The sequence below is a fragment of the Pseudomonas sp. MF6767 genome (assembly GCF_016405475.1).
In the GTDB taxonomy this organism is placed as follows: Bacteria; Pseudomonadota; Gammaproteobacteria; order Pseudomonadales; family Pseudomonadaceae; genus Aquipseudomonas; species Aquipseudomonas paracarnis.
In genome coordinates this window covers 112,262-169,932 of record NZ_JAEKCY010000005.1, presented here as the reverse complement: position 1 = coordinate 169,932, position 57,671 = coordinate 112,262, and the positions used below count along the sequence as shown (strand labels likewise).

The window sequence follows — 57,671 nt, the reverse complement described above, 5'->3', positions numbered from 1 at the left end:
GATGCACTGAACATCGGCGGGCAAGTTGCGGGCTTTGCCGGGCGTCCCTACCGACGCGCTGATAAGACGAGGCAACCCTTGCAGGCTTTTCATGACAGACATCCTTGTGAGTGAAAGAAGTGATAGCACTTCAATATCAAATCCAAGCCCTTGTCATATTCTGAAACAAGTGGCCGGCGCAAGCTAACAAGGCGGTCTGCGGATTGTCCAGAGGACGTTATGAAAGTTGTGAAACAGCCGGATTAAATCCGTCAGTAACCGTGGGATTCACGGGTCTTTTGATACTTGTGATAGTCGAGCCACTCGACCACATCGTAGGGCAGGTACAACTGCACCCTGGCCCGTGAAATCGCGATATACACCGCACAGAGTCGTTGATCGAACGCGTAAGCGTCCTGGAACTTCACATTGGTCAACAATTCCGGGGTGAGCAGTACCCGGTCGAACTCCATGCCGCCCGCATCCTGCGCCAGCATCAACAGGACGCGCTCGTCCGGATGGCCAATCAACCTGTTCAAACGCGTGACATCCGCCACGTTAAAGCCTTTTTCCAGCTCGGCCTCGACCCACAGAAACGCCTCATCGAACTGGCAGGCTTCGCGCACCTGCTGCCAATCGGCCATGTCGCTGAAAAACGCATGGGGGCCGAGGTCATTGAACTCATTGCTATAGAAATCGGGTTTGAACAACGCGATAACCGTGTCCATGAAATGCTTGAGCGACTGCTGGGCCTCTTTGCTCGCGAGGCCGAACGCACAGCGGGCGTGGCTCAACTGGATCGCCCACTGCATGGTGTCCCAATGGGAAGCGGTCAACACCACGCAACCTTGCGGGGGCACGAAACCCTGCGGATAAAACTCAATGCCGACATCGGCATCGCGGGCGCCCTCGAAAAGCGATTTGCTTTTTTCCGAGTGCAAGCTGATCAACGGGTTGACCAGGCGCTCGACATTGCGCCCGGAACGCACGGAGTAGCACACGTCGGTATGGCGAACCTCACGGGCACGCTTGACCACGCCGCCACTGGCCTGCTGATATTCATCCCCCAAAGTGATCAGCACCTGGCGCCCGCGCTCGATGATTTGCAACAGCGGCGCCGGGATGTCCTGGCTCTCATCGATGAGCACGTGGGTATAGCGCTCGGGCACCACGCAGCCTGCAAGGCTGGCGCGCTTGATCATCAACAAGGCTTCAAACCCGGTATGCCGGCCCCAGGCCGGGTTAGCCTCTAGGTAGCCCCATAACCGGCTGGCATATTCGAGCAGCGCCCTGGCATCGACGCCGGCGAGCGGTTGCTTGAAATGCGGCAAATGCTGGGCCGACAAGCTGTACTCCCAGGAGCGGCAGTAGGCCTCAAGCACCTTGAGGCACACCTCCACCACCGCTTGCCCTTCCAGGCGGCGGAAACCAAAGATATTCAGTTCTTGAGCGAGCGCCTGCTTGGTCGGCACCCTCACCGGCGTATTCAGCGGCTTTGGCCTCGGGCCATGCAATAGAGCATGGGCGAAGTCCTGGAAGGTATGCCCGGCCTTACGCTCCCGCGCTCCCACCATGCGCGCACGCAGGGTTTCGAGTTTTGCCGGGGTGCGTGCCAACAGTAAGGTCTTTTCCGGGCGCAGGTGCTCCAGCAAGGCCATCAGCAGGTGACTCTTGCCAATGCCTGCATAGCCTTGAACATGCAGGTCTTCGTTCAAGTTGGCGCGGAAGGTTCTGAGCAGCTTGTCTTGCTCGGCGCTCAACCAGCGCTCGCGATGCCTGGGCGTGATTACCTGCTGGCTGAACGGATCATTGGCCTTGAGGTGGCGGACTTTATACTCGACGTCCCATTTGCCACTGGGCAACAGATAGTCCCGAGCCTGTACTTCCTCCTCCAGCAGAAAGCGCAGCTTCAGGCTTTTGACCACATTGAGGCCGAAATACAGCTTCCTCTGATCGAACAGCCGCTGCGCTTCAGAGAGCAGGGACACACTGGCCGAATGGCTGGCATCGACTGCCCAGTCAACCAGTTTGGCCAACACTTTTTCAGCACCATTGGCGCTCAGCTCGCTTTCGGGCACCTGCGCCAGGTTCTGGATCACCAACACCGCCGCCAATTCGGGCTCACTCAGGGCTACAAGCGCATCGATACCCTCGCCGCCCAACAAACCCGCACAGGTGTGCTCGGTGATCGGCAAGAATACGGGGCTGGATAAGTCGAAATGTTCCGAGTGCATAGAGCCTCGTAGCCAGGGAAAGAGACGCTTGGGAGTATGCCACTAGACGCGAAATGACCGTCATGCACTGTGCAAGAAGCATCACAGATGACTGGCTGAAAATAACTTGAGTTTTAGAAGGGACTGCAGGAGGGAGCGTTATGGAGGCAACCCCACCAGCCACACCCCGGCACACAATGTTCCCGCTGTGGCTGCTGCCTTCCGGCTCTGACCAGGTTCACGGGTAATCGTTGCGGGGGGACCGATGGGGTCACCATAACGACGCTGCCTCTCGGCAAGCCGCGCCATTGTACCCATCTCATCGGAAGTTACAACCGTTGGTTCCGGATTAAAAAATGAGAAGGCTCAAGCACTTGCCATAACCCCATCGGCCCTGCCGCCCTCTTCCTGGATGACCAGGTGAATAAAGTGCAGCTTGGCAATCACCGCGGGCGGCAGCACGAAGGGGTAGAAATCCGGCTGGCCCATGGCGCGGGACAGTTCGTTGAGCATGCCGGCCAGTTCGATCCAGGCATTGACGAAGCAGAGGAATGCCGGGCCGCCAGGGTGTTGAGGGTCGTAGAGCGTGGTCAGGGGGAATGGCTGGTAATCCAGGTCCATCTCGCGGGCGCTCATACCAAAGCCCAGGGCCGTGTCCACGGCGTCCATCATGTGCAGGTAGTGAGCCCAGGTTTCGGCCCAGTCTTCCCAGGGGTGCATGGTGGCGTAGGCGCTCACGCAGGTGAGTTGCCAGTCCGGGCGCGGGCCGTTCTGGTAGTGCCGGTCGAGGGCCTCGGCATAACTGGCGCGTTCGTCGCCGAACAGGTTGCGAAAAGGTGTGAGCCAGTGACTGTTGGCGATCAGGCGATCCCAGTAGTAATGGCCGACTTCATGGCGAAAATGGCCAAGCAAGGTCCGGTATGGCTCGCGCATCTGTACACGGACTTTTTCGCGGTGGGCGTCGTCGGCTTCCTTGATGTCCAGGGTGATCAGCCCATTGGCGTGGCCGGTGGTGGGCGCGTTGCCTTCCAGGTCGATACCGATGAAGTCGAAGGCCAGGCCAGCCTCTTCGTCAACGCTTTTGGGCACCACTTGCAGGCCTAGACTGATCAGTTGCGCCACCAAGCGGCGCTTGGCGGTTTCAACCTTGCGCCAGCGTTCGGGGTTTTCCGGAACCGAGAGATCAGGAATGGTGCGGTTCAGGCTACAGGCCACGCACAACGGCGCGGTGCTGTGGGCAGGAATCAGCCAGTTGCAGGCGGCGGGTGAATCGAGGTTTGCACAGCGCCGGAATGCGCCGGCATCGAGATTATCGTCCGCCAGCCAAGTACCGACCGCCGGCCCAGGTTGCAAGGACGACAGGCGGCTTTGCTGCGGCTGGTAACCCAATGCCGCCTGGCAGGCCAGGCACTGGCTGTTGCGAAAAAACAGCGACTGGCCACACCGGCATTGCCACACCTTGCTGTTGCGCGAGGTTTCGGCCATGAACGGAGCGGCGATGCGCGTGCTGAGTTGCTCGAAGTAGCGGAACATGGCGATCTCTCCCTGGGTGACAGAGACTAGATCATTTCTCGCTCGGGATCGTTCAACTGCTCCCTGTAGGAGCGAGCTTGCTCGCGAAGATCATCAACGATAACGCGGGCTGCCTGGTTCACAGCGGCGTCCTCCGGTTCTTCGCGAGCAAGCTCGCTCCTACAGTGTTGAGAGATCGTTCCCACGCTCCGCGTGGGAATGCCGCCTTGGACGCTCTGCGTCTGCGCGAAGGCCGTGACGCGGAGTGTCACAGGATGCGTTCCCACGCGGAGCGTGGGGACGATCAATCAGACGGTGATGTTGTGCTTGGCCAGGAAGGCGACGAAGGCCTCTTCGTCCAGTACTTTCAGGCCCAGCTCATTGGCCTTGGCCAGTTTCGAGCCAGCGCCCGGTCCCGCCACCACACAGTGGGTTTTCGCCGAAACGGAACCGGCCACCTTGGCCCCCAGGCTTTCGAGCTTGTCCTTGGCCACATCGCGGCTCATCAGCTCCAGGGAGCCCGTGAGTACCCAGGTGTGCCCGGCTTCGGGCAAGCCTTCAACGACCTTTTTCTCGCTCTGCCAATGCATACCAAAGTCCTTGAGCTGCTGCTCGATGGCCAAGGCATGGCTGGCGTTGTCGGCATTATCGAAAAAGTCCCGCACAGCCTTGGCTTGCTTCTCGGGCAGCGCCTGGCGCATATCGAGCCAGTCAGCCTTGATGACGCCTTCCAGCGAACCGAACTTGTCCGCGAGTTTCTGCGCAGCACCTGGCCCCACCGACGGCACGTGCAGCTTGTCGAGCAAACCGCCCAAGGTGGTGCTGGCGGCGAATTCCGCGCTGAGTTCGCCCTGCTCCTGCAATTGCAGGCCGCATTCGTCTGGCGACAACAGCGCGCCAATCACCTGCTGGTTGTGCCCGTCTTCAAAGAAGCTATGGATCTCATGGGCCACTTCCAGCCCAACATCCGGCAAGTACGTCAGCACCTCTGGCAACGCCTTTTGAACGCGCTCCAGGGACGCCAGCGAGCGCGCCAGGACCTTGGCCGTCTCCTCGCCCACATCGGGAATGCCCAAGGCGTAGATAAAGCGTGCCAGGGTCGGGGTCTTGCTGTTTTCGATGGCGCTGATCAGCTTCTTGCTGGAGATATCGGCAAAGCCTTCCAGGTCGATGATCTGTTCATATTTGAGTTTGTAGAGATCGGCCGGCGAACCAATGAGCTGTTCATCCACCAGTTGCTCGATGGTCTTGTCGCCCAGGCCGTCGATGTCCATGGCCCGGCGCGAGACGAAATGAATGATTGCCTGCTTGAGTTGCGCACCGCAGGCCAGGCGCCCGACGCAACGGTACACCGCGCCTTCGCTGACGGTTTCCTTGCCCTTGCTACGCTTGACCAGTTGCGTGCGCTCCACATGGGAACCGCACACCGGGCAATTCTGCGGGATCTGCACGGCGCGGGCGTTTTCCGGGCGGCGCTCGGTGACCACCGAGACCACCTGCGGAATCACATCACCGGCGCGGCGGATGATCACGGTGTCGCCAATCATCAGCCCCAAGCGTGCCACTTCGTCCATGTTATGCAGGGTGGCATTGGACACGGTCACGCCGGCCACCTTGACCGGCTTGAGGCGCGCCACCGGCGTGACCGCACCGGTACGACCGACCTGGAACTCCACGTCGAGCAGCTCAGTGAGTTCTTCCATGGCCGGGAATTTGTGCGCGATCGCCCAGCGCGGCTCGCGGGCACGGAAGCCTAGTTCACGCTGGTAGGCAATGCTGTTGACCTTGAACACCACGCCGTCGATTTCATAGCCCAGCGCATTGCGGCGCTCGCCGATGTCGCGGTAGTAGTCCAGACATTCCTGGATACCCTTGGCCAGCTTCAATTCGTGGCTGATCGGCATACCCCACTTCTGCAACTGCTTGAGGTTGCCGATATGGGTGTCGCTGATATCCGCGGTCACCTGGCCGATGCCATAGCAGCAGAATTCCAGCGGGCGACTGGCGGTGATCTTCGAATCCAGTTGGCGCAGGCTGCCCGCCGCGGCGTTGCGCGGGTTGGCGAAGGTCTTGCCGCCCACTTCCAGTTGCGAGGCGTTCAACCGCTCGAAACCGGCCTTGGACATGAACACTTCACCGCGCACTTCCAGGGTGGCTGGCCAGCCCGTGCCGTGCAGTTTCAGGGGGATATTGCGCACGGTGCGCACATTGACGCTGATGTCCTCGCCGGTGGTGCCGTCGCCCCGGGTGGCACCGCGCACCAGCTCGCCATCCTGGTACAGCAGGCTGACCGCCAGGCCATCCAGCTTCGGCTCGCAGCTGTATTCCACCGCCGCGCCAGCGCCAAACAGATCGCCCACCGGCAGATCAAGGCCCTCGGTGACCCGGCGATCAAACTCCAGCATGGTGGTTTCATCGAAGGCGTTGCCCAGGCTGAGCATCGGGATCTCGTGCTTGACCTGGGTGAACGCCGACAATGCCGCACTGCCGACCCGCTGCGTCGGTGAGTCACGCGTCACCAGTTCCGGGTGCTCGGCCTCCAGGGCCTTGAGCTCGTGGAACAGGCGGTCGTATTCGGCGTCCGGAATGCTCGGCTCGTCGAGGACGTGGTAGCGATAGTTGTGCTGATCCAGCTCAGCGCGCAGTTCGAGGATGCGGGTTTGGGCGGCGGTCATGGGTGTTCTCTCATAAAGCAAAAGAGCAGCCGAAGCTGCTCAATATGTTAGTGCACGGATTCTACAGACAACGCTTAAGATCGATCCTCAGCGTTTCTGTGTCAGGGCGCGACGCTCGAACTCGACGATGCGCTGACGGTAGTGTTCGATGGTCTGGGCGGTGAGCACGCTGCGCTGGTCGTCCTTGAGCTCGCCGTTGAGCTCCTGGGACAGCTTGCGGGCAGCGGCCACCATCACGTCGAACGCTTGTTTCGGGTGACGCGGGCCTGGCAGGCCAAGGAAGAAACTCACCGCCGGGGTGCTGAACAGGTCGATATCGTCCAGATCGAACGTGCCCGGCTTGACCGCGTTGGCCATGGAGAACAGCACTTCGCCGTTACCGGCCATGCTTTCGTGACGATGGAAGATATCCATCTCGCCAAAACGCAGGCCGCTTTCGAGGATGTTCTGCAAGAGTGCCGGGCCCTTGAAACCGCCGGCATCGCGGCAGATCACGCTGATGACCAGGACTTCTTCGGCAGCCGGCTGATCGTTGACCGATTGGCGCGCCGCACTCTTGGCGGACGTCTCGTCCGGGAAATCGTCATCGCGGCTGCTGAAGCTCGGGCCATCATCGACGTCGAGGTTCAGGTCGCCCTGGTGCGGCTCGGCAACCGCCGCGCTACCGCGCTTGCCACGCTTGGACGACGGCTCGCGGGCTTCACGCAGCGGGGCGCTCATCGACGGCAGGTCGTGCTCGTCCAGTTGCGGCTCTTTATGGGTATCCAGCACACGGGGCGGCCCCAGCAGCTCGGCGGCGCCGTCGTCATCAGGCAAGTTGGACAGGTTTCGGTCCAGCCGGAACTTGAGCTTGCCCTTGCCACCGCGCATGCGGCGCCAGCCATCAAAAAGAATACCGGCAATGACAATAATGCCGATGACGATCAGCCACTCGCGCAGACCGATTTCCATGTAATCCCGTGCCTCTAATAAAAAATGCTGAAAAATAAGGGGTTTAGCACCGTGCAAACCGCTTTAAAACGTGGCGCCAACTCTATGTTCTGACTGACGTTTTGCCCACGCACACGAAAAATTGACATTAAACTAGCACGACCAAAGATAACTTTACACCGTCTGTCAAAATGCCTTGAACAAATATGTCCATTTGCCACTTTCCCCAGACCGGTAAATCGCCCTACAGCGTGCTGTAAATTCTCTCTCCCGGCGTGGCTCAGGATTCCACCATCGCCATCGCCTCTTCCACATCCACCGCTACCAATCGCGAACATCCAGGCTCATGCATCGTCACCCCCATCAACTGGTCGGCCATTTCCATGGCGATCTTGTTGTGGGTGATATAGATGAACTGCACGGTCTGGGACATCTCTTTGACCAACCGAGCGTAGCGTCCAACGTTAGCGTCATCCAGCGGCGCGTCAACTTCGTCGAGCATGCAGAACGGCGCCGGGTTCAACTTGAAGATGGCAAATACCAGGGCCAATGCGGTCAGGGCTTTTTCGCCGCCAGACAATAAATGGATGGTGCTGTTCTTCTTGCCCGGAGGCCGCGCCATGATCGTTACCCCTGTATCGAGTAGATCTTCGCCCGTCAGTTCCAAGTAGGCGCTGCCACCACCGAAAACTTTTGGGAATAACGCCTGTAAACCGCCATTAATCTGATCAAAGGTATCTTTGAAGCGGTTGCGGGTTTCCTTGTCGATCTTGCGGATCACGTTTTCCAGGGTGTCCAGGGCTTCAACCAGATCGGCGTCCTGGGCATCCAAATAACGTTTACGCTCGGACTGCTGCTGGTACTCATCGATAGCGGCGAGGTTGATCGCGCCCAGGCGTTGAATACGTGCGGCAATCCGTTCAAGTTCTTCTTCGGCGTCTTTCTCGTTGGCCTGGGCGGTCAGGGTGTTGAGCACGCCGTGCAGGTCATAGCCGTCTTCCAGCAATTGGTCTTGCAAGGTCTTGCGGCGCACGGTGAGGGCTTGCCATTCCATACGCTGTTGTTCGAGCTGGCCGCGGATCAACTGCGATTGCTGCTCGGCCATGGTGCGACGCTTTTCGGCGTCGCGCAGTTCACGGTCGGCGTCTTCCAGGGCGATCTGGGCGGTCTTGAGTTCGACATCGACGGTCATGCGCTTGTCGAGCAATTCCTCAAGCTTGAGGCGCAGCTCTTCCAGCGGCGCCTCGCCCTCCTCCAGGTTGAGGCTCAGTTGCTCGCGCTTTTCGGTCAGGCGTTCGGACTGCATCTCCAGGCGCTCAAGGGCCTGGCGCGTGGAATCATGCTGGGCGCGCAACGAGCCCAGGCGTACGGCCAACTGATGGGCGTGGTCCTTGTGCTGCCGGGCTTCCTGGCGCACGCGGTCAAGGCGCTCGCGCAGGCTGTCGCGCTGGGCCAGCAGCAACTCGCGCTGTTCGGTGTCCAGGGCCATGCTGTCGAGGGCTTCCTGCAAGTGCAGGCGCGCTTCACCGATCTGTTCATGTTCCAGGGCGCGCTGTTCGCCCATCTCGGCCACTTCTTCGTCAAGACGGGTGCGGCGCAGGGTCAATTGCTCGACCTTGGCTCTGCTCGCGGAAAGTTGGGCTTTCAACTCGCCTTGCTGGCGCGCTTCGTCCTGCAACAGCCGACGCAGGTGTTCGCGGCCGGTTTCCTGCTGGCGCTGGGTAGCGCGCAGGGTTTGCAGTTCGGTTTCCAGGCTTTCCAGTGTGGCTTCGCGTTCTTCACGCTCGGCGCTCAGGTTGACGATTTCCTGGCCACGGGCCAATACGCCACTTTCCGCCTCACTGGCGCGGCGCACGCGCAGGAAGTGGCGGCCGACCCAATAACCATCGCGGCTGATCAAGCTTTCGCCGGTCGCCAATTGGCCGCGTTGGGCCAAGGCTTGCTCAAGGGTCTCCACGGGCCTGACCTGGCCCAGCCATGGCGACAGATCCATCGCCGCCTCGACCTTGTCCAGCAAGCTGCCCGGCACCCGTGCACCCTCGGGCGCCGGGCTGAGCAGGCGCAAATCGCCCTGGGCAAACCCGGCCAGGTCGAAGCCGCCGAAATCATCTACCAGCACCGCTTGCAGATCGGCACCCAACACGGTTTCCACCGCCAGTTCCCAGCCGGCTTCGACTTTCAAGCCTTCGGCCAGGCGCGGGCGCTCGGCCAAATGCTGGTCGCGCAGCCATTCGGCGGTGCCGGTGCCTGGGTCGAGCGCGGCTTGCTGCAAGGCTTCCAACGAAGCCAACCGACCATTGAGCCGCTGCAAGTCGCCCTGGGCTTGCTGCTGCGCCTGGGTCGCGGTGTGCAATTGCTGACGCAGTTGCTCCAGGCGCTCCACTTGCTGTTCTTCGCTGGCCTCCAGCTCTTCCAGGGTCATTTCGCTTTCGGCCAGTTGTTCGCTCAGCGCCATGATCGCCGCGTCTTCCGGATCGGCAGCGAGCAATACGCGCTCCTCCTGCAACCGACGCTGGCGCTCGGCCAGGCGTTCCATGCTGGTTTCCAACTGCTGGATGCGCGACTGCTGCACCTCGGCCTGGCGGCGTGGCTCGGCGGATCGCAGGTTGAAGGCGTCCCACTGTTCCTGCCAGCCGTGCATGGTGGCTTCGGATTCTTCCAGGGCGGCGGCGGCTTCTTCGGCGGCGGCGCTGGTGATTTCCTGCTCGGGGGTGAGCATGTCCAGCTCTTCGCCCAGGGTCAGCAGCAAGGTACGGTCATGGCCCAGGTGCGATTCGGTTTCCAGGCGCGCGCGTTCAGCTTCCTTCAAGTCATCCTGCAACTGGCGCAAACGCTGCTGGCCGTGCTGGATACTCTGCTCGACCCGGGCAATGTCACCGCCCACCGAATAGAAGCGGCCTTGCACCAGATTGAAGCGCTCGGACAACTCATGGTGGCCGTCACGCAAGCGCTCAATGCTGGCGTCGGCATTACGCTGCTCGGCCACCAGCGCTTCAAAACTGACTTCCTGGGTGCCAATAATCGCTTCGCGCTGGCCCACCTGGTCATTCAATGCTTGCCAGCGCAGGGCCGACAATTGCGCCTTGAGCTGGCGCTCTTCACCCTTGTATTCCTGATACTTCTCGGCGGCCTGGGCCTGGCGGTGCAGGCGTTCGAGCTGGCGCTCCAGCTCTTCGCGCAGGTCGGTCAGCCGGGCGAGGTTTTCGTGGGTGCGGCGGATACGGTTTTCAGTCTCGCGGCGGCGCTCCTTGTATTTGGAGATGCCAGCCGCTTCTTCGATAAAGTTGCGCAGGTCTTCGGGCTTGGCTTCGATCAGCTTGGAGATCATGCCCTGCTCGATGATCGAGTAGCTGCGCGGGCCCAGGCCAGTGCCAAGGAAGATATCGGTGATATCGCGACGGCGACACTTGGTGCCGTTGAGGAAGTAACTGTTCTGGCTGTCGCGGGTGACTTTACGACGGATGGAAATTTCCGCGTAGGCTGCGTATTCGCCGATCAGGGTGCCGTCGGAATTATCGAATACCAGTTCGATACTGGCCTGGCTCACCGGCTTGCGGCTGGTGGAGCCGTTGAAGATGACGTCGGTCATCGACTCGCCGCGCAGGTTTTTCGCCGAGCTCTCGCCCATCACCCAGCGCACGGCGTCGATGATGTTCGACTTGCCGCAGCCATTGGGCCCCACCACCGCCGCCATGTTGCTGGGGAAGTTGACGGTGGTCGGGTCGACAAAGGATTTGAACCCCGCCAACTTGATGCACTTGAGCCGCACGCTTAGGCGTCCGCCAAGGCTGCGATGACCAGCGAACTGCTGCGCTGGCAATAGGCTGTGAGCACCAGGCGAATCTGCACCAGGTCACGGGCCAGTACTGCGGCGAGCAATTGCTCGAACAGCGCCAGGAACTCGCTCATGGACGCCTTGCGCTGATCCAGCGCCAGGTAATAGGCGCGGTTCATCGCCGGTTGCAGGTTTTCGACGGTTTCCTGCAAATACGGGTTGTTGGCGAAGGGGTACGCAGCGCGCATCACATTGAAGCTTTCTTCGACGAAAGCGCGGATGTCCTCACGCTCCAGGCTCAATTGAAGGCGTTGCTGGATCTGCAGAAACGGCGCCATGTCGGCCTGGGTCTGCCAGCCTTCGGCAACCGCATTGCCGAGCAGGATGTACATCTCGCCCATCAACGTACACAGGCTCTGCACCTTGTGCGCGGTGAGTTCGGTGACGTGGGCGCCACGGCGCGGCAGGATCGCAATCAGATGGCGGCGCTCAAGGATCAGCAAAGCTTCGCGCACGGAACCACGGCTGACGTTGAGCGCCAGCGTGACTTTCTGTTCCTGGATTCGCTCCCCAGGCATGAGATCGCCGCGAATGATACGTTCGGCGAGGTGGTGAGCAATTTGCTCGGCGAGACTGTCCGGCGCCTTGAACGTCATGTTTTCCCTTCGAAATCTGCTATCGGTACAAGCGCGGCAGTGTAGCGCATTGGCCCGCTGATGGCGCTACGCCCACCTTGGCGAATTTGGCACGAAATAAGCAACGTTGAAAGCCTGTAAGCCGCCAAAAACGCCGGTTCCAGAAGACTGGACCATAATTGAAAGTGTTGTGATCGTATTTTCTTGACCCTTAGGTCAGAAAACCATTGACCGAAAAGTCAGACATGACTAGATTCGGCGCAAAGCGGTTAACAACAATAATGAGTCTGCGAGGCCTTCCGTGATCCAGTTTTTACTTAACCAGGAACTCCGTAGCGAGCACGCCCTGGACCCCAACCTGACCGTGCTCAATTATCTGCGCGAGCATGTGGGCAAATCCGGTACCAAGGAAGGTTGCGCCAGCGGCGACTGTGGCGCGTGCACCGTGGTGGTCGGCGAGTTGCACACCGACGAGCAAGGCGTCGAGCAGATTCGTTATCGCAGCCTCAATTCCTGCCTGACGTTCGTGTCGTCACTGCACGGCAAACAACTGATCAGCGTCGAAGACCTCAAGCACCAGGGCCAACTGCACAGCGTGCAACAGGCCATGGTCGAGTGCCACGGTTCGCAGTGCGGCTTTTGTACCCCAGGTTTTGTGATGTCGCTGTTTGCCCTGCAAAAGAACAGCGATGCACCCGACAGCCAGAAAGCCCATGAAGCCCTGGCCGGCAACCTGTGTCGTTGCACCGGATATCGCCCGATCCTCGCCGCCGCCGAACAGGCCTGCTGCAACAAACCCCAGGATCAATTCGACAGCCGCCAGGCTGAAACCATCGCCAGCCTCAAAGCCATCGCGCCGACGCAAACCGGTGAACTCAACAGCGGTGACAAGCGCTGCCTGGTGCCACTGACCGTCGCCGACCTGGCCGACCTCTATGACGCCTACCCGCAAGCCCGCCTGCTGGCCGGCGGCACTGACCTGGCGCTGGAGGTCACCCAGTTCCACCGCACCCTGCCGGTGATGATCTACGTCGGCAACATTGAAGCCATGAAGCGCATCGAGCAGTTCGACGACCGCCTGGAAATCGGCGCGGCCACCGCCCTCTCCGACTGCTACGCCGCGCTGCACCACGAATACCCGGACTTCGGCGAACTGCTGCAGCGCTTCGCCTCCCTGCAAATTCGTAACCAGGGCACCCTGGGCGGCAATATCGGCAACGCTTCGCCGATTGGTGATTCGCCGCCGCTGCTGATTGCCCTGGGCGCGCAGATCGTACTGTGCAAAGGCAACACCCGCCGCACCCTGGCGCTGGAAGACTATTTCATCGACTACCGCGTCACTGCGCGCCAGGACAGCGAGTTCATCGAGACCATCATCGTGCCCAAGGGCCACACGCTGTTCCGGGCCTACAAGGTGTCCAAGCGCCTGGACGACGATATTTCCGCGGTTTGCGCAGCGTTCAACCTGAACATCGACAACGGTGTGATCAGCGCGGCTCGCGTTGCCTTCGGAGGCATGGCCGCCACACCAAAACGCGCAAAAAATTGCGAGGCCGCGTTGGTGGGCGCCATCTGGAACTTGGCCACGGTCGAGAAAGCCTGCGCCGCCCTGGCACAGGACTTCACCCCACTCTCGGACTTCCGCGCCAGCAAGGAATATCGCCTGCTCAGCGCGCAAAACCTGCTGCGCAAATACTTCATCGAACTGCAAACGCCGCACATCGAGACTCGGGTGACCGCTTATGTCTAACCATCACGCCGTGGTAAAAACCGAGGCTGAACTTGCCGCACTCTTTGCCCAGGACCTCACCACCGGGGTAGGTCGCAGCGTCAAGCATGACAGCGCCGCCAAGCACGTCAGCGGTGAAGCGCAGTACATCGACGACCGCCTGGAATTTCCCAACCAGTTGCACCTGTATGCGCGCATGTCCGACCGCGCCCATGCCCGGATCATCAGCATCGACACCGCGCCCTGCTACGCCTTCGACGGCGTACGCATTGCCATCACCCATGAAGACGTACCGGGACTGAAAGACATTGGCCCGTTGATGCCCGGCGACCCGCTGCTGGCCATCGACACCGTGCAGTTCGTGGGCCAGGTGGTACTGGCCGTGGCCGCCCGCGACCTGGAGACCGCACGCAAGGCGGCGATGGCGGCGGTGATCGAATATGAAGACCTGGAACCGGTACTGGATGTGGTCGAGGCGTTTCGCAACAAGCACTTCGTGCTCGACAGCCACACCCACCAGCGCGGCGATTCGGCCACTGCGCTGGCAAGCGCCAAGCACCGTATCCAGGGCACCTTGCATATCGGTGGCCAGGAACACTTTTATCTGGAAACCCAGATCTCTTCGGTGATGCCCACCGAAGACGGCGGCATGATCGTCTACTGTTCCACGCAAAACCCCACCGAAGTGCAGAAGCTGGTGGCCGAAGTGCTGGATGTGTCGATGAACAAGATCGTGGTCGACATGCGCCGCATGGGTGGTGGCTTTGGCGGCAAGGAAACCCAGGCCGCCAGCCCGGCGTGCCTGTGCGCCGTGGTGGCGCGCCTCACTGGCCAGCCGACCAAGATGCGCCTGCCACGGGTCGAAGACATGCTGATGACCGGCAAGCGTCACCCCTTCTATATCGAATACGACGTGGGGTTTGACGACAACGGCCGACTGCACGGCATCAACCTGGAACTGGCGGGTAACTGCGGTTGTTCGCCGGACCTGTCCAACTCGATTGTCGACCGCGCCATGTTCCACGCCGACAACTCATATTACCTGGGCGACGCCACGGTCAATGGCCATCGCTGCAAGACCAACACTGCCTCCAACACGGCCTATCGCGGCTTCGGCGGCCCCCAAGGCATGGTCGCCATCGAAGAGGTAATGGACGCCATCGCGCGCCATCTGGGCCAAGACCCGCTGGCGGTGCGCAAGGCCAACTACTACGGCAAGACCGAGCGCAACGTCACCCACTACTACCAGACCGTCGAGCACAACATGCTCGAAGAAATGACCGCCGAACTGGAAGCCAGCAGCCAATATGCCGAGCGCCGCGAAGCAATCCGCCTGTACAACGCCCACAGCCCGATCCTAAAAAAAGGCCTGGCGCTGACCCCGGTGAAATTCGGTATTTCGTTCACCGCCAGCTTCCTCAACCAGGCCGGCGCGCTGATCCATATCTACACCGATGGCAGCATCCACCTGAACCACGGCGGCACCGAGATGGGCCAGGGCTTGAATACCAAGGTCGCGCAAGTCGTGGCCGAGGTATTCCAGGTCGAAATCGACCGCGTCCAGATCACCGCCACCAACACCGACAAGGTACCCAACACCTCGCCCACCGCTGCCTCCAGCGGCGCCGACCTGAACGGCAAGGCCGCGCAGAATGCGGCCGAAACCATCAAGCAGCGCCTGGTGGAGTTTGCGGCGCGCAAGTACGACGTAAGCGAGGCGGACGTGGAGTTTCGCAACGGCCATGTGCGCGTGCGCGAGCAGATCCTGAGCTTCGAGGCGTTGATCCAGCAGGCGTATTTCGCCCAGGTATCGCTCTCCAGCACAGGTTTCTACAAAACCCCGAAAATTTTCTACGACCGCAGCCAGTCACGCGGGAGACCGTTCTACTACTACGCCTTCGGGGCGGCTTGCTGCGAAGTGATCGTCGACACTCTGACCGGTGAATACAAGATGCTACGCACCGACATCCTGCATGACGTCGGCGCTTCGCTGAACCCGGCCATCGACATCGGCCAGGTGGAAGGCGGCTTCATCCAGGGCATGGGCTGGCTGACCATGGAAGAGCTGGTGTGGAACAACAAGGGCAAGCTGATGACCAACGGCCCGGCCAGCTACAAGATCCCGGCCGTGGCCGACATGCCGCTGGACCTGCGGGTGAAGCTGGTAGAGAACCGCAAGAACCCGGAGGACACGGTGTTCCATTCCAAGGCCGTGGGCGAGCCGCCGTTCATGCTCGGGATTGCTTCGTGGTGTGCGATCAAGGATGCGGTAGCGAGCTTGGCTGACTATCGCCAGCAGCCCAGGATCGATGCGCCGGCCACGCCCGAGCGGGTGTTGTGGGGGTGTGAACAGATGCGGCAGTTGCGGGCGCTAAAGGCTGTTGATCGTTCCCACGCTCCGCGTGGGAATGCCGCCCTGGACGCTGTGCGTCCGCTCTAGTGACGCTGAGCGTCACGGTATGCATTCCCACGCGGAGCGTGGGAACGATCTGACTGGAGGTAGACATGGACAACTGGATCAGCGCCCTCGCCACCCTGCAAAACCAGGGCGAACCCTGCGTGCTCGTCACCATCATCGAAGAACTCGGCTCAACCCCGCGCAACGCCGGTTCCAAGATGGTCATCAGCGCCGCGCACGCCTTCGACACCATCGGCGGCGGGCACCTGGAATACAAGGCGATGCAGATCGCCCGGGACATGCTGGTGCGCGGCCAGCAGAACACCCATCTGGAGCGCTTCAGCCTCGGCGCCAGCCTGGGCCAGTGCTGCGGCGGCGTGACCGTGCTGCTGTTCGAACCCATGGGCCAGGCGCAAGCGCACATCGCCGTGTTTGGCGCCGGCCACGTCGGCCGTGCGTTGGTACCATTGCTGGCGAGTCTGCCCTGCCGGGTGCGCTGGATCGATTCCCGCGAGCAGGAATTCCCGCAGCACATCCCCGAAGGCGTGCGTAAAATTGTCAGCGAAGAGCCGGTCGACGAAATTGCCGACCTGCCTGCAGGCAGCTACTGCATCGTCATGACCCACAACCACGCGCTGGACCTGGAACTGACCGCCGCCCTGCTCAAGCGCAACGACTTCGCCTACTTCGGCCTGATCGGCTCGAAAACCAAGCGGGTCAAATTCGAACACCGCCTGCGTGATCGCGGCTTTGACGCCGCGCAGTTGCAACGCATGCGTTGCCCCATGGGCCTCCCCGAGGTCAAGGGCAAGCTTCCGGTGGAGATCGCCATCTCCATCGCCGGTGAAATCATCGCCACCTATAACGCCAATTTCGGCCAGCATCTTGCCGGCGCCGAACCTATTGCCAAACTGCTGCCGGCTTCGCGCCGCAGCCACGCTATCTGAATTGAGACGATCATGCCTTTGACTCGCAAAGCCTACCGTGCCGCCATCCTGCACAGCATCGCCGACCCTGCCATCGTGGGGATCGAAGCCTCTTATGAATATTTCGAGGACGGCCTACTGGTGATCGACAACGGCCAGATCAGTGCCCTCGGGCACGCCAGCGACCTGCTGCCGAGCCTGCCCGCCGATATCGACATCACCCATTACCAGGACGCGCTGATCACCCCTGGCTTGATCGACACCCATATCCACCTGCCGCAGACCGGTATGGTCGGCGCCTATGGCGAGCAGTTGCTGGACTGGCTCAACACCTACACCTTCCCCTGTGAAAGCCAGTTTGCCGACAAGGCTCACGCCGAAGAAGTCGCCGATATCTTCATCAAGGAACTGCTGCGCAACGGCACCACCACAGCGCTGGTGTTCGGCAGCGTGCACCCGCAATCGGTGAATGCATTCTTTGAAGCGGCCGAGAAACTCGACCTGCGCATGATCGCCGGCAAGGTGATGATGGACCGCAACGCGCCGGACTACCTGACCGACACCGCCGAATCCGGCTACCAGGAAAGCAAGGCGCTGATCGAGCGCTGGCACGGCAAGGGGCGCCTGCATTACGCGGTGACGCCACGCTTCGCCCCTACGAGCACGCCGGAGCAACTGACGCTGGCCGGTCAGCTGCTGGGCGAGTACCCGGATTTATACATGCAGACCCACATCAGCGAGAACAAGCAGGAAATCGAGTGGGTCAATGAGCTGTTCCCGGAGCGCAACGGCTACCTGGATGTCTACGACCACTACAAGCTGCTCGGCGAGCGCTCGGTGTTTGCCCACGGCGTACACCTGTGCGACGACGAATGCGCACGGCTGGCAGAGACTGGTTCGGCGGTGGCGTTCTGCCCGACTTCGAACTTCTTCCTCGGTAGTGGGTTGTTCAACCTGCCGATGGCCGAGAAACACAACTTGAACGTGGGCCTGGGCACCGACGTGGGTGGCGGCACCAGCTTCTCGCTGCTGCAAACCCTCAACGAAGCGTACAAGGTCATGCAGCTGCAAGGTGCGCGCTTGAGCCCGTTCAAGTCGCTGTACCTGGCAACCCTGGGCGGCGCTCGAGCGCTGCGCCTGGAAGACAAGATCGGCACGTTGCAGCCGGGTACCGATGCAGACTTCCTGGTATTGGATTACAACGCCACGCCGCTGCTGAGCTATCGCCTGAAACAGGCCAATAACATTGCCGAGACGTTGTTTGTGCTGATGACGTTGGGGGATGACCGGACGGTGTTGCAAACCTATGCAGCCGGGCAACTGGTGCACCAGCGCTGATTCAAGCTACATACAACCAATGTGGGAGCTGGCTTGTGTGGGAGCTGGCTTGCCTGCGATAGCATCACCGCGGTGTAACTGATACACCGCGGCGCCTGCATCGCGGGCAAGCCCGGCTCCCACACAAGCTCGCTCCCACATTTGATTGGGTTTACAACTTTACAGACGAGCGCCCAGGTTTTTTAGTCTGTAAAAGATGCGAAAACACCGCATGCAAATCATCCGACGCACTCTCTTCATCGAGGTTGAGCTTGCTGTCGATGTGATCCATGTGATGCATCATCAAGTTCACCGCCAACGTCGCATCCCGGGCTTCGATCGCGTCGATCAACTGGGCGTGCTCATCGTAGGAACAGTGCGAGCGGTTGCCGCTTTCGTACTGGGCGATGATCAATGACGTCTGGGACACCAGGCTGCGCTGGAAGCTGATCAGCGGCGCGTTCTTCGCGGCTTCGGCCAGCTTCAAGTGGAACTCGCCAGAGAGACGGATACCGGCGCCACGGTCACCGCGCGAGAAGCTGTCTCGCTCGTCGTTGACCATCTGGCGCAACTCGGCCAACTGCTCGGCCGTGGCGTGCTGCACCGCCAATTCTGTGATCGCCCGCTCCACCAGGCGCCGGGCCATGAACACCTGGCGTGCTTCTTCAACGCTTGGGCTGGCAACCACCGCACCGCGATTGGGCCGCAGCAGTACCACGCTTTCATGGGCCAGGCGCGACAGCGCGCGGCGAATGATGGTGCGGCTCACGCCGAAGATCTCGCCCAGTGCCTCTTCACTCAATTTGGTTCCGGGCGCCAGGCGTTGTTCAAGGATCGCCTCGAAGATATGCGCATAGACGATATCGTCCTGGGTTCCGCTGCGACCGGCCTTGCCGGCTCGCGGTTGTTTCTTGAGAGGTTGCAACTGTTCGTTCATGGGCACTCGGGTTTGAGAACGGCGAATTAACGGTAATACGGCAACAGCGTGTCGCTGGCAAGTATCACCTAAAAACAGCGCACATTGTACACAACCCACTGCGCCAACACACTGTACGGCTGTTTGCGGGCTCGGCTGTATTGCAATGACTCGTTACGTTTGAGTTTAGGCTTGAATCAGAGCCGCCAGCGGCAAATTCCCGGCAATAAGGAACACCTCTCCATGACCGACGCCACCCAAGCGCCCTTGCGCCCACTGGCCGACACTTCTGCGTCGGCCGTCGTCGCCGGCTTTATCGCCATGATGACCGGCTACACCAGCTCCCTGGTGCTGATGTTCCAGGCCGGCCAGGCCGCCGGCTTGACCACGGCGCAGATTTCTTCGTGGATCTGGGCGATTTCCATCGGCATGGCGGTGTGCAGCATCGGCCTGTCCCTGCGCTATCGCACACCGATCACCATCGCCTGGTCCACCCCTGGCGCGGCGCTGCTGATCACCAGCCTGGGCGGCGTGAGCTATGGCGAGGCCATCGGTGCCTACATCACCTGTGCGGTACTGGTGACGCTCTGCGGGTTGACCGGCAGCTTTGAGAAGCTGGTCAAGCGGATTCCGGCGTCATTGGCGGCGGCGCTGTTGGCGGGAATCCTGTTCAAGATCGGCAGCGAGATTTTCGTCGCCGCCCAGCATCGTACCGGGCTGGTGCTGGGGATGTTCTTCACCTACCTGATCATCAAGCGCCTGTCGCCGCGTTATGCCGTGCTGGCCGCCTTGCTCATCGGTACCGCCTTGTCAGGGCTGATGGGGCTGCTGGATTTCAGCGGTTTTCATCTGGAGGTGGCGACGCCTGTTTGGACGACGCCGCACTTCTCGCTGGCGGCGACCATCAGCATCGGCATTCCGCTGTTCGTGGTGGCCATGACCTCGCAGAACATGCCCGGCGTAGCCGTGCTGCGAGCCGACGGCTACACCGTGCCGGCGTCGCCGTTGATCACTACCACTGGCCTGGCGTCATTGGTGCTGGCACCGTTCGGCTCCCACGGCATCAACCTGGCGGCGATCAGCGCCGCGATCTGCACCGGGCCGCACGCCCATGAAGACCGCAACAAGCGCTACACCGCTGCGGTGTGGTGTGGGGTGTTCTATGGGATTGCCGGGGTATTCGGCGCCACGCTGGCAGCATTGTTCGCAGCCCTGCCCAAGGAACTGGTGCTGTCGATTGCGGCGTTGGCGTTGTTTGGCTCGATCATCAATGGCTTGAGCATCGCCATGAATGAGCCGAAGGAACGGGAAGCGGCGCTGATTACCTTTATGGTCACGGCGTCAGGCTTGACGTTGTTTTCCATCGGGTCGGCGTTCTGGGGGATTGTGGCGGGGGTGTTGACGCTGCTGATTCTGAATTGGCGCAAGGCATAAAAAAACGGCGACCCTCAGGTCGCCGTTTTTTTCAGTATCACTTAGCCGCGTTGATCGGCTTTTCCGGATACCACACGTCCAGCAACGGGCTGACTTCAGCCTTGGTCAGCTCGGAACGGGTTTTCAGCCAGGCTTCGACCGCAGCACGCTGCTCTTCGGAGACCGAGCCACGCTTTTGCAGGCAAACCAGACCGTAGTCATCGCCGCCGACATAGCCCAGGCCATTGGCTTCCATGGCTTCTTTGATGAATGCTTCGAGGAAAGCGTCGATAGCTTCTTCACTCAGGCCTTCGTTGAAGTCCAGGTTCAGTTCGAAACCCAGCTCTTGAAATTCATCAACGCACAGTTTTTTGCGCAGACGCTGGGAACGGTTAGTCGCCATTGGAACAATCCTCATAAGTATTAACGGGCGGCACTTTAGCAGTTTAAGGCGGCAATTGCCCGACTCTCTGGGACCGACGGGCAAATGCGCGCAAAAAAACCGCAATTAGCGGCTATCGTTCAGCTACAAGCAGCGCCAGCTTGGGGCATAATGCCGATACTTTCGTGACCAATGAGGGATTTTCTTCCGTACCCCTCGCCTTTTTCACCCTCCTCAGCAGTAGGGTTTTATTTCTTATGATCAAATCTTTGCGTTCAGTGTTACTTGCCAGTGTTGTCTTGCCCCTGGCCTTTTCCGTTTCCGCTGCTCCCGTCAATAACACCCTGCCACCCAGCGTTGCGCAGGCCTTGCAGAAGGCCAAGCTGCAAAATACCGCGCTGTCCCTGGTGATGCTGCCCCTGAACGGCCCTGGTACCCCTACGGTTTTCAACGCCGACGTCTCGGTGAACCCGGCTTCCACCATGAAGCTGGTCACCACTTACGCGGCCCTGGAAATGCTCGGCCCCAACCATCAGTGGAAGACCGAGTTCTACACCGATGGCACCCTCAGCGGCGGCGTATTGCGTGGCAACCTGTACCTCAAGGGCGGCGGCGACCCCAAGCTGAACATGGAAAAGCTCTGGCTGCTGATGCGCGACCTGCGCGCCAATGGCGTTCAGCAAGTCACCGGCGACCTGGTGCTGGACCGTAACTTCTTCAACCAGCCGCAATTACCCGAGTTCAACGACGACGGCAACGATGAGAACAAGCCGTTTCTGGTCAAGCCCGACGCCTTGCTGGTCAACCTAAAGGCCCTGCGCTTCGTGACCCGCAATGATTCGGGGCGGGTGATCGTATCGGTCGAGCCGCCGATTGCCAGCATTCGCATCGACAACCAGGTGAAAGTCACCAACGCCAAGCAGTGCACCGGTGACGTGCGCTACAGCCCGGTGACCGCCGCCGACGGCAGCGTGACCGTGACCGTCAGCGGCCAACTGGGTGATGGCTGCAGCTCGCAGACTTACCTGTCGCTGCTCGACCACGCCACCTACACCGCAGGCGCCGTGCGGGCGATCTGGAAAGAGTTGGGCGGTACCATCCAGGGCCGTGATATCCAGGCACCGGTGCCCAAGGATGCCAAGGTGCTGGCGCGCGCCTTCTCGCCGGACCTGGCGGAGATCATCCGTGACATCAACAAATACAGTAACAACACCATGGCCCAGCAGTTGTTCCTGAGCCTGGGTGCACAGTTTCGCAACGATGCCGATGGCGACGATGCCAAGGCCGCGCAACGCGTCGTGCGCCAGTGGCTGGCCAAGAAAGGCATCACCGCGCCGCACCTGGTGATGGAAAACGGCTCCGGCCTGTCCCGCGCCGAACGGGTCAGCGCCCGGGAGATGGCGGCCATGCTGCAAGCGGCGTGGAAAAGCCCTTATGCAGCAGAGTACATCAGCTCGATGCCGATCGCCGGCACCGACGGCACCATGCGTAAACGCCTGAAAACCACCGCCTTGCGCGGCGAAGCCCACGTAAAGACCGGCACCTTGAACACCGTACGCGCCATTGCCGGTTACAGCCGCGACAACAATGGCAATACCTGGGCGGTGGTGGCGATTCTCAACGACTCCAAGCCTTGGGGAGCCTCGTCGGTGTTGGATCAGGTGCTGCTAGACCTGTATCGCCAGCCGAAGGCCGTTGCGGCCGCGCCGGTTCTCTAAGCACCCCATTACCCTGTCTGATCGTTCCCACGCTCTGCGTGGGAATGCTGTTTTGGACGCTCTGCGTCCGCGCTCAAGGCGTGACGCGGAGCGTCTTAGGATGCATTCCCACGCAGAGCGTGGGAACGATCATTCAAGCCCGCTCCCACACACCTGTACCCGGTCCCTGCCCGCCTGCTTGGCCACATACACAGCCGAATCAGCGCGCAGCAGCAACCCATCGATGCCTTCGTCAATCCGCCAACTGGCCACGCCGAAGCTGGCGGTGACCACTCCCACCGGTTCCATCGCCGCATCGCGCAACGACTGCCACAACTGTATCGCCAGGCTGTAGGCCTGAGCGCCATCGGTGTTGGGGCACAGCACCACGAACTCTTCCCCGCCGATCCGGCAAAACACATCGGTGCGGCGCAAGCGTTGGCCGATACGCTTGCACAACTCCTGCAACACGCTGTCGCCCACGGCATGGCCGTGCTGATCGTTGATGCGCTTGAAGTGGTCGATATCGAGCATGATCAACGACAGCGCGCCAGATATACGGTTGAGCCGAAGCATTTCGCCCTTGAGACGATCCTGGAAATAGCGCCGGTTATAGATCCCTGTCAGGGAGTCGGTGATGGACAGCGCGCGCAGTTCTTCCTCGACCCGTTTGAGATCAGAAATATCCGATACATAACCGTGCCAAAGCGTACCGCCTCCCGGCAACTCTTCCGGCGTCGCTTCGCCGCGAATCCAGCGCAGGCCTCGCTGGGGTAATTGCACGCGGTACTCTTCTCGCCAATGGCTCATTTGCAACGCAGAAAGGCGTATCGACGCACGCACTCGCTCCAGATCCAAAGGGTGAATGCGCTCCAGGACCGTGCGCGCATCCTTCTGCAGCATGCCCAGCTCGATTTCATAGATATCGCGCATGCCTTCGCTGGCATAGATGAAACGCCCGTTGTCCTGGGGCTCCAGGGTGAACTGGAAGATGCCACCAGGCACATGGGCGCTGAGTTTTTTCAGCAGGCGGTCGCGGACGGCAAGGGCCTCATAGGCGCGCTTTTGCTCGGTGACATCCAGGTAAATCGCCAGGTGCCCGACCCATAGGCCATGGTCATCCAAGAGCACGGTCGGCAACATGTTGACCGTCAACTGGCTGCCATCCTTGCGCACCAGCGTCCACTCACGTCCTTCATGTTGACTGTCCGGGCTCTCCACCAGCATCGCCTGACTCGCTGGAATGCGCTTGCCCAGCGCCCTGCTCAACGCCTCGGCGCGGGCGTCGAGTTCCACGGCCACATGCAGACGGTCCAAGGTCATATGCCCAAGCACCTCCTCGGCCTTGAAGCCCAACATCTGTTCGGCACCGGCATTGAAGGTGTTGATCACACCGCGCAGGTCAGTGGCAATGATCGCCACTTGAGTCGCCGCATTCAACACGCTGCGCAGTTGCCCATGGGCGCCACGCAACTCCTGCTCACGGGCACGCAATTGAACGGTGCGTTGCTCCACCAGTTTCAGTGCGCGCTGGCGCTGGCTGACCAACATGTAAAGCAGCGCACTGAGCAAGGCGCTGAGCAACACGCCCATCGCCAGAATGGCGTGCATCGAAGAATGGTTGGCCCTGTCGAACACTTCGCTGGCGCTCAGGCTAAGAGCGTAGACATGATCGCCCAGGGAGAGGCGGCGTGCAGCCGTCAAGCCACTGCTGCCCAACGCGTTACTGGACGCATATAACACCCGTTGCTGGGTGTCGGAGGTGTCTACGATCTGCATCACCAGGTTGTCACGGTTGGGCCTGGGCAACCCCTCGGCCACCAGCTGGCGCATGCTGATCACCGCCATCACAAAACCATAAGGCTCGGCCCCCGCGACTTTGCTCACGGGCGCCACCAATAACACGCCTGCCGCATAAGCGGGCTCCACCCCCACCAATTGCATGGGCTGTGACACCGCCAACTGGCCGCTTTGTTGTGCACGCTCCAGCGCTGCACGGCGCAGGGGCTGCGCCAGCAAATCAAAGCCCAGCGGCGAGCCCAGCAAACTCTGCGTCTGGCTGTACAGCACCGGTACGTATTCATCGCGCTCGGCCGCTGGCGCCAATTCACCGGAGGTATTCAGTTCGCGGATACTGAAGGGAATGCCACGCTGGCGAGAAATGTCCTGTTCAAACAGGCTGCGCTGCGTGCGAAATATCCGTGGTGCCCAGGCATAAGCACGGGCATGCAACAACAGCGGTTTGGCGAAACCGTCGAACTCGTTGCGGGACACCTCGCCGGAATTGACGAAGAAACGCTGCAGGCTGCCCAGGCGTTGTTCCTGGTCTTCAAAACGTTCCTGGATGCGGCTGTAGCGCTCGTTGACCAGCAACTGGAACCGCTGGCGCACCTGTTGCTGATACAGGTCGGACGCCGCCCACGCGACGACCACCGTCAGCGCGCTACCAACCACTAACACCACCAATGCCACCAGCCAAGCCGATGCCTGCTCACTGATAAAACCAAGGATTTTCGGGCGAACGACTTGCATCGGCATAGGCAACACTCACAGCGCCAGTGTGCGGGGGTGTCACTTTGGCTAGGGCTTAAGTTATAGCCATCGGTCATGGGTTTGACCAGCGCAAAACCGTCAACTGGCTTATTGTGGCGAGGGAGCTTGCTCCCGCTCGGGTGCGAAGCGCCCGCAAGTTTCCGGGGCCGCTGCGCAGCCCAGCGGGAGCAAGCTCCCTCGCCACAGAAGCTCGCTCCTATAGGGGGAAATCAGCGTGCGGTGATTTTCCAGGCGCGGTGGATCTTGGCATTGCGCGCAAAATCCGGGTCGATGGTCTTGTCGCTGATCTCCTCGACCGCATAGCGTTCGCTGAGGTTGTCTTCCAGCTGGAACTTGCGGAAGTTGTTGGAGAAGTACAGCACGCCACCCGGCGCCAGGCGCGCCATGGCCAGGTCGAGCAACTGCACATGGTCACGCTGCACGTCGAAGATGCCTTCCATGCGCTTGGAGTTGGAGAAGGTCGGCGGGTCGATGAAAATCATGTCGAATTCATCGCGGCTCGCTTCCAGCCACGCCATCACGTCACCCTGTTCCAGGCGGTTCTTGTCGGAGAAGCCGTTGAGGGAGAAATTGCGACGCGCCCAGTCCAGGTAGGTCTTGGACAGGTCGACGCTGGTGGTGCTGCGCGCGCCGCCCTTGGCAGCATGCACACTGGCTGTGGCGGTGTAGCAATACAGATTGAGGAAGCGCTTGCCCGCCGCTTCCTTCTGGATGCGCATGCGCATTGGGCGATGGTCGAGGAACAGGCCGGTGTCCAGGTAATCAGTGAGGTTGACCAGCAACTTAACCCCGCCTTCACTGACCTCGGTGAATTTGCCTTGGGCACTCTGACGCTCGTATTGCTTGGTGCCGCTCTGACGCTCACGACGCTTGACCACCACACGGCTCTTGTCGACGTTCAGTGCCTGGGGAATTGCCGCCAGGGCATCGAACATGCGGGCCGAGGCTTTTTCCGGGTCGATGGATTTAGGCGCGGCGTATTCCTGTACGTGCACCCAATCGTGGTACAGGTCGATGGCCATGGAGTATTCAGGCATGTCGGCGTCATACACACGGTAGCAATCCACCCCTTCGCGCTTGGCCCATTTGCCCAACAGCTTGAGGTTCTTCTGCAGGCGGTTGGCGAACATCTGCCCGCCTTCGCTCAAGCGCGCCTGTTCCACCACGGGGGCCGGGGCGGGCTTGATCGGGTTGCCGTTCTTGTTGTACTGACGCTCTGCCGGCTCGCTCGGGGCCTGGTCGTAGGCCGCTTGCTCACGTTCGGCCTGACGCTGTTCAGGAGTGCGGCGCTCGCCCGTGACGAACTGATCCGGGTTGACCTTGATCAGCAGCAACTTGCACGGCAATGCGCCGTTCCAGAACGAATACTGTTTGTGGCTACGGATACCCATGCGCTTGCCCAGGTCCGGCGCGCCGGTAAACACCGCCGCTTCCCAGCCCATGCAGGCCTGGCGCAGGCGTTCGCCGAGGTTCTGGTAGAGGTACAACAGGCTGGCTTCATCACCCAGGCGCTCGCCGTAAGGTGGGTTGCAGATGACCAGGCCTTTCTGGTTCTGGTCCGGGCGCGGCTCGAAAGTACCGACTTCGCCTTGGTACACCTTGATCCAATGGCTCAGCCCGGCGCGCTCGATGTTATTGCGAGCAGGCTGGATCAAGCGTGGGTCGGCTTCATAGCCACGCACCCACAACGGCGGCTTGTTCATGCCGATAGCGGCGCGCTCAGTGGCTTCTGCGTGCAGTTTTTTCCACAGCGCCGGGACGTGGCCCAGCCAGGTGGTGAACCCCCACAGTTCACGATTGAGGTTGGGGGCCATGTCGGCGGCGATCATCGCGCCCTCGACCAGAAAGGTACCCACACCGCACATCGGGTCTGTCAGCGCGCCGCCTTCGGCCGCAATACGCGGCCAGCCGGCGCGGATCAGGATCGCCGCCGCCAGGTTTTCCTTCAGCGGTGCCGCGCCCTGCTGCAGGCGGTAGCCGCGCTGGTGCAGGCTGTGGCCGGATAGGTCCAGGGACAGGATGGCTTCGCCACGGTCCAGGCGCAGGTGAATGCGCAGGTCAGGGTTAATCTTGTCGATGGACGGACGTTCGCCGGTCGGGGTGCGCAGTTTGTCGACGATCGCATCCTTGACCTTCAGCGCGCCGAAGTGGGTGTTGTCGATGCCCGAGCCGTGCCCGCTGAACTCCACCGCAAGGGTACCGTCGGGGACCATGTGGTCAGCCCATTCGATGTCCAGCACGCCGTGGTAAAGATCTTCGGCGTCCTTCATCGGGAAGCGTTTGAGCACCAGCAACACACGGTTGGCCAGGCGCGACCAGAGGCACAGGCGGTAGGCGGTTTCCATGTCGGCCATGCCGCGCACGGCCGAGGTGTGCTCGCGGGCTTCCTCAAGGCCAAGCCCGACGGCTTCCTCGATCAGCAGGCCTTCGAGGCCCTTGGGGCAGGTGAGGAAGAGTTCAAAACGGTCCGACATGGGGCATTCCAGGCTTTTCAGCAATAAGTGAACAGGCGACGCATCGCCGGTTCGGTTTTCAATCAAGCACTTTTCTCGAAGAGTGCTCGCGTGGCACGAATGTGCCGTTCCACCCCGTCTGACGGGCCCTTGAGCCTTTATTGGCGAGGCAGAAGAAGAATGTTGTGCAATAAAAAGAAATATTCCGACCCTTCGTCGAATAATAACCGACTGCAACAGGCGGTCATTCTCACCAAGGGATTAAACCTTTCCTCTGTGCAGGGCACATCATAGCTGGCTTTGCCCTATAAAAGGGGCGAATAACCATCCCAGCTTATGGCTATAGCATCGTTATCGTTACGTGCTTATGACAAAACGATCATTGAATACATGTGACCTATTGGTTAGAACTCAACACAGGTTGGCGCCGTAACGGTGCCGACACATCGGCTCGCCACGCCGGCAGCGAGCCCACCAACGGCAGAAAAACTCTGCCCGGCCTTGGACAAGGCCGAAGGATATCTAGACAGTCAACAAGTGAGGGAAACACCCTATGAGAAGACTTAAGCGTGATCCGTTGGAAAGAGCATTTTTACGCGGATATCAATATGGCGTTCATGGAAAATCCCGTGAGCTTTGCCCATTTACTCTACCGTCGGTACGCCAAGCCTGGATCAACGGCTGGCGAGAAGGACGCGGCGACAACTGGGACGGTATGACTGGCACTGCGGGCATCCACAGACTCAACGAACTTCACGCCGTCGGCTAATCAGGGGCACTTTATTCCGACACACATCTCTGAACGAGTAACGACTTAACCACGCGCGCCCCATCCGGGCGGCGGGCTTCGGCCCAGGGGCTCCTTTATGGAGCCCTTTTTATTGCCCAGCAGATTGTCAGCGCAAGGCAGCGATGGCATCCACCGACTGGCGAATCAATGCCGGGCCTTTGTAGATGAAGCCGGAGTACAACTGCACCAGGCTGGCGCCGGCCGCGATCTTCTCAGCCGCGTGTTTGCCTTCGGTGATACCGCCCACCGCGATGATCGGCAAACGCCCGGCCAACTCGGCCGCCAGCACCTTGACGATATGGGTGCTCTTGTCACGCACTGGCGCGCCCGACAGGCCGCCCGCCTCGTCACCATGGGCCAGGCCCTCGACACCCATGCGGCTGAGGGTGGTATTGGTTGCAATCACCGCGTCCATCCCTGAATCCACCAGGGCCTGGGCCACCAGGACGGTTTCTTCATCGCTCATGTCCGGCGCGATCTTGATGGCCAGCGGCACACGCTTGCCATGACGCACGGCCAGGTCTTCCTGGCGCTGACGCAAGGCTTCGAGCAGTTGCTTGAGGGAATCGCCAAATTGCAGGCTGCGCAGGCCCGGAGTGTTGGGCGAGCTGACGTTGACGGTGACATAGCTGGCGTGGGCGTAGACCTTGTCCAGGCATATCAGGTAGTCATCCACCGCACGTTCCACAGGGGTGTCAAAGTTCTTGCCGATGTTGATACCCAGGATGCCGGTGTATTTCGCCGCCTGAACCCGCGACAGCAGATGGTCGACGCCGAGGTTATTGAAGCCCATGCGATTAATGATCGCCTCCGCTTCCGGCAGGCGGAAAATGCGGGGCTTGGGGTTGCCCGGTTGCGGCCGTGGGGTCACGGTGCCGATTTCGACAAAGCCGAAACCCAACTGCGCAAACCCGTCGATGGCGGCGCCGTTCTTGTCCAGACCGGCTGCCAGCCCGACCGGGTTGGGGAAGTCGAGCCCCATCACCGACACCGGCATTTTCGCCGGTGCCTTGCATACCAGGCCATTGAGCCCCAGGCGGCCACCAGCACCGATCAGGTCCAGAGACAGATCGTGGGAGGTTTCCGGGGAGAGTTTGAACAACAGCTGGCGGGCCAGGTTATACATGGGCGGGCTAGACTCGGATGGCGGTAAAAGGTGGCGGTGATTATAGCCGCGGCGGTGGGTTGCATGCGAGGCATGACACTCGATCTCATTGACGCTGCGCCATCAAGGCCTCATAGCGCACCCAGATCCTCTCGGCGTAGCGCAGGCGTAATGCCTCACGCTGAGGGCCGGGGCCGGGCCCAACGTTGTAAGCGCCCACTGCCGTCCAGTTGTAGCCAAAACGCTGTATAAAATCGGCAAGAATCGAGGCGCCTACTTCCACCGACAGGCAAGGTTCGTTCAACAACCGCTCTTCGGTAATACCCTGCTTGAGCAAACGAGGCAGGTGAATGCTGTTTATCTGCATCAAGCCAATATCCCGTGTGCCGTTTCGGTTGCTGTAGTTCATCGCTTGCGCACGGGAACCCGACTCGACTGAGGCGATAGCCTGCAGTAACTCTGGCTCGAGATCGTAGCGGCTGGCCGCCTCTTCCCAGCAATAGGCCCATGCCGGGTTACAGCCCATCAGCACACTGAACAACAGGCCTCTGCCCCCGACCCTAACTTTTAACATTACTGGCCTGACCACAGACGGCGCACAGGTGCAGGACAGCCCTCGGTTGATCACCCACCCGTACCGGGCATGTAAAGCGATAGCCCTTGCCATAAATAGTCTTGATAAAGCCTTTGTCGGCCCTCAAATGCTTGCGCAGGGAATAAATACAACGCGTAAGTGACTCATCGGCTACCTCGCCCCGAGGCCAGGCCAGTTCCAGCAAGCGGTCCTTGGTCATCAGTGCGCCACCGGAGGCCAGCAGCAACCTCAGCACCTGCCCCTCCTTGGGAGGCAGCTGTATATCCGCATCCGCGCCTATCAAACGACCATCGCCGTGCAAGGTCCAGCGAGCGAAGACCAGGGATGCCGCCGCTTCTTGCGTCACGACGGCCATACGCACCTCTGTATCGACTACTGACATTCAAATCCTTACTGTGTGAACCGGCTCACCTGCCATTGGCACGACTATAAAAACCGCCCCGCAGACTCGCGTTAGGAAAAAACCCATTCAATGGTTTTTTTTGGGCCGCTGCCGGTCAGACAAATCGCTTGCACCCCTTATCGCGACAGCCACTCCTGGAAAGTCTCCTGCAACTCAACCCCTAGCCGGTCCTCCAACTGCACCAACTCACCTAACGCCATCAGTTGTCCATTGACCCGCACCTCCACACATCGTGTGACGCCTGGGTCCAAGGGCAGCACCTTTCCCGGCGCGAACGCGGCCAAACGCTTGCGGCTGATCAATCGCTCCTGCAGCAGTATTTCCAGGTGCATGGACAAATGCCTTTTCAGGGGGAAAACTCGCGCTCCGTCCGTAGGAACGCACGTTGCACACGCTCATATTGCGCGGCGGTCAACTGAGGTGGCCCGACCTGCGGGTCGCCACCACCGGCATGCGCCTGCCCTGGCAAGGTTTCACTCAGCACCTGGGCCACATCCAGCTCGGCCAGCAGTTTCTCGATAACTTTCACCTGGGCAGGCGAGCCCTTGATCAACACACTGTTGGTATCCGGATAGGCCAGCAACGCAAGGCGGCCGTCGGCCAACCGGACCCTCTGCGCCTGGGATAGCCGGGCATGGATCATCGAGAGCATGCCTGGTACCAGGCCCCTGTTGGTACCCACGCCGTGCGGGTGATCTTCCACCGGGAAATTGACCACTTGCACCACGCCAAATGCAGGCGGGCGCTCTGGCAACTTGCGAGGGGGTCGATCCATCAGTTGCGTCAGCCGCAATATATGATCGACATAGCTGGGAGGCCCGGACACGTAGAACATGCGAGCCCCGTTTGGGCGCAGCGGATAACGCGGCTCATCCAGCCCTGCACGCCGCATGATGCCACGCAGCCTGTCGACACTAATATGTTGCAGCGCCACCGCCGAGCTTCTCGCTTCGTCGGCAGCGTAGACGTGCAACACTTGGCCATCGCTGTGCCAGATCAAGCCTTCGCGCGCGGCGAGCGTTTCAATGACCTGTTGCGGCGCCGCAAAATCGAACGCTCCGCTCACCTGCCTACTAGCCACGGCACGGCTGGTCACCACGGGCAGGCCCAATGACACAGACAACGCAGCAAAGAAAGCCGGCAGCCCCTCATCCTGTGCCTGGTACACCTCGCCACAGGCCGTGCGACTGCCCAGCAACAGCGCGGCGCACAGCAGCACGCTGTACAGCCAGCGGCAATTGAGGGTTGCGAGGAAATCAGCGTGCACCGTGGGAATGCCTGGCGGTCTGGCCTGAGGAAGCGGCCATACTGCGAGGCGCACGAGGTTCAATCATGATGGAAAGTTGACGGCCAGTTGCACCGGCCCACCCATGGCATGTGCCTTGCTATGCACTCTGTATCAGGCTCGCACCAACGGCGGTACGGGCCTACGGACAGAGGCGTCGTTTCCCTGCAATGGCCTGTAACGCCAGCCTGGGAAACGGCGCTTTTTTTTCAGAAAAGGCAGGTATTGATGAACGATCCGCTGGCTTGGGTACACGGCAGCGATGCCCCGGAAAAGAGCAGCCTGGACCTTGGGTTCATGGCCCTGACCGATTGCGCCTCGTTGGTGGTCGCCGCCACCCAGGGCTTCGCCCAACCTTACGGCCTCACACTCAACCTCAAGCGCCAGGCGTCCTGGGCCAACCTGCGCGATAAGCTGGTCAGCGGTGAACTCGACGCCGCCCACAGTCTCTACGGGCTGATCTATGCCGTACACCTGGGCATCGGCGGCGTCGCCGCCAGCCCCATGGCAGTGCTGATGGGGCTGAACCAGAATGGCCAGGGCATCAACCTGTCCCACGGCCTGCAACAGCAAGGCGTGATCACTCCTGAGGCGTTGAAAGGCCATGTGCACCAAAGCCGGACAAAACTGACCTTCGCTCAGACGTTTCCCACCGGCACCCATGCCATGTGGTTGTACTACTGGCTGGCGAGCCAAGGCATTCATCCATTGCAGGATGTGAACAGTGTGGTGGTGCCGCCGCCGCAAATGGTGGCGCACCTGCAAGCCGGACGCATCGACGGACTTTGCGTGGGTGAACCCTGGTGCGCCAGCGCAGTGCAACAAAACCAGGGCTTTACCCTGGCGACCAGCCAGGCAATCTGGCCGGACCACCCGGAAAAAGTCCTGGGCTGCACCCAAGCCTTCGCTGACGCGTACCCCAATACCGCACGCGTACTGGTCATGGCGATCCTCGAGGCCAGCCGGTTTATCGAGCAGAGCCGTGAAAACCGCCGCTCTACCGCCCAGTTGCTCAGTGCCAGTGAATACCTCGACGCACCTGTGGCCTGCATCGAACCGCGCCTGCTGGGGCACTATGACGATGGCCTGGGCAACCACTGGCAGGATCCCCATGCACTGCGCTTTTTCGCCGACGGCGAGGTGAACCTGCCTTACCTCAGCGATGGCATGTGGTTCATGACCCAGTTCCGGCGCTGGGGCTTGCTGCGGGAAGACCCTGACTACCTGGGCGTTGCCCGGCAAGTTCAGCAATTGGCACTGTATCGCCAGGCTGCCGAGGCGCTGGGCATTAACGCAGGCGACTCGGACATGCGCCGCAGCCAGTTGCTCGACGGCAAGACCTGGGACGGCAGCGACCCCGCTGGCTACGCCCGCAGCTTCCACCTGCATGCCCTGGCCGATGATGCCAATCGCCAAGCGCTGCGCTGACAGGAGCCCGACGATGCTGCGAATCCTGTTGATCAACGACACCCCGCGCAAGGTCGGGCGCCTCAAGGCCGCATTGACCGAGGCCGGCTTCGAGGTGATCGATGAGTCCGGCTTGACCATCGACCTGCCCGCACGCGTCGAAACAGTGCGTCCTGATGTGATCCTGATCGATACCGAGTCACCCGGGCGCGATGTGATGGAGCAAGTGGTGCTGGTCAGCCGCGATCAGCCACGGCCCATCGTGATGTTCACCGACGAGCACGACCCTAATGTGATGCGCCAGGCCATCAAGTCCGGCGTCAGTGCCTATATCGTCGAAGGCATCCAGGCCCAGCGCCTGCAACCGATCCTCGATGTGGCCATGGCGCGCTTCGAGAGTGACCAGGCCCTGCGCGCCCAGCTCCATGCCCGCGACCAGCAACTGGCCGAGCGCAAGCGCATCGAGTTGGCCAAGGGCCTGCTGATGAAGATGAAGAGCTGCAACGAGGAAGAGGCCTACACCCTGATGCGCCGCCAGGCCATGAGCCGTCAACAGAAACTGATCCAGGTGGCGGAGCAGATTATTGCCATGAGCGAGTTGCTCGGCTGATCTGGCTCAGCTCTTGCTAAAGAATTATCACAGGTAGCCAACGGCGGTTGCCCCTTCACGACAAAGACGTCGCCCACCCGGTTTGCCCTCGCGAACCCGGTGGCGGCGTTTTTTCGTTTCTAGACCCCCAACCGTTGAGGTGCGTGATGAAATCAAGCTTCTGGAAATCCGGGCACACCCCGACCCTGTTTGCCGCGTTCCTGTATTTCGACCTGAGCTTCATGGTCTGGTACCTGCTGGGCCCCCTGGCGGTGCAGATTGCCGCTGATTTGCACCTGACCACCCAACAGCGCGGCCTGGTGGTGGCCACCCCAATCCTGGCGGGCGCGGTACTGCGCTTCTTGATGGGGATGCTGGCCGACAAGCTGTCGCCCAAGACCGCCGGGCTGATTGGCCAGGTGATTGTGATCGTGGCGCTGTTCTGCGCCTGGAAACTGGGGATCCACAGCTACGAACAAGCGCTGCTGCTGGGCATGTTCCTGGGCATGGCCGGTGCGTCCTTCGCGGTCGCCCTGCCTTTGGCGTCACAGTGGTACCCCGCGGAGCACCAGGGCAAGGCGATGGGCATCGCCGGCGCCGGTAACTCCGGCACCGTGTTTGCGGCGTTGCTGGCGCCCGTGCTGGCGGCCGCCTTTGGTTGGAGCAATGTATTCGGCTTTGCGCTGATCCCACTGGTGCTGACCCTGATCGTATTCGCCTGGCTTGCGCGCAATGCGCCTGAACGGCCGAAAGCCAAATCCATGGCCGACTACTTCAAGGCCCTGGGCGACCGCGACAGCTGGTGGTTCATGTTTTTCTACAGCGTGACCTTCGGCGGGTTTATCGGCCTGGCCAGCGCCCTGCCCGGCTACTTCAACGACCAGTACGGCCTGAGCCCGGTGACCGCCGGCTATTACACCGCCGCCTGTGTGTTCGGCGGCAGCCTGATGCGCCCATTGGGTGGCGCCCTGGCAGACCGGTTCGGCGGGATCAAGACCCTGCTCGGCATGTACAGCGTGGCGGTGATCTGCATTGCGGCAGTGGGGTTCAACCTGCCCAGTTCCTACGCAGCCTTGGCGCTTTTCGTCTGCACCATGCTCGGCCTGGGCGCTGGCAATGGGGCGGTATTCCAACTGGTGCCGCAGCGTTTTCGCAGTGAGATCGGCGTCATGACCGGCCTGATCGGCATGGCCGGTGGCATCGGTGGCTTCGCCCTTGCGGCGGGCATGGGCGCGATCAAGCAGAGTACTGGCAGCTATCAACTGGCCCTGTGGTTGTTCGCCAGCCTCGGTGTGTTGGCCTGGTTCGGCCTGCATGGGGTGAAACGGCGCTGGAGAACCACCTGGGGTTCGGCCGCCGTGACCGCCGCCCGCGTCTGATGAGCCTGCAACTGAGCGTCGCCCAGGCCAGTGCCATCGGCCCGCGCAGCGAGAACCAGGATGCGCTTCGGGTGGTCACGCCCATGGCGGAACTGGCCGCGAGCAAAGGCTACCTGTGCGCGCTGGCCGACGGCGTCAGCCAGTGCGCCGACGGTGGCCTGGCCGCACGCTCGACCCTGCAGGCCCTGGCCCTGGACTACTACGCTACGCCACAGACCTGGGGCGTGGCCCAGGCGCTGGAGCGCTTGTTACTGGCGCAGAATCGCTGGTTGCAAGCCAACGGCGGCGGCCAACCGTTGCTCACCACCCTGAGCGCCCTGGTGTTTCGCGGCCAGCGTTTCACCCTGGCCCATGTCGGTGATTGCCGGGTGTATCGTTGGCTTGACGGAGAGTTGCAACGCATCAGTGAAGACCATGTGTGGGAACAGCCGGGCATGCAGCATGTACTCAAGCGCGCCCTCGGCCTGGATCAGCACTTGGTGCTGGACTTCCTCGATGGTCCATTGCGCGAGGGCGAGTGTTTCCTGCTACTCAGCGATGGGGTGTGGGCCACGCTGGGCGATCACAGCATCGGCGCGATCCTGCGCGAACAAAGCGACCTCGAGCTGGCCGTCAACACCCTGGTCAACGCCGCCCACCTGGCGGGTAGTCAAGACAACGCCAGCGCCTTGCTGGTGCGCATCGATCAACTCGGCGCGGCCACCCTCGGCGACGCCTTGGTGCAGTTGCAGCAATGGCCACTGCCGCCACCGCTGAAAGTCGGGCAAACCTTTGAAGGCTGGCAGGTGCAAAGCGTGCTGGCGCAGAGTCGGCAGTCGTTGCTGTACCGCGTGCACGACGCCCAGGGGCAACCCTGGCTGCTCAAGACCTTGCCGTTGCGTTGCGACGATACCGACGCCGCCCAGGCCTTGTTATCGGAGGAATGGTTTCTGCGCCGGGTCGCCGGCCGGGCCTTTCCCGAAGTGCATGCCGCCAGTGGCCGTCAGCATTTGTACTACGTGATGCGCGAATACGCCGGGCAAACCCTGGCCCAACTGTTCCAACAACAGGGCCCGCTGCCGTTGGCACAATGGCAGTCGATTGCCGAACGCTTGCTGCGCGCCGTGGGCCTGTTGCATCGCCGGCAGATCCTGCACCGCGACATCAAGCCAGAAAACCTGCTGCTGCGAGAAGATGGCGAACTGCGGGTGCTGGACTTCGGCCTGGCCTATTGCCCCGGGCTCTCCGAGGACCGTGCGCACCTGCTGCCCGGCACACCGAGTTTCATCGCGCCCGAGGCGTTCGCTGGCGAGCAGCCTACGGCACAACAGGACTTATATAGCGTCGGCGTGACCTTGTATTACCTGCTGACCGGGCATTACCCCTACGGTGAAATCGAGGCCTTCCAACGGCCCAGGTTTTCCCAACCCGTCAGCGCCAGCCGTTATCGCCCCGACTTGCCGGAATGGTTGCCACACAGCCTGGAACGAGCGGTGACCGCTGTCTCGGCCCAACGTTATGAAACCGCCGAAGAATGGCTATTGGTGCTGGAGCAGGCCGATCGCCGCGAATTGAGCGTACGCCCACGCCCCTTGCTCGAACGCGAACCCTTGAAAGTCTGGCAGACCCTGGCGATGGCCTCGCTTTTGCTCAATCTGGTGCTGCTGTACTGGTTGATGCACCACTAACGGGCAGAATGCGCCGACGCTCCGTGTAAACGCCCAGTAAACCTGGGCTATAGGGACTTGGCACAGCTGCTGCATTAACGTTCTCAACACCCCACATATAGCCGCTCCTTCAACGACGAAGGGCCGAGCTTCCCGATAGAACGGGACCAGGACAAAGGCGTCCTCGCTAGCTGACTAGCGGGGATGCCTTTTTTGTTTGCGCACGATTTGTCGAGCCATTGCGGAGAACGACATGAAAAAACTCAAACTGGTGATGATCGGCAACGGCATGGCCGGGGTTCGCACCCTTGAAGAACTGCTCAAGCTGAGCAACGAGCTGTACGACATCACCGTGTTCGGCGCCGAGCCTCACACCAACTACAACCGCATCCTGCTGTCGCCAGTACTGGCCGGTGAGCAAACCTTCGAAGAGATCGTGCTCAACGACCTGGATTGGTACCTGGACAACAACGTCAAGTTGCTGCTCAACCGCAAGGTGGTGCAGATCGACCGGGTCAAGCGCAAAGTCATCGCCGAAGACGGCACCGAAGCCGAATATGACCGCTTGCTGATCGCCACCGGGTCCACGCCGTTTATCCTGCCGATTCCCGGCAACAGCTTGCAGGGCGTGATTGGTTACCGCGACATTGCCGACACCCAGGCGATGATCGACACCGCCAAGACCCACAAGCATGCGGTGGTGATCGGCGGCGGCCTGCTCGGCCTGGAAGCGGCCAACGGCCTGATGCTGCGCGGCATGCACGTGACGGTGGTGCACATCGGTGAATGGCTGCTGGAGCGGCAACTGGACAAGACCAGCGGCCAGCTACTGCAAACCGAACTGGAAAGTCGCGGCCTGGTGTTCCGCCTGTGCGAGCAAACCCAGGCCCTGCACGATGCCGGCAATGGCCGCGTCGGCTCGGTGCAGTTCAAGAATGGCGACATCATCCCGGCCGACCTGGTGGTGATGGCTGCCGGCATCCGCCCCAATACCGAACTCGCGGAAAAGTCCGGCATCCCATGCAACCGTGGGATCCTGGTCAACGACACAATGCAAACCTACGACCCGCGTATCTATGCGATCGGTGAATGCGCCAGCCATCGCGGCATCGCCTATGGTCTGGTGGCACCCTTGTTCGAACAGGCCAAGGTCTGCGCCAACCACCTGGCCCAATTGGGCTTTGCCACTTACAAGGGCTCGGTGACCTCGACCAAGCTGAAAGTCACCGGCATCGACCTGTTCTCCGCCGGCGACTTCATGGGCGGCGAAGGCACCGAAACCATCACGCTCTCCGACCCGATTGGCGGCGTGTACAAGAAGCTGGTGATCAAGGACGACATCCTGGTCGGCGCCTGCCTGTACGGCGATACCGCCGATGGCGGTTGGTATTTCCGCCAGATTCGTGAGAACCACGCCATCGGTGAAATCCGCGATCATCTGATGTTCGGTGAAAATGCACTCGGCGATGTCGGCCACCAAGGCCAGGACAAAGCCATGAGCATGGCCGACAGCGCCGAAGTCTGCGGCTGCAACGGCGTGTGCAAGGGCACCATCGTCAAGGCGATCCAGGAACAAGGGCTGTTCAGTGTCGATGAGGTGAAAAAACACACCAAGGCCGCCAGTTCCTGCGGCTCCTGTGCCGGGCTGGTCGAGCAGATCCTGATCAACACCGTGGGCGGCGCCGCCGACGTCAAACCCAAAAGTGAAAAAGCCATCTGTGGCTGCAGCGACCTCAACCACGGGCAGATCCGCCAGGCCATCCGAGAGCAGCACCTGCTGACCATCGACAGCACCATGCGCTACCTGAACTGGCGCACCCCCAATGGCTGCGCCACCTGCCGCCCGGCCCTCAACTACTACCTGATCTCCACCTGGCCCGGCGAAGCCAAGGACGACCCGCAATCGCGGCTGATCAACGAACGGGCCCACGCCAATATTCAAAAAGACGGCACCTACTCTGTGGTCCCCCGGATGTGGGGCGGCGTGACCAATCCTTCGGAGCTGCGCCGCATCGCCGATGTGGCCGACAAGTACAACGTGCCGATGGTCAAGGTCACCGGCGGCCAGCGCATTGACTTGCTCGGTATCAAGAAGCAGGACTTGCCAGGGGTATGGAAGGACCTGGATATGCCGTCCGGGCATGCCTATGGCAAATCCATCCGCACCGTCAAAACCTGTGTGGGCAGCGAGTTCTGCCGGTTTGGCACGCAGAACTCGACGCAACTGGGCATCGAGCTGGAGCATGACCTGTTCAATATGTGGTCGCCCCACAAGGTCAAGTTGGCGGTCTCCGGGTGCCCACGCAACTGCTCGGAAGCGGGCATCAAGGACGTAGGCATTATCGGTGTCGACTCGGGCTGGGAGATGTACATCGGTGGCAACGGCGGGATCAAGACCGAAGTCGCGGAGTTCTTCGTCAAGGTGAAGACCGCAGAGGAAGTGCGCGAATACAACGGCGCATTCCTGCAGCTATACCGCGAAGAAGCCTTCTACCTGGAGCGCACCGTGCACTACCTGCAGCGGGTGGGCATGGAGCATATCAAGAAGGCTGTGCTGGAAGACCCGGCCCGCCGCCAGGCCCTCAATGAGCGTTTGCAGTTCTCGTTGTCATTCGAGCAGGACCCGTGGAAAGAACGCCTGGAACAGCCGCTGCTGAAAAAGGAATTCGACGTGATCCCCGTCAAACAACTGGAGGTCTCGCTATGAACTGGCTGGATATCTGCGCGCTCGATGAAATCAACGCCCTGGGCTCGCGCATCATCAGCGGGCCGAAAGGTGACATTGCGATTTTTCGCACCAGTGACGATGAAGTCTTTGCCCTCGACGACCGCTGCCCACACAAAGGCGGGCCGCTGTCCCAAGGCTTGATCTACGGCAAGCGGGTGGCCTGCCCGCTGCACAACTGGCAGATCGACCTGGCGACTGGCCAAGCCCAGGCCCCGGATATCGGCTGCGCCCACCATCATCAAGCCCGGGTCGAAAACGGCCGGGTGATGCTGGCTCTGCGGGACGCGGGTTGATGAACCGCCAGACCACCGCGTCCACCTGTTGTTATTGCGGGGTGGGCTGCGGCGTGCTGATCGAGCATGACGGCGAACAGATCGTGGGGGTGCAAGGCGACCCCAGCCATCCGGCCAACTTCGGCAAGTTGTGCAGCAAAGGCGCGAGCCTGCACCTGACCGGCGACTTGAGCGCCCGCGCTCTTTACCCGCAATTGCGCTTGGGCAAAGAACTGGCGCGCACCCGCACCGACTGGGACACTGCCCTGGACCACGCGGCCAACGTGTTCGCCGATACCATTGCCGAACACGGGCCCGACAGTGTGGCGTTCTATATTTCCGGGCAACTGTTGACCGAGGACTATTACAGCTTCAACAAGTTGGCCCGCGCATTGGTGGGCACCAATAATATCGACAGCAATTCTCGGCTGTGCATGTCTTCGGCGGTGGTCGGCTACAAGCGCAGCCTGGGCGCCGATGCGCCGCCGTGCAGCTATGAAGACCTGGAAAACAGCGACTGCGTGATGATCGTCGGCAGCAATATGGCCTACGCCCACCCGGTATTGTTCCGACGCCTGGAGCAAGCCAAGGCGCAACGCCCGCAGATGAAAGTGCTGGTGATTGACCCTCGGCGTACCGACACCTGCGACTTGGCCGACCTGCACTTGGCCATCTTGCCGGGAACGGATGTGGCGTTGTTCCACGGCATTTTGCATTTACTGCTGTGGGAAGACTGGGTCGACCGTGCGTTTATCCAGGCCCATACCGAAGGCCTGGCCGAACTCAAGCGCCTGGTGCATGACTACACGCCGCAGATGGTCACGCAGCTGTGCGGCATCAGCGTCGAACAGCTGCGCCTGTGCGCACAGTGGGTCGGCACCTCCAGCAGCTTTTTGTCGCTGTGGTGCATGGGGCTTAACCAATCCACCGCTGGCAGCGCCAAAAACAGCGCGTTGATCAACCTGCATCTAGCCACGGGGACCATTGGCCGGCCGGGCTGCGGGCCGTTTTCCCTGACCGGCCAACCGAACGCCATGGGCGGGCGCGAAACCGGCAGCCTGTCCAACTTGCTGCCGGGCCACCGCGAAGCGGCCAACCCTGAACACCGCGCTGAAGTAGCGGCCTATTGGGGCGTGGAACAACTGCCCGCGACTACGGGCCTTACCGCCATCGAACTGTTTGAACAGGTGCAGGCTGGCAAGATCAAGGCGTTGTGGATCGCCTGTACCAACCCAGCCCAATCGCTGCCCGACCAGAACGCGGTGCGTGCCGCCTTGGCCGCGTGCCCGTTCGTGGTGTTACAGGAAGCGTTTCGTACCACCGAAACCGCCGCCTATGCCGACCTGCTACTGCCCGCCGCCAGTTGGGGTGAAAAAGACGGCACGGTGACCAACTCCGAGCGGCGTATTTCCCACGTGCGCCGCGCCATCAACCCACCGGGTGAAGCACGCGCGGATTGGGCGATCACGGTGGATTTCGCACAGCGCCTGGAGCGTCGTCTGCGTCCGGGGTTGCCGAGCCTGTTCGCCTTTGAGCAAGCGGCGCAGCTGTTTGATGAATTCAAGCCACTGACCCAAGGCCGTGACCTGGATATGTCCGGCATCAGCCACTCCCTGCTCGACCGGCTCGGCCCGCAGCAGTGGCCCTTTCCCGAGGGTGCGCAAGCGGGTACGTCGCGCCTGTACACCGACGGCATTTTCCCTACTGACACGGGCCGGGCGCGATTTGTCGCCGAGCCTTACCGCGCCGCCAAGGAACAGCGCGATGCGCGATTCCCCCTGACCCTGATCACCGGTCGCCTGCGTGATCAATGGCACGGGATGAGCCGCACCGGCACGGCAGCGCAGCTGTTCGGGCACGTCAGTGAAGCATTGTTGAGCCTGCATCCGGATGAGCTACGCCGCCACCGCTTCAAAGAGGGTGATCTGGTCAGCCTGAAAAGCCGTCGCGGCAGCGTGATCGTCGCCGTCGGCAGCGATGACAGTGTGCGTCCCGGCCAAGCGTTTCTGCCCATGCACTGGGGCGACCGCTTTCTCAAGGGCGGCGTCAATACCCTCACTCAACCGGCGTTCGACCCATTGTCCAAACAGCCGGAGCTCAAGCACAGCGGCGTGCGCCTGGAAGCAGTGCAACTGCCGTGGCAGCTGTTTGCGCTGATCGAAGGCGATGTACAGCAACACTTCGAAGCCTTGCGCCCACTGTGTGAAACCTTTGCCTACGTCAGCCTGAGCCTGGCTGGCCGTGAACGCCCCGCGCTGCTGGTGCGCGCCGCGCATACCGAGGCGCCCGACCTGCAACTCTTGACCCGTATCGACCACCTGCTGGGCCTCAACGACGGCCCGGTAATGGCCTATGACGACCCGCGCCGCTCAATCGGCAAGCGCGTAAAAATCGAGAAAGGTCGCATCACCGCCCTGCGCCTGGCCGGCGAAACCCTGGCCCGTCACTGGCTGCAAAGCCTGTGGCTGGAAGGCCGGGCCGACGAGCAACTGCGGCGCTGGTTGCTGGCGCCCTTGAGCGCGCCGCCGGGCGGTGCAACGGCCAGCAACAAGATTGTGTGCAACTGCAAGAACGTCAGCGAAAACGCCGTGTGCGCCGGTATCGGCAGCGGCCTGGACCTGGATGGCCTCAAACAGGCCCTGGGCTGCGGCACCCAATGCGGCTCCTGCGTGCCGGAAATCAAACGTCTTTTGGCCAGCAACCCGCAGCCAATCGCCATCAGTGTGTAAGGGGAACAACATGAGCGCAAAAGTGTGGCTGGTAGGCGCAGGACCGGGTGACCCGGAGTTGCTGACCCTGAAAGCGGTCCGGGCTCTGCAGGCAGCGGACGTCGTGCTGATTGATGATCTGGTCAACCCGGCAGTACTGGAACACTGCGCCAGCGCTCGGGTGATTACCGTTGGCAAGCGCGGGGGATGTCGCTCTACACCGCAGGATTTCATTCACCGCCTGATGTTGCGTTATGCACGCCAGGGCAAATGCGTAGTACGTCTTAAAGGCGGTGACCCGTGTATTTTTGGCCGCGGTGGCGAGGAGGCAACCTGGCTGCGCGAGCGTGGAGTCGATGTGGAATTGGTCAATGGCATCACCTCAGGGCTGGCCGGGGCGACCCAGTGTGACATCCCTTTGACCTTGCGCGGGGTGAGCCGTGGAGTGACCTTGGTCACCGCGCATACCCAGGATGACAGTAGCTTGAACTGGCGTGCGCTGGCGGAGGGTGGAACCACGCTGGTGGTATATATGGGCGTGGCGAAGCTGGAAGAAATCCGCGAACAGCTGCTCAACGGCGGCATGGCTGCGGATATGCCGGTGGCAATGATCGAAAACGCTTCATTGCCCCAGCAACGCGAATGCCGCAGCTCCCTGGCGGCCATGCATGAAGCTGCAAAAGCCTTTGCACTGAAGAGCCCGGCCATCCTGGTGATTGGCCAGGTTGCCGGCGCCGCACAGATGGCTAGCATCGCCGCTGCGGCAAGCGCCTGAGGCAAATCGCAGGCGAAAAAAAGCCCGGCCTGAGCCGGGCTTTTCTTTACTACTCAGTAATTACTGAGCGGTAGCTTCAACCGACGCTTCTACGCGACGGTTAACAGCGCGACCAGCTTCAGTTGCGTTGTCAGCAACTGGGCGGGATTCGCCGTAACCAACAGCAGTTACACGGCTAGGAGCAACGCCGTCTTTAACCAGGACTTGCTTAACAGCGTCAGCACGACGCTGGGACAGCTTCTGGTTGTAAGCGTCTGGACCTACGGAGTCAGTGTGACCAGCAACTTCTACGTTGGTAGCTGGGTACTGAGCCATGAAGTCGGCCAGGTTTTTAACGTCGCCGTAGCTGTTAGGCTTAACAACGGCCTTGTCGAAGTCGAACTTAACGTCCAGCTCAACACGAACAACCTGAGCAACCGGAGCTTCTGGCTCTGGAACTGGCTCTGGAGCAGGTGCTGGGGTAGGAGCTGGAGCAGCTGCGCCAGCGTTACCGCCGAAGTTCACGCCCAGGCCAACCAGTGCGGAGTAGTCCCACTTGCCGTTGTCCAGACCGTAGTCAGCTTCAACACCAGCACGAGCGTACAGGTTGTTGGTGAAGTAGTACTTCACGCCGGTACCGATGGTAGCGAAAGTGGTCTGGTCGCGACCGCTGTGGCCGTCAGCCTGAACGTTGGTACGGCTCTGGTGGCCGAAACCGCCTTCAACGTATGGACGCAGGCTATCAACGCCAGCCTGACCGAAGTGGTACTGAGCAACGAGGCTGCCAGTGTCACCTTTGATCTTCTGGTTGCCAGTGCCGTCGTTCGAACGGGTGTGGTTGGTCTTGTCGTACGACAGATTCAACGACAGATCGTCGGTCAGGAAGTAACCAATGCGAGCGCCTGGGTTGAAGCCGTCTTCGATGTGCTTAACGCTATCGTTGTACTGCTTCTTGTAGAACAGCTCGCCTTCAACTGCGCCTTGGCCTTGTGCCAGAACGCCGAAAGAAGTAGCGGCAATAAGAGAACCAATGGCCAAGCCCAAGGTGTTTTTCAGTTTCATCCGTTAAATCCCCATCTGGTGATTGTAAAGCAGTCCCACAAACCGGGGGACAACTCGGCGACAAGTCTAACAGAACTTGCCTACACGTAAGAGATATTTGCTACGCACTAAGTTTCAGTCTCGCCCGCAAATTTCTCACGTAATTTATCAAGAGCACGCTTGTACCGCATTTTTGTAGCACTCAAACCCATATGCATGATGTCAGCGATTTCCTGAAATTCCAGCTCTGCGACAAATCGAAGCACCAGAATTTCGCGGTCAATCGGGTTCACATGCACCAACCAGCGATCAAGTCCGCCCTTTTCCTCGGGTGCCGGCGCCTTCTCTTCAGACGCCTCCTCAAGGGGGTCCAGACTCAAAGCGTCCATCAAGCGACGCTTTCGCCGTTCCTTCCGATACTGCGTGATGCACTCGTTGTACGTGATGCTGTACAGCCAGGTCTTGAACTTCGATTTGCCCTCGAAGTTCTTCAGGCCGTATAGCACCTTGAGCATCACTTCCTGACAGACATCATCCGCGTCTCTATCGTTCCCCAAATACCTTGAACAAACGTTGAACAGAGTGCGTTGATACCTGCGCATCAATTCTTCGTACGCGCGTGTTACGTGAAACAGCTCCGTGTGCGAGCGCGCGACCAACTCCTCATCAGAGAGCTCACGGGGGTCATAGCGCATGGACAGCGTTTGGGCTTTATTCAAAACAAGTCGTGCCGACAGTCAGGTCAATGTCCGCTGCAACCCGGTCACCCGGGTTTGCGGCGGCGTACATTAGCAGGATTTGCCGGATTAGCGGCTACTGACCTGCTGCTCCAGGAGAATCCGGTTGGACAGCGACACCAGTTCCCCGTCATCGGTCAGCACGGTCGTCTTGACTGTGCCGATCTCCTCGATTTGCCCTTCGACCTCGCCCACACGCACCTGTTGCCCAACTTGATACAGCTCACGCACATAGATTCCCGCAAGAATCTGACCGGCAATTTCCCGGCTTCCCAACCCCATGGCCAGCGCAACTGCCAGACCAACGGTAATCAAAACAATCACAATAACGTGGTTGAGCAGGTCAGTCTTGACCTCCAACTGGCTGATCGCGACGGAAATACTGATGATGATCACCAGCCCCTGTGCGATTCGCCCCAGGCCTGCCGCGTAGTCCAACCCCACGCCTTCGGCGGCCCCGCGCACCAGCCCGTTGGCCAGTTGCGCGAGTAAAACCCCCACCAGCAGCACCAGCGCGCCGCCGAAAACTTTCGGCAAATACAGTGCCAGCATGTCGAGCGTAGCTGAAACTCGCTCAAGTCCAAGGGACTGCGCTGCAGAAACCAGAAAAATAAGTAGAACGAACCAATAGACGATCTTGCCGATCAGGGTCGAAATCGGTACTTGCAACCCTGCGCGGCCGAGCAATTTGGTCAGGCCAGTGCCCGCCATCAGGCGATCGAGCCCCAGTTTGGCGAGCAATTTGGACAGCAGGGTATCGAGCAGCTTGGCCACGACAAAACCCAGCAATACCAGGACCAGGGCACCAAACAGGTTGGGAATGAAATTCGCCACCTTGGTCCACAATGCGGTCATCGCGGTGACCAGGCTCTGGGTCCAGAGATCAAGTTCCATATTCAATCAGCCTTATCAGCAGTGCTAGCAAGAGGTTTACGACGGGAAACCGGTGACACATGGGCCGAACCATTGTTCAGGGCCATCATCAACGCCGGCAACCAACGCCCGAGCAGACCGAACAGGTCACCCGCCCCTACCTGACGGTTGGCGGTTTTCAGTACGCGGCCCAGGCAGGCATCGTCATCACGGTTGGATGGCGAAGCATTGAGCATGTCACGCAAAGACTGTTCGAACGGATCGTGCATAGAGACCTCTCGCAAGTGATTTAAAAGACGAGGGTAAAATTCATCGGGTCACATCGGCCCTTTCTTACGTTCAGGTCATATTCAGGTCAAACCCAGCGCAATCGTCGAAACAGCCACCATTGCCCCAGTGCCACAGACACCATCAACAGGCACGCAATCATGAATCCATAAGGGCTGGCAGAGAACGGAATGCCGCCCACATTGATACCGAGCAAACCGGTAAGAAAACTCATCGGCAAGAAGATCCCGGTGATGATCCCGAAGCGGTACATGGTGCGGTTCATGCGCAGGCTCAAGCGCCGGTCTTCAGCCTCCAGCACAAGCCCCACGCGCTCTCTGGCCAATTCCAGCTCTTCCAGGTAACGGGTCAGGCTGTTGTGCAGTTCGTTCCAATAGTCGGCATCGTCGTCGCAGAACCACGCCAATTTGATTCGTGTCAGCTGGGCGAAAATATCCCGCTGGGGGGCCAGGAAGCGCTTGAGTCCGGCGGCTCTTCGACGGATCTGCAGAACGCTGCCGTGCTCCGGGGTATACCGTTCGTCGGCATCGAGTTTTTCTTCCTCGGAATCGACGATTTCAGACAAGCCAGCGACCAGATCCTGCACTTTGTTGGTCAGGTACTGAGCCATATAAAGGATGAGTTCAGACGCCGTCCTGGGGCCTTTGCCGTCTGCCAGTTGCACCAGCAACTCATCGGTAGCGCGCAAGGGGCGCAAACGCAGGGAAATCACTCGGTTGGCGGCGGCGAAGATGCGCACCGACACCATGTCTTCCGGCTCCGCGCCTGGGTTGAGATTGATCCCGCGCAGAAACAACAGCAATTCGGCGTCCGGCAGCGGCAACAGGCGTGGGCGGGTGTTTTCCTCCAGCAGCAAGTCACAGGCAAACTCGCTCAGGCCGCTGGATTTACGCAGCCAGGTCTGGGTTTGAGGATGGCTGCGATCCCAGTGCAGCCACAGGCTTTCCTGGGGCTGCAACTGCAAATCGTCGAGCTCAGTCCGGGCAATCGAACGCGCACCGCCTTTACCGTCCAGCACCAGGGCATGCACCAGCCCCCATTGCGCGTTTTCTTCTTCGAACATCCTCACCCCGATCGGTTGCGGCAGTTTATTCAGGCATTTTCAGCGGGCTGGGTGACACGATCACCCCGTTGTTATCGGCATAAATGTACTCACCGGGGCGGAACGTCACGCCTGCGAATGTCACCGGCACGTTCAGGTCGCCAAGGCCGCGCTTGTCGGTTTTTTTCGGATGAGAGGCCAGGGCCTGCACACCCAGGTCGGTCTGGGCGATGACGTCTACGTCACGGATGCACCCGTAAATCACCAGCCCTTCCCAACCATTTTTCGCGGCTTTCTCGGCAATCATGTCACCCAGCAACGCGCAGCGCAGCGAACCACCACCGTCTACCACCAGCACTTTACCAGCGCCCGGCAGGTCAGCCTGCGCCTTGACCAGCGAGTTATCCTCGAAGCATTTGAGGGTGACTATCTCGCCACCAAAGGAGTCTCGGCCACCGAAGTTGCTGAACATCGGCTCCACTACCTGCACCAGCTCCGGGTAGGCGTCACACAGGTCGGGGGTCACGTAATGGTTCATCGAGAAACTCCTGTCATCAAAGAAGAGGTCGAACATCCACGGTGTACATCAAGAAAACGCCCCGCGACAGGCATTCTTTAAGCGCCTGCGGGTGGGCGGCGGCCATGATCAAACCACGATCAGCGCAACGCAATACACGTTACGCGACTGAATATGACCAGAAGCGCGTGGCGCGTCATATCTTAGCCGCAACCATTCAAGAGTGAAACGCCCTTGGTAGAGCGTTTCGTCAAACCGCTGCGGACACCTCGGGTTGCGTACCCAACAAGGGTGTCAGCGGGTCGTTCAACCAACGCTCGACCAAAGGCCACACTTGGGCCTGGGCCGCTTTGCTGACCAGCATCTGCACATGGCCGAAATCCTCGCTGAAACCTTGCTGACGTCCCAGGCACAGGTACTGGCGATGCTCGCTGCCCACTTGCTCGAAGAGCTTGCGGCAGGCCCAGTCCGGGTCTTGCCGGTCGCCCGCTGCGCTCACCGCCAACAGCGGCACATCGACCTGCGCCAAGCCTTTCCACCAGTCATGCTCGGCATCGCCAAACCGGCCGAACAGGCCGTTCCAACGCATCGCTTCGATCATCACGCCGGCCGGCTCGTCCTCGGGCCCACGCTTGAAGCGCGGGCCGGACAGATGGGCAAGGCGCTTGAGGATAAAGCGACCGCTCCACTCCACCGGTGGAATTTTCAACGGCCAGTGGGTGCGACTGACCTGGCAGCCGAACAACGCCACCGAGGCCACCCCCGATGCATCCAAGTGCCGCCCACCCAAGGCCGCAGCCAGGGTAGTGGCACCGAGGGAATGCCCGATCCAGTGCGGAATCTGCCCGCTTTGCTCACACACAAACGCCCCCACGGCCGGCAAATCGTAGCGCGCGTAATCGGCGACACGGTTTCTGGCGTAGTCTTGATTGCGTTTGGACAAACCATGGCCGCGCATTTCCGGGATCCACACATCAAATCCGCGACGCGCCAGGTAAGCCCCCAGGCCGATACCTTTGGGCGAATACCAGAAACGCCGGTTGGAAAAACTGCCATGCAACAAAATAATCGGCGTGCCCCGGTTTTCCGGGACATCGGCCAGGCCCAAACGGGTAACCGCCAGCTCGACGGTGCCGTCCGGGCTGTTACCGGGTTTGAGCCGGTAGACGTCTTCACTCAGGTCGCCGCGACGTTCAGCGCTGATCAGGGCGACAGGAAACAGATGGCTGCTGCTTTGCATAATGCTCTTGCACAAAAAAGGGCGGCGTCCGCGAGGATTCCCGCCCTGTACAGATAAGAATGCCGGTCACCCGCAACGAGTGACCGGCACTTTTGACCACGCGACCTTAGGCGGACGCTTGGCCTTCAGCCAGGAAGAACCAGGTTTCCAGCACGGAATCGGGGTTCAGCGAGACGCTCTCGATCCCCTGCTCCATCAGCCATTTGGCCAGGTCAGGGTGGTCCGAAGGGCCTTGGCCGCAGATACCGATGTACTTGCCAGCCTTGTTACAAGCCTGGATGGCGTTGGCCAGCAGCTTCTTGACCGCTGGGTTACGCTCGTCGAACAGGTGGGCGATGATCCCCGAATCGCGGTCCAGGCCCAAGGTCAACTGGGTCAGGTCGTTGGAGCCGATGGAGAAACCGTCGAAGAACTCCAGGAACTCTTCAGCCAGGATGGCGTTCGACGGCAATTCGCACATCATGATCACGCGCAGGCCGTTCTCGCCGCGGGTCAGACCGTTTTCTGCCAGCAGGTCCACGACCTGGCTCGCTTCGCCCAGGGTGCGCACGAACGGCACCATGATCTCGACGTTGGTCAGGCCCATCTCGTTGCGCACACGCTTGAGCGCACGGCATTCGAGCTCGAAGCAGTCACGGAAGGCTTCGCTGATGTAACGCGAGGCGCCGCGGAAACCCAGCATCGGGTTTTCTTCTTCCGGCTCGTAGAGCTTGCCGCCGATCAGGTTCGCGTATTCATTGGACTTGAAGTCCGACAGGCGCACGATGACCTTTTTCGGGTAGAACGCCGCAGCCAGGGTGCTGATGCCTTCGACCAGTTTCTCGACGTAGAAACCTACCGGGTCGTTGTAGCCGGCGATGCGCTTGTCGACGCTTTCCTTGATGTCCAGCGGCAGCCCGTCATAGTTCAGCAGTGCCTTGGGGTGCACGCCGATCATGCGGTTGATGATGAATTCCAGGCGGGCCAGGCCCACACCGGCGTTCGGCAACTGCGCGAAATCAAAGGCGCGGTCCGGGTTGCCGACGTTCATCATGATCTTGAACGGCAGGTCGGGCATGGCGTCGATGGAGTTTTGCTTGATATCGAAGCCCAGCTCACCTTCGAAGATAAAGCCGGTATCGCCTTCGGCGCAGGAAACGGTCACGCCCTGGCCATCCTTGAGGAGTTGGGTGGCGTTGCCGCAACCCACGACTGCCGGAATCCCCAGCTCACGGGCAATGATCGCCGCGTGACAGGTACGCCCGCCACGGTTGGTGACAATGGCACTGGCGCGCTTCATCACCGGTTCCCAATCCGGGTCGGTCATGTCGGAAACCAGTACGTCACCCGGCTGGACCTTGTCCATCTCGGACACGTCCTTGATGATCCGCACCTTGCCTGCGCCAATGCGTTGGCCAATGGCACGGCCTTCCACCAGCACGGTGCCGGTTTCCTTGAGCAGGTAGCGCTCCATGACGTTGGCCGAAGTGCGGCTCTTCACGGTTTCCGGGCGAGCCTGCACGATGTACAGCTTGCCGTCGTCACCGTCCTTGGCCCACTCGATGTCCATCGGGCACTTGTAGTGCTTTTCGATGATCATCGCTTGTTTGGCCAACTCGCTGACTTCAGCGTCGGTCAGGCAGAAACGCGCACGCTCGGCCTTGTCGACCTCAACGGTTTTGACCGAGCGACCGGCCTTGGCCTCGTCGCCGTAGATCATCTTGATGGCTTTGCTGCCCAGGTTACGGCGCAGGATGGCCGGGCGACCCGCTTCGAGGGTGCCCTTGTGTACGTAGAATTCGTCGGGGTTGACCGCGCCTTGTACGACGGTTTCGCCCAGGCCGTAGGCGCCGGTGATAAACACCACGTCACGGAAACCGGATTCGGTATCCAGGGTGAACATCACGCCGGCAGTGCCGGTTTCCGAACGCACCATGCGCTGCACGCCGGCAGACAGGGCCACCAGCTTGTGGTCGAAACCCTGGTGTACGCGGTAGGAAATCGCACGGTCATTAAAGAGGGAGGCAAACACTTCCTTGGCCGCGCGGATCACGTTTTCGACGCCGCGAATGTTGAGGAAGGTTTCCTGCTGGCCGGCAAAGGAGGCGTCCGGCAAGTCTTCGGCGGTGGCCGAGGAACGCACGGCAACAGCCATGTCCGGGTTACCGGCCGACAGAGTGGCGAAGGCGGTGCGAATTTCTTCGTTGAGCTTCTCGGGGAACTCGGCTTCCATGATCCACTGGCGGATCTGGGCGCCGGTCTTGGCCAGGGCGTTGACGTCATCGACGTCCAGGGCGTCCAGCGCGGCGTGGATCTGGGCGTTGAGGCCGCTCAGCTCGAGGAAGTCGCGGTAAGCCTGGGCCGTGGTGGCGAAACCACCGGGCACCGAGACACCAGCGCCTGCAAGATTACTGATCATCTCGCCGAGGGATGCGTTCTTGCCCCCCACATGCTCTACATCATGGACGCCGAGCTTATCGAGGGAAACTACGTACTCTACCAAGGTGATCTCTCCACTTTCTGTGTTGGAAAAGCTCAGGACGCGGGTTGCTCAGTAGGAGCTAACGCCAGCGCTTGTGGCCTGGACCTGGAAAATAAGTGAGAATGCGGCCCACTGCGGGACGGCAAAATCGCGCCTATCATATCCAAGATTCGCCATCAGCTTAAGGCCCAGGGCTCAAATGAAACGATCTGCTTTCTTTATTTCCGACGGCACCGGCATCACAGCCGAAACATTGGGCCAGAGCCTGCTCGCGCAGTTCGAAAACATTACCTTCGCCAAATTCACCCGGCCTTATATAGACAGCGTGGATAAAGCGCGGGCCATGGTACAACAAATCAATCTGGCGGCTGAAAAAGACGGTTTTCGCCCGATCATTTTCGACACCATCGTCAATCAAGACATTCGTGAGATTCTCGCAACGTCGAATGGTTTCATGATCGACATTTTCTCCACCTTCCTGGCGCCGCTGGAACAGGAGTTGAGTGAACATTCGTCCTATTCCGTCGGAAAGTCCCATTCCATCGGGCATAACTCCAACTATATGGAGCGTATCGAGGCGGTGAACTTCGCCCTCGACAACGACGACGGTGCCCGCACCCACTACTACGACAAGGCCGACCTGATACTGGTGGGCGTGTCGCGTTGCGGCAAGACCCCCACCTGCCTGTACATGGCCATGCAATTCGGTATTCGTGCGGCCAACTACCCGCTGACCGAAGACGACATGGAGCACCTGACCCTGCCCGCCGCCTTGCGCGCGCATTCACACAAGCTGTTCGGCCTGACCATCGACCCGGACCGGCTGACCGCCATCCGCAACGAACGCAAGCCCAACAGCCGCTACTCCAGCTATGCCCAGTGCGAATTTGAAGTGCGTGAAGTAGAAAATCTGTTTCGCCGGGAGAATATCGCGCACATCAATTCCACGCATTTTTCGGTGGAAGAGATTTCGGCGAAGATTCTGGTGGAGAAGGGTGTGGAGCGGCGCTTCAAGTGATCTGATCGTTCCCACGCTCTGCGTGGGAACACCGCCTGGGACGCTCCGCGTCCCGCAATAGCGACGCGGAGCGTCGCAAGATGGATTCCCACGCAGAGCGTGGGAACGAGCAATAACGCGGTCTCACAGATGAAACCGCCCGCCCCCCTGCCCCAACGCCGTCGCCAGCGCATCAAACCCCTCGCGCAATAACTGATCATCACCCGACGTGTTGCAGATACTCGCCCGAATAAACTGCGGCACCGCCGTCTGCCCCACGGCAAACGCCTCGGCGGTGGCGATCAGGTAATTATTCTGCTTGAGCTCTGCCTCGATTTCCGAGGCGCGCCAGGGCTCCGGTACTTCGATCCAGAAGTGCGGGCTATTGAGGTGGGTGCGATAGGCCAGGCCGGTCAATAAATCTTCGACCAGCGTCTTGCGACGGCTGATCTCGTTGATCTGCTGACGCAACAAATATTCCGCCGTGCCGTTTTCAATCCACTGGGTCGCCAGTTCCAGGGTCACAGGTGTGGCCATCCAGCAGGTCGAACGTAGCGCCGCCGAGATGCGGCTGACCAGCGCCGGCGGCGCATGCACGTAGCCCACCCGCAAACCGGCCGATACCGCCTTGCTCAGGCTGCTGATCAAGATCGTACGCTCAGGCGCGAAATAGCTGAGGGGCGGCGGACGGTCCTCCACCAGCACACCGTGGGCTTCGTCCTCCAGAATCAGCAGGTTATGTTCGCGACACACCCTGGCCAAGGCTTCGCGGCGCGCCACCGACAACACAGCGGTGGTCGGATTCTGGATAGTCGGCGTGCAGTACAACGCCGAAATACGGTGATTGCGACAGACCTCATCCAGCGCCGTGGGCAGTACGCCTTCCTCATCCATCTCCAGGCCGATCAGCCGCACCCCCAACATGCGTGCGGCGGTAATCAGCCCGGGATAAGTCAACTGCTCGGTGACCACCGTATCGCCAGCACGCAGCAACGCCATCATGGCGCACAGCAAGCCGTGCTGGCCGCCGTTGACGCAGATGACCTGCTCGGGAATCGGATGAAACTCGCGCTGTACCAGCCATTGCGCGCCCGCTTCACGGTAACGCGGCAGGCCGGCGTCGGGGGTGTAGGCGCTGATGTCCTGGAGGAACTTGGCGTTGGTCGACAGGGTTTGAAAGCTCTGGGCGAGAAACACCGTCTCTTGCCCGGGAATGTGCATGTTGCGGCTCATGTCGAAGTACTGGCGCGGCTCCTCGCTGAAATTACGAAAGCCCTCATCACGCTGGCGCTCCATCCCACGCTTGCGCACGAAGGTGCCGTCACCTACCCGTGCAACCACTAGGCCCAGGCGTTCCAGTTCACCGTAAGCCCGGCTGATGGTGCCGATGGTCACGCCTAAATTGTCGGAAAGCACCCGATGGGGCGGCAGTTTTCGTCCCGGTTCAATCAAGCCTTCGAGGATGCCCCGTTCCATCACATCAGACAGGCGCTTGTACTTCACGCCCTGCCCGTTGGACAGGCCCTCACGCATAATTGACACCATGTCAATATTTGTTTTGACAGCCATCTTTCGCCCTAATAGTGTGCTTTTACGGGTTCAATCGCCGATAAACATAACTCATTACAAGTTCAATATAGAGTTCAATTTCGGCCCAGGGAAGCAATAAACGATGCCAATGTCCGCCGTTCTCGAAAACACTGCAAAAACAAAAACGCAAAAACAGTGGCTCGCCGGGCTGGTGACCAGCGTGATGTTCCTTATCGTGTGCCTGAGTTGGGGCACTACGTGGCTGGGCATCAAGATCGCCGTCGAGAGCGTGCCGCCGCTGACATCTGCCGGCCTGCGCTTTCTCATCGCGTTTCCGCTGTTCCTGTGTTTTGCCATGGTGCGCCGTGAGCCGATCCTGTTTCCCCGGGAAAGCCGCTGGTTCTTCGTATTCGTGACCCTGTCCTACTTCAGCGTTCCCTACTATTTGCTCAATTACGGCGAAATGCATGTGTCGTCGGGCCTCACGGCCCTGCTGTTCAGCTGCATGCCAGTGTTCATCCTGATCTTCTCCGCGCTGTTCCTGCGCGAGCGCATCTATTTCTCCCAGGTGGTCGGCATCGGCATTGGTTTCGGCAGCCTTTACATGATCATCAAGAGCCAGGGCCTGCACCTGGACCACGCCGAGTTCTTCGGGGTACTGGCCATTCTGAGCGCCGCGATCATGCACGCCTTGTGCTATGTCATTACCAAACAAAAAGGCAGCGCCATCAGCGTCATCACCTACAACACCCTGCCCATCGGCATTGCCGGGCTGATGCTGTTCCTGGCCGGCCTGTGGTTTGAAACACCGACGTTCGACGACATCACCCTGCGTTCCTGGAGCGCGCTGTTCTACCTGGGGCTAGTGGCCTCGGTGGGTGGGTTCATTGTGTATTTCATGCTGCTCAAGCGCCTGAGCCCGATCATCCTGTCGTTCGTCTTCATCATCTTCCCGGTGTTCGCGGTCATCATCGGAGCCTGGTACGAAGGCGTGGAAATTTCCCGCGACCTGATGCTGTACTCGGCGATCCTGCTGGCCGGCTTTGCGATTACCAAGTTGCCGATCGAAAAACTCATGGCCAAGAAAAAGTGACCCTCAACCAACGCGAGAGAAACATGGACGTCCTCCGCCCCACCGCCCTGGAACAGATCTACGCCCACGCCAGCCGCAGCTACCCCGAGGAGTGCTGTGGTTTCGTCTTCGCCGACGGCAGCGTGTACCTGGGCAGCAATATCCAGAATGAGCTGCACCGCAAGAACCCCGAGATGTACCCACGCAGCGCGGCCAATGGCTACACCTTTTCGGTGGCCGACACCTTGCTGATGAACAAGGCGTTTCGCAGTGACAACCCGGTGGTGGTGATCTACCACTCACACCCGGATGTCGGCGCCTATTTCAGTGACGAAGACCAGGACAAGGCACTGTTTCTGGGCGAGCCGATCTTCCCCGTCAGCTATTTGGTGGTGGATGTCCGCCAGGGCCAGGCCCTGGGCTCCAAGCTGTTTGCCTGGGATGGCAAGCATTTCTCCCTTCAACCTTTCAACGACCTGCACACGGAGTTGTCCATGAACGCTGTCTCTTTCCCCGACATTCTGGTTCGCGTGGCCAAGCTGCCGGAATCGACCCTTGAGGGCGCCGGATCGACATTGCGCGAAGTCATTGAAAATCTCTGCACCCATCACCCCCAATTGCGTCAGCACCTGTTCCATGAAAAGAACAACCAGCTCAAGGAACACTTCCTGTTTACCGCCGAGGAGGCGCTGATCGAAGCCGATGAAGCCCTGCCGCCGAAATCCCGGATCGAAGTGTTGCTCGCCACCTCAGGTGGCATGGACATCGATACCCTGAGCAACGAAGAAGTGCAGCGCTACGTGCGCCACATCACCCTGCCGGGCGTGGGCCGCGAAGGCCAATTGAACCTGAAGAAAGCCAAGGTGCTGGTCATCGGTACCGGCGGGCTGGGCTCGCCCATCAGCCTGTACCTGGCGGCGGCCGGCATCGGCACCCTGGGTCTGGTGGACTTTGATGTGGTGGAAAGCAGCAACCTGCAACGCCAGATTGTGCATGGCAACAGCACCCTGGGCATGCCCAAGGTCGAGTCCGCCAAGCAGCGCCTGCTGGACCTCAATCCGCATATCCAGATCAACGCGTACAACACCGCGCTCAACAGCGACAACGCCCTGGAACTGGTGGGCGCCTATGACCTGGTGATCGACGGAACCGACAATTTCGACACCCGCTACCTGGTCAACGACGCCTGTGTGCAGTTGGGCAAACCTTTGGTGTACGGCGCTATCTACCGTTTCGACGGGCAGATCAGCGTGCTCAACTATAAAGGTGGGCCGTGCTATCGCTGCCTGTTCCCCAAGGCCCCACCCGCAGAGTTGGCACCCAATTGCAGCGCGGGCGGTGTGATCGGTGTGTTGCCGGGCGTGGTCGGTATGATCCAGGCCACCGAGGCGATCAAATTGCTGATCGGTATTGGCGAACCCTTGTCCGGCCGCTTGATGCGCTTCGACGCGCTGGCGATGAAGTTCAGCGAAATCCGCTTCAAGCGCCGCGCTGATTGCCCCTGCTGCTCGGACCTGCGCCATAGCGAAACCGTCGCGCCGGCCACCTGCGCCGATGCCGTACCGAGCCTGCCCTCCCTGGCCGCGGAACGCTACATCAAGCCCCAGGTGCTCAAGCAAGTGCTCGAACACCCCAGCAGCGCCGATGTATTGCTCGACGTGCGGGACGCCAGCGAACTGGAAGTGTGCAAATTACCGGGCGTGGTGCATATCCCGTTGGCAGAGCTGGACGGGCAACTCGCCAGCCTGAGCCGCGACAACACCCACTACCTGATCTGCTACGCAGGCGCCCGTGCCGAGCAAGCCGCCAGCACCCTGTTGGCGGCTGGCTTTGCCAACACCAAAGTCCTCCAGGGTGGCATGAAACATTGGGTTCGCGACGTCGAACCTGACATGCCGTTGTACTGAAAGTGGGGACGTGCTGATGCTGCATAACTCCATTCTCGACGTCATCGGCCAAACGCCGATCGTGCGTCTGGCCCAGTTTTCCGAAGACCTCGGCATCGAGGTCTACGCCAAGCTGGAGTCCCTCAACCCCGGCGGCAGCCACAAGGCGCGCATCGCCCTGGGCATGATCCTGGATGCCGAGCGCCGCGGCGTGCTGATCCGTGATTCCGGGCAGACCATCATCGAACCCAGTGGCGGCAACACCGGCATTGGCCTGGCGATGGCCGGCAATGTGCTGGGCTACAAAGTAGTGCTGGTGATCCCTGACAACTACAGCCCGGAAAAACAGAAACTGCTGCGTCTGTATGGCGCCAGGGTAGTGCTGTCCGACAGTCGCCTGGGCAATAACTCCCACGGCGAAAAGTGCATGGAGCTGCAGTTGGAGAACCCCAACTATGTGATGCTCAACCAGCAACGCAATGGCGCCAACCCCCAAACCCACCGCGACACCACCGCCCCGGAAATCCTTCGCGCCTTCGGTGAACAGCGCGTGGACTACTTCGTCAGCGGCATTGGCACCGGTGGACACATCACCGGTATCGGCGAAACCCTCAAGGCCGCCTGGCCGGCGCTGCGGGTGATGGGTGTAGAACCGGAAGAGTGCGACCTGCTCAAAGACCAACACGCAGCGCACGGGATCCAGGGCCTGTCGATTGGCCTGATCCCCAGCATCCTCAACCTGGACGTGATCGACGGCATGCTCAAGGTGTCGCACGCCGATTGCCTGGACATGATCAAACGCATCATGCGCACCGATGCCATC

The 57,671-nt window shown here is 60.6% G+C and carries 44 protein-coding genes, 1 other RNA gene and 1 pseudogene (2 of these 46 running past the window's edge); 20 read left to right on the top strand and 26 right to left on the bottom strand.

Annotated features, from left to right (window positions below):
• The 4 genes from JFT58_RS11025 to JFT58_RS11010 all read right to left on the bottom strand — a co-directional run.
• On the bottom strand, positions 1 to 93 hold the 5' portion of the coding sequence (locus JFT58_RS11025) for an N-acetylmuramidase family protein (protein ID WP_034128386.1). 954 nt of this gene lie to the left of the window's left edge; only the first 93 of its 1,047 coding nucleotides appear in the window; its start codon is at positions 91 to 93; its stop codon lies off the left edge, out of view.
• A gap of 158 nt (positions 94 to 251) precedes the next feature.
• The gene (locus JFT58_RS11020) at positions 252 to 2,213 is read right to left on the bottom strand and encodes a hypothetical protein (protein WP_198834382.1); all 1,962 of its coding nucleotides are present in this window, start codon (positions 2,211 to 2,213) and stop codon (positions 252 to 254) included.
• Between the two features lie 150 nt (positions 2,214 to 2,363).
• Positions 2,364 to 2,460, bottom strand: an RNA gene (gene ffs, locus JFT58_RS11015) — signal recognition particle sRNA small type.
• 98 nt (positions 2,461 to 2,558) lie between these two features.
• Positions 2,559 to 3,725 carry a zinc-binding metallopeptidase family protein gene (locus tag JFT58_RS11010; protein ID WP_034128384.1) on the bottom strand — a complete coding sequence of 389 codons (1,167 nt, stop codon included), beginning with the start codon at positions 3,723 to 3,725 and terminating at the stop codon, positions 2,559 to 2,561.
• A gap of 77 nt (positions 3,726 to 3,802) precedes the next feature.
• On the opposite strand from JFT58_RS11010, the pseudogene JFT58_RS30230 reads away from it, so the two are divergent.
• A pseudogene (locus JFT58_RS30230) lies at positions 3,803 to 3,892 on the top strand (outer membrane lipoprotein carrier protein LolA); the annotation flags it as partial.
• A gap of 120 nt (positions 3,893 to 4,012) precedes the next feature.
• On the opposite strand, the gene ligA reads toward JFT58_RS30230, so the two are convergent.
• From ligA to JFT58_RS10990, 4 genes are all read right to left on the bottom strand, one after another.
• A complete protein-coding gene (gene ligA, locus JFT58_RS11005) occupies positions 4,013 to 6,379 on the bottom strand; it encodes an NAD-dependent DNA ligase LigA (protein WP_034128382.1) in 2,367 nt (788 codons plus the stop codon).
• Between the two features lie 87 nt (positions 6,380 to 6,466).
• A complete protein-coding gene (gene zipA, locus JFT58_RS11000) occupies positions 6,467 to 7,330 on the bottom strand; it encodes a cell division protein ZipA (protein ID WP_054898611.1) in 864 nt (287 codons plus the stop codon).
• A 259-nt stretch (positions 7,331 to 7,589) separates the two neighbouring features.
• On the bottom strand, positions 7,590 to 11,078 hold the full coding sequence (gene smc / locus JFT58_RS10995; RefSeq protein WP_103299604.1) for a chromosome segregation protein SMC: 3,489 nt from the start codon (positions 11,076 to 11,078) through the stop codon (positions 7,590 to 7,592).
• A 2-nt stretch (positions 11,079 to 11,080) separates the two neighbouring features.
• Positions 11,081 to 11,740 carry a GntR family transcriptional regulator gene (locus JFT58_RS10990; protein ID WP_034128379.1) on the bottom strand — a complete coding sequence of 220 codons (660 nt, stop codon included), beginning with the start codon at positions 11,738 to 11,740 and terminating at the stop codon, positions 11,081 to 11,083.
• A gap of 280 nt (positions 11,741 to 12,020) precedes the next feature.
• Here JFT58_RS10990 and xdhA point away from each other — a divergent pair, with 280 nt between their 5' ends.
• From xdhA to guaD, 4 genes are all read left to right on the top strand, one after another.
• Complete coding sequence (gene xdhA, locus JFT58_RS10985) at positions 12,021 to 13,469, top strand: xanthine dehydrogenase small subunit (RefSeq protein ID WP_054898613.1); 1,449 nt, start codon at positions 12,021 to 12,023, stop codon at positions 13,467 to 13,469.
• Positions 13,462 to 15,888 carry a xanthine dehydrogenase molybdopterin binding subunit gene (gene xdhB / locus JFT58_RS10980; protein WP_034128377.1) on the top strand — a complete coding sequence of 809 codons (2,427 nt, stop codon included), beginning with the start codon at positions 13,462 to 13,464 and terminating at the stop codon, positions 15,886 to 15,888. The genes xdhA and xdhB overlap by 8 nt, the downstream gene beginning before the upstream one ends.
• A gap of 65 nt (positions 15,889 to 15,953) precedes the next feature.
• Positions 15,954 to 16,793 (top strand): xanthine dehydrogenase accessory protein XdhC, encoded by an 840-nt coding sequence (gene xdhC, locus JFT58_RS10975; protein ID WP_054898614.1) that lies wholly within the window; start codon positions 15,954 to 15,956, stop codon positions 16,791 to 16,793.
• 12 nt (positions 16,794 to 16,805) lie between these two features.
• Positions 16,806 to 18,110, top strand: a complete 1,305-nt coding sequence (guaD, locus tag JFT58_RS10970; RefSeq protein WP_034128375.1) for a guanine deaminase — start codon at positions 16,806 to 16,808, stop codon at positions 18,108 to 18,110.
• Positions 18,111 to 18,261: 151 nt separating this feature from the next.
• Here guaD and JFT58_RS10965 read toward each other — a convergent pair whose 3' ends face one another.
• Positions 18,262 to 19,026, bottom strand: coding sequence for a GntR family transcriptional regulator (locus JFT58_RS10965; protein ID WP_198834381.1), 765 nt, complete (start codon positions 19,024 to 19,026; stop codon positions 18,262 to 18,264).
• A gap of 222 nt (positions 19,027 to 19,248) precedes the next feature.
• On the opposite strand from JFT58_RS10965, the gene JFT58_RS10960 reads away from it, so the two are divergent.
• A complete protein-coding gene (locus tag JFT58_RS10960) occupies positions 19,249 to 20,439 on the top strand; it encodes a benzoate/H(+) symporter BenE family transporter (protein ID WP_019820510.1) in 1,191 nt (396 codons plus the stop codon).
• A gap of 37 nt (positions 20,440 to 20,476) precedes the next feature.
• Here the strand turns inward: JFT58_RS10960 and JFT58_RS10955 are convergent, their stop codons facing one another.
• The gene (locus tag JFT58_RS10955; RefSeq protein WP_003193255.1) at positions 20,477 to 20,821 is read right to left on the bottom strand and encodes a YggL family protein; all 345 of its coding nucleotides are present in this window, start codon (positions 20,819 to 20,821) and stop codon (positions 20,477 to 20,479) included.
• Between the two features lie 236 nt (positions 20,822 to 21,057).
• On the opposite strand from JFT58_RS10955, the gene dacB reads away from it, so the two are divergent.
• The gene (gene dacB / locus JFT58_RS10950; RefSeq protein WP_034128373.1) at positions 21,058 to 22,518 is read left to right on the top strand and encodes a D-alanyl-D-alanine carboxypeptidase/D-alanyl-D-alanine endopeptidase; all 1,461 of its coding nucleotides are present in this window, start codon (positions 21,058 to 21,060) and stop codon (positions 22,516 to 22,518) included.
• A gap of 129 nt (positions 22,519 to 22,647) precedes the next feature.
• Here dacB and JFT58_RS10945 read toward each other — a convergent pair whose 3' ends face one another.
• Complete coding sequence (locus JFT58_RS10945) at positions 22,648 to 25,035, bottom strand: sensor domain-containing diguanylate cyclase (RefSeq protein WP_089041910.1); 2,388 nt, start codon at positions 25,033 to 25,035, stop codon at positions 22,648 to 22,650.
• Positions 25,036 to 25,259: 224 nt separating this feature from the next.
• Positions 25,260 to 27,524, bottom strand: a complete 2,265-nt coding sequence (gene rlmKL, locus JFT58_RS10940; RefSeq protein WP_034128371.1) for a bifunctional 23S rRNA (guanine(2069)-N(7))-methyltransferase RlmK/23S rRNA (guanine(2445)-N(2))-methyltransferase RlmL — start codon at positions 27,522 to 27,524, stop codon at positions 25,260 to 25,262.
• Between the two features lie 532 nt (positions 27,525 to 28,056).
• On the opposite strand from rlmKL, the gene rmf reads away from it, so the two are divergent.
• Positions 28,057 to 28,272 (top strand): ribosome modulation factor, encoded by a 216-nt coding sequence (rmf, locus tag JFT58_RS10935; protein ID WP_002553055.1) that lies wholly within the window; start codon positions 28,057 to 28,059, stop codon positions 28,270 to 28,272.
• A gap of 127 nt (positions 28,273 to 28,399) precedes the next feature.
• Here the strand turns inward: rmf and JFT58_RS10930 are convergent, their stop codons facing one another.
• The 5 genes from JFT58_RS10930 to JFT58_RS10910 form a co-directional block, all read right to left on the bottom strand.
• The gene (locus JFT58_RS10930) at positions 28,400 to 29,419 is read right to left on the bottom strand and encodes a quinone-dependent dihydroorotate dehydrogenase (protein WP_034128370.1); all 1,020 of its coding nucleotides are present in this window, start codon (positions 29,417 to 29,419) and stop codon (positions 28,400 to 28,402) included.
• An 85-nt stretch (positions 29,420 to 29,504) separates the two neighbouring features.
• A complete protein-coding gene (locus JFT58_RS10925) occupies positions 29,505 to 29,972 on the bottom strand; it encodes a transglycosylase SLT domain-containing protein (protein ID WP_054897185.1) in 468 nt (155 codons plus the stop codon).
• The gene (locus JFT58_RS10920) at positions 29,959 to 30,348 is read right to left on the bottom strand and encodes a winged helix-turn-helix domain-containing protein (protein WP_054897216.1); all 390 of its coding nucleotides are present in this window, start codon (positions 30,346 to 30,348) and stop codon (positions 29,959 to 29,961) included. The genes JFT58_RS10925 and JFT58_RS10920 overlap by 14 nt, the downstream gene beginning before the upstream one ends.
• Positions 30,349 to 30,512: 164 nt before the next feature.
• Positions 30,513 to 30,728 (bottom strand): FliM/FliN family flagellar motor switch protein, encoded by a 216-nt coding sequence (locus JFT58_RS10915; protein ID WP_054897186.1) that lies wholly within the window; start codon positions 30,726 to 30,728, stop codon positions 30,513 to 30,515.
• Positions 30,729 to 30,742: 14 nt separating this feature from the next.
• Positions 30,743 to 31,663, bottom strand: a complete 921-nt coding sequence (locus JFT58_RS10910) for a secretin N-terminal domain-containing protein (protein ID WP_229999634.1) — start codon at positions 31,661 to 31,663, stop codon at positions 30,743 to 30,745.
• A gap of 246 nt (positions 31,664 to 31,909) precedes the next feature.
• On the opposite strand from JFT58_RS10910, the gene JFT58_RS10905 reads away from it, so the two are divergent.
• The 8 genes from JFT58_RS10905 (at position 31,910) to cobA (ending at position 43,185) form a co-directional block, all read left to right on the top strand.
• Positions 31,910 to 33,109, top strand: coding sequence for a CmpA/NrtA family ABC transporter substrate-binding protein (locus JFT58_RS10905; RefSeq protein ID WP_054897187.1), 1,200 nt, complete (start codon positions 31,910 to 31,912; stop codon positions 33,107 to 33,109).
• Between the two features lie 13 nt (positions 33,110 to 33,122).
• Positions 33,123 to 33,698 carry an ANTAR domain-containing response regulator gene (locus JFT58_RS10900; protein WP_003193274.1) on the top strand — a complete coding sequence of 192 codons (576 nt, stop codon included), beginning with the start codon at positions 33,123 to 33,125 and terminating at the stop codon, positions 33,696 to 33,698.
• 146 nt (positions 33,699 to 33,844) lie between these two features.
• A complete protein-coding gene (locus JFT58_RS10895; RefSeq protein WP_032903097.1) occupies positions 33,845 to 35,056 on the top strand; it encodes a nitrate/nitrite transporter in 1,212 nt (403 codons plus the stop codon).
• Positions 35,056 to 36,723 carry a bifunctional protein-serine/threonine kinase/phosphatase gene (locus JFT58_RS10890; protein WP_198834380.1) on the top strand — a complete coding sequence of 556 codons (1,668 nt, stop codon included), beginning with the start codon at positions 35,056 to 35,058 and terminating at the stop codon, positions 36,721 to 36,723. The genes JFT58_RS10895 and JFT58_RS10890 overlap by 1 nt, the downstream gene beginning before the upstream one ends.
• Positions 36,724 to 36,955: 232 nt before the next feature.
• Positions 36,956 to 39,409 carry a nitrite reductase large subunit NirB gene (gene nirB / locus JFT58_RS10885; protein WP_034128365.1) on the top strand — a complete coding sequence of 818 codons (2,454 nt, stop codon included), beginning with the start codon at positions 36,956 to 36,958 and terminating at the stop codon, positions 39,407 to 39,409.
• Complete coding sequence (nirD, locus tag JFT58_RS10880) at positions 39,406 to 39,723, top strand: nitrite reductase small subunit NirD (protein ID WP_014719483.1); 318 nt, start codon at positions 39,406 to 39,408, stop codon at positions 39,721 to 39,723. Before nirB ends, nirD begins: the two co-directional genes overlap by 4 nt.
• Positions 39,723 to 42,431, top strand: a complete 2,709-nt coding sequence (locus JFT58_RS10875; RefSeq protein WP_054897189.1) for a nitrate reductase — start codon at positions 39,723 to 39,725, stop codon at positions 42,429 to 42,431. Before nirD ends, JFT58_RS10875 begins: the two co-directional genes overlap by 1 nt.
• Positions 42,432 to 42,441: 10 nt before the next feature.
• Positions 42,442 to 43,185 carry a uroporphyrinogen-III C-methyltransferase gene (gene cobA, locus JFT58_RS10870; protein ID WP_054897190.1) on the top strand — a complete coding sequence of 248 codons (744 nt, stop codon included), beginning with the start codon at positions 42,442 to 42,444 and terminating at the stop codon, positions 43,183 to 43,185.
• 60 nt (positions 43,186 to 43,245) lie between these two features.
• On the opposite strand, the gene JFT58_RS10865 is transcribed toward cobA, so the two are convergent.
• The 8 genes from JFT58_RS10865 to ppsA form a co-directional block, all read right to left on the bottom strand.
• Positions 43,246 to 44,226 carry an OmpA family protein gene (locus tag JFT58_RS10865; RefSeq protein WP_019820540.1) on the bottom strand — a complete coding sequence of 327 codons (981 nt, stop codon included), beginning with the start codon at positions 44,224 to 44,226 and terminating at the stop codon, positions 43,246 to 43,248.
• 107 nt (positions 44,227 to 44,333) lie between these two features.
• Positions 44,334 to 44,924 carry an RNA polymerase sigma factor SigX gene (sigX, locus tag JFT58_RS10860; RefSeq protein WP_103299598.1) on the bottom strand — a complete coding sequence of 197 codons (591 nt, stop codon included), beginning with the start codon at positions 44,922 to 44,924 and terminating at the stop codon, positions 44,334 to 44,336.
• 87 nt (positions 44,925 to 45,011) lie between these two features.
• Entirely contained in the window at positions 45,012 to 45,836 is an 825-nt protein-coding gene (locus tag JFT58_RS10855) for a mechanosensitive ion channel family protein (protein WP_003193288.1), read from the bottom strand.
• Between the two features lie 2 nt (positions 45,837 to 45,838).
• Complete coding sequence (locus tag JFT58_RS10850; RefSeq protein ID WP_014719486.1) at positions 45,839 to 46,084, bottom strand: hypothetical protein; 246 nt, start codon at positions 46,082 to 46,084, stop codon at positions 45,839 to 45,841.
• An 86-nt stretch (positions 46,085 to 46,170) separates the two neighbouring features.
• Positions 46,171 to 47,166 (bottom strand): zinc transporter ZntB, encoded by a 996-nt coding sequence (locus tag JFT58_RS10845; RefSeq protein WP_054897192.1) that lies wholly within the window; start codon positions 47,164 to 47,166, stop codon positions 46,171 to 46,173.
• A gap of 25 nt (positions 47,167 to 47,191) precedes the next feature.
• Positions 47,192 to 47,683, bottom strand: coding sequence for a ribonuclease E activity regulator RraA (gene rraA / locus JFT58_RS10840; RefSeq protein ID WP_014719488.1), 492 nt, complete (start codon positions 47,681 to 47,683; stop codon positions 47,192 to 47,194).
• Between the two features lie 229 nt (positions 47,684 to 47,912).
• Entirely contained in the window at positions 47,913 to 48,902 is a 990-nt protein-coding gene (locus JFT58_RS10835; protein WP_054897193.1) for an alpha/beta fold hydrolase, read from the bottom strand.
• Between the two features lie 106 nt (positions 48,903 to 49,008).
• Positions 49,009 to 51,384: a phosphoenolpyruvate synthase gene (ppsA, locus tag JFT58_RS10830; RefSeq protein WP_003193296.1), complete on the bottom strand. Its 2,376-nt coding sequence runs from the start codon at positions 51,382 to 51,384 to the stop codon at positions 49,009 to 49,011.
• A gap of 178 nt (positions 51,385 to 51,562) precedes the next feature.
• Between ppsA and ppsR the strand changes: the two genes are divergently transcribed.
• On the top strand, positions 51,563 to 52,381 hold the full coding sequence (ppsR, locus tag JFT58_RS10825) for a posphoenolpyruvate synthetase regulatory kinase/phosphorylase PpsR (protein WP_003193298.1): 819 nt from the start codon (positions 51,563 to 51,565) through the stop codon (positions 52,379 to 52,381).
• Positions 52,382 to 52,504: 123 nt separating this feature from the next.
• On the opposite strand, the gene JFT58_RS10820 is transcribed toward ppsR, so the two are convergent.
• On the bottom strand, positions 52,505 to 53,929 hold the full coding sequence (locus tag JFT58_RS10820; RefSeq protein WP_054897194.1) for an aminotransferase-like domain-containing protein: 1,425 nt from the start codon (positions 53,927 to 53,929) through the stop codon (positions 52,505 to 52,507).
• A 109-nt stretch (positions 53,930 to 54,038) separates the two neighbouring features.
• Here JFT58_RS10820 and JFT58_RS10815 point away from each other — a divergent pair, with 109 nt between their 5' ends.
• The 3 genes in view from JFT58_RS10815 to JFT58_RS10805 are tightly spaced (at most 23 nt apart) and all read left to right on the top strand, a layout consistent with a single transcriptional unit that may run on beyond the window.
• Entirely contained in the window at positions 54,039 to 54,983 is a 945-nt protein-coding gene (locus JFT58_RS10815) for a DMT family transporter (RefSeq protein ID WP_034128416.1), read from the top strand.
• A gap of 23 nt (positions 54,984 to 55,006) precedes the next feature.
• Positions 55,007 to 56,869, top strand: coding sequence for a molybdopterin-synthase adenylyltransferase MoeB (gene moeB / locus JFT58_RS10810; RefSeq protein ID WP_054897195.1), 1,863 nt, complete (start codon positions 55,007 to 55,009; stop codon positions 56,867 to 56,869).
• A gap of 16 nt (positions 56,870 to 56,885) precedes the next feature.
• Positions 56,886 to 57,671: the 5' portion of a PLP-dependent cysteine synthase family protein gene (locus tag JFT58_RS10805; RefSeq protein ID WP_034128415.1), read on the top strand. 129 nt of this gene lie beyond the right edge of the window; only the first 786 of its 915 coding nucleotides appear in the window; it begins with the start codon at positions 56,886 to 56,888; its stop codon lies beyond the right edge, outside the window.

Coding starts and splice junctions, on each gene's coding strand:
- ppsR (WP_003193298.1), top strand. CDS start 51,563: ATGAAACGATCTGCTTTCTTTATTTCCGACGGCACCGGCATCACAGCC.
- JFT58_RS10960 (WP_019820510.1), top strand. CDS start 19,249: ATGACCGACGCCACCCAAGCGCCCTTGCGCCCACTGGCCGACACTTCT.
- JFT58_RS10915 (WP_054897186.1), bottom strand. CDS start 30,728: ATGCACCTGGAAATACTGCTGCAGGAGCGATTGATCAGCCGCAAGCGT.
- zipA (WP_054898611.1), bottom strand. CDS start 7,330: ATGGAAATCGGTCTGCGCGAGTGGCTGATCGTCATCGGCATTATTGTC.
- JFT58_RS10895 (WP_032903097.1), top strand. CDS start 33,845: ATGAAATCAAGCTTCTGGAAATCCGGGCACACCCCGACCCTGTTTGCC.
- JFT58_RS10945 (WP_089041910.1), bottom strand. CDS start 25,035: ATGCCGATGCAAGTCGTTCGCCCGAAAATCCTTGGTTTTATCAGTGAG.
- nirD (WP_014719483.1), top strand. CDS start 39,406: ATGAACTGGCTGGATATCTGCGCGCTCGATGAAATCAACGCCCTGGGC.
- xdhC (WP_054898614.1), top strand. CDS start 15,954: ATGGACAACTGGATCAGCGCCCTCGCCACCCTGCAAAACCAGGGCGAA.
- JFT58_RS10930 (WP_034128370.1), bottom strand. CDS start 29,419: ATGTATAACCTGGCCCGCCAGCTGTTGTTCAAACTCTCCCCGGAAACC.
- JFT58_RS10875 (WP_054897189.1), top strand. CDS start 39,723: ATGAACCGCCAGACCACCGCGTCCACCTGTTGTTATTGCGGGGTGGGC.
- JFT58_RS10925 (WP_054897185.1), bottom strand. CDS start 29,972: ATGTTAAAAGTTAGGGTCGGGGGCAGAGGCCTGTTGTTCAGTGTGCTG.
- JFT58_RS10920 (WP_054897216.1), bottom strand. CDS start 30,348: ATGGCCGTCGTGACGCAAGAAGCGGCGGCATCCCTGGTCTTCGCTCGC.
- xdhB (WP_034128377.1), top strand. CDS start 13,462: ATGTCTAACCATCACGCCGTGGTAAAAACCGAGGCTGAACTTGCCGCA.
- JFT58_RS10990 (WP_034128379.1), bottom strand. CDS start 11,740: ATGACGTTCAAGGCGCCGGACAGTCTCGCCGAGCAAATTGCTCACCAC.
- JFT58_RS10965 (WP_198834381.1), bottom strand. CDS start 19,026: ATGAACGAACAGTTGCAACCTCTCAAGAAACAACCGCGAGCCGGCAAG.
- rraA (WP_014719488.1), bottom strand. CDS start 47,683: ATGAACCATTACGTGACCCCCGACCTGTGTGACGCCTACCCGGAGCTG.
- JFT58_RS11010 (WP_034128384.1), bottom strand. CDS start 3,725: ATGTTCCGCTACTTCGAGCAACTCAGCACGCGCATCGCCGCTCCGTTC.
- JFT58_RS10850 (WP_014719486.1), bottom strand. CDS start 46,084: ATGCACGATCCGTTCGAACAGTCTTTGCGTGACATGCTCAATGCTTCG.
- JFT58_RS10890 (WP_198834380.1), top strand. CDS start 35,056: ATGAGCCTGCAACTGAGCGTCGCCCAGGCCAGTGCCATCGGCCCGCGC.
- moeB (WP_054897195.1), top strand. CDS start 55,007: ATGGACGTCCTCCGCCCCACCGCCCTGGAACAGATCTACGCCCACGCC.
- ligA (WP_034128382.1), bottom strand. CDS start 6,379: ATGACCGCCGCCCAAACCCGCATCCTCGAACTGCGCGCTGAGCTGGAT.
- rmf (WP_002553055.1), top strand. CDS start 28,057: ATGAGAAGACTTAAGCGTGATCCGTTGGAAAGAGCATTTTTACGCGGA.
- JFT58_RS11020 (WP_198834382.1), bottom strand. CDS start 2,213: ATGCACTCGGAACATTTCGACTTATCCAGCCCCGTATTCTTGCCGATC.
- JFT58_RS10855 (WP_003193288.1), bottom strand. CDS start 45,836: ATGGAACTTGATCTCTGGACCCAGAGCCTGGTCACCGCGATGACCGCA.
- JFT58_RS10900 (WP_003193274.1), top strand. CDS start 33,123: ATGCTGCGAATCCTGTTGATCAACGACACCCCGCGCAAGGTCGGGCGC.
- JFT58_RS10815 (WP_034128416.1), top strand. CDS start 54,039: ATGTCCGCCGTTCTCGAAAACACTGCAAAAACAAAAACGCAAAAACAG.
- cobA (WP_054897190.1), top strand. CDS start 42,442: ATGAGCGCAAAAGTGTGGCTGGTAGGCGCAGGACCGGGTGACCCGGAG.
- JFT58_RS10835 (WP_054897193.1), bottom strand. CDS start 48,902: ATGCAAAGCAGCAGCCATCTGTTTCCTGTCGCCCTGATCAGCGCTGAA.
- rlmKL (WP_034128371.1), bottom strand. CDS start 27,524: ATGTCGGACCGTTTTGAACTCTTCCTCACCTGCCCCAAGGGCCTCGAA.
- JFT58_RS10955 (WP_003193255.1), bottom strand. CDS start 20,821: ATGGCGACTAACCGTTCCCAGCGTCTGCGCAAAAAACTGTGCGTTGAT.
- JFT58_RS10905 (WP_054897187.1), top strand. CDS start 31,910: ATGAACGATCCGCTGGCTTGGGTACACGGCAGCGATGCCCCGGAAAAG.
- JFT58_RS10865 (WP_019820540.1), bottom strand. CDS start 44,226: ATGAAACTGAAAAACACCTTGGGCTTGGCCATTGGTTCTCTTATTGCC.
- JFT58_RS10820 (WP_054897194.1), bottom strand. CDS start 53,929: ATGGCTGTCAAAACAAATATTGACATGGTGTCAATTATGCGTGAGGGC.
- JFT58_RS10845 (WP_054897192.1), bottom strand. CDS start 47,166: ATGTTCGAAGAAGAAAACGCGCAATGGGGGCTGGTGCATGCCCTGGTG.
- dacB (WP_034128373.1), top strand. CDS start 21,058: ATGATCAAATCTTTGCGTTCAGTGTTACTTGCCAGTGTTGTCTTGCCC.
- guaD (WP_034128375.1), top strand. CDS start 16,806: ATGCCTTTGACTCGCAAAGCCTACCGTGCCGCCATCCTGCACAGCATC.
- nirB (WP_034128365.1), top strand. CDS start 36,956: ATGAAAAAACTCAAACTGGTGATGATCGGCAACGGCATGGCCGGGGTT.